The organism is Mycolicibacter arupensis (assembly GCF_002086515.1).
GTDB lineage: Bacteria > Actinomycetota > Actinomycetes > Mycobacteriales > Mycobacteriaceae > Mycobacterium > Mycobacterium arupense.
This window is the reverse complement of the sequence record NZ_MVHH01000011.1, coordinates 56,363-110,299: the sequence shown is the minus strand read 5'-3', so window position 1 is coordinate 110,299 and position 53,937 is coordinate 56,363. Positions and strand designations below refer to the sequence as shown.

The following is a 53,937-nucleotide window of genomic DNA, read 5'->3' as shown; positions in this document are numbered from 1 at the left end:
GCCGCCCTGTCCGTCGAGGGCCGCCGCAAAGGCGTCGATCGTGGCGACAGTGTGGCTGAGCAGCGACCGCACGCTCCACCCTGAGCACGGACTGGGGGCGTCCAGATTCGACACGCTCAGAGTGGAGACCAGGTCGACCAGGCGCTTATCGGCCTGTTGCAGCAGGTCCAACGAGTTCATCCGAGTTCCTTTCGTCAACTAACGTTTGACAGCAATGTTTACCGTTAGATTTTGTACTCGCGCTGCCTAACGTTGTCAACATCTTGATAGCATTAGTTAAATGAATACCGGGTCACGGCTCCAAAGGGCGCAGGCGGCGGGATTCGTCGTGGCGGGAGAGCCCTTGGCTGTGGACTTGGCCGACACGATCATCACCAGTCGGGATCCAGTCGTCGATCTGCTTGCCGACGAGGCGGCGTGTCGGTTCTGGTGGGGCCTGCAGCAGGATCGACTACCCGACGGGACGCCGGCTCCGTCACTTGCGCTCACCATTGAGCTGCGTCAAGCAGTTCGCGAGATACTCGACGCACACATCGCCGGGATCAGTCCCAGCGCAGCGGTCGTCAATCGCGTCAACGACATCGCATCAAGCGTGGCCTGCACCCGGCAGCTGGTGCAGACCCCAGCCGGGTGGGCCGCCCTGACCACTCGCCATCCACCGGCCGACCGGTTGTACGAACTCGCGCTAGCTGCCGTCGCCGAGAGCCTTATCGATCTGCTGGTCGGGCCTGCGCACAATCGCCTGCGCAGATGTGAGAACCCGACCTGCAGCATGCTCTTCGTCGCCTCCGACCCCCGCCGCAAGTTCTGCACCCAGAACATCTGCGCCAACAGGACACGAGTGGCCCGGCACTACCACCGCCACCACCGCAACTGACCCGGGCCCCGGCCAACCGCGCCGATGCCAACTTCGCCGGCCGCGCATGCCGAGACGCCACCGCGAACACACTGCTTGTGCTCAACACGAAGTCTCGATGACTCATCGGGCGGCCGATAGCAACCATATCGTGAGAACCCGCGATGTCCGCCCGCGCCGGTCTTTCGTCCGTCGCGGGTTGTGGGCCGATCATCGCGGCTTGGACACCTGCGCCACCCATCGTGCGCCCACGCGGTGGGTATGGGTCAAGGTCAGGCCCGCTCGCTCGGTCAGCTCCGAGGCGCTGTCGAGGCCGACCGAGGCCCAGTCAAACCAGCGACCCATCCCGCTGTCGGATTCCAGGCGAACCCGTCGCTGCTTGACACCCGATGTCGCCGGGTCGAACTCGACAAGGCATTGCCCGCCGGGAGCGAGCAACCGCGCGGCGCGGGCCAACACCCGCACGGGATCGCCAGCGAGGCCGATGTTGCCATCGACAAGTAGCACGGTGCCCCAACCACCCTCGCCGGGCAACGCACTGAACACGTCGCCGCGCAGGGCAGGCGCGCCACGCTGGTTGGCGATCCGCACGGCGGTCGCGGATTGATCGATTCCCAGTGCGGGTAGCCCGCGTCGAATCAGTTGTGCGACCAGACGTCCAGGTCCGCAGCCGAGGTCGATCGTCGGACCCGTGCACAAAGACACCACCGTTTCGTCGAAGGAGTGGTCCGCGCCGTGATGGCCGAGCCAGAGATCCACCGGCAGCTCTACGCGTTCACCGTCGTCGTGGCGAAGCCAGCAGCGCTCCCCCAGAAGCGCGCGCTCGTACTGCGGTCCCAGCATCCACCCTCCAGGTACGAGTAGAGGGCGTGGCACGCCCGTGGTGTTGAGTCGCCGATCGGTCGTCGGCTCGGGATGCGTCTGCACCCAATCGCGGTGCCTGACGCGCACGGTCATTGTTATGTCCGGGTGGCGTTGGTTGCCTGGCGAGCGCCGGGCATGTGAGGATTCCGTCAGCAACGGTCGGTATCGCGCGCGGGCGGCAGTCTGCGCGCTCAGCGTTCGGGTCGTTGATGCGCGACACCTCCGCTGCCGGGGACGATCACCTCGGTGACGGTGCGTTGGTAGGCGTCGCGGCTGGCTGTGTCCCCTGAAACCTTCACCGTTCCCCAGTCGACCTCTGGGTGCCCGACCAGACGGCTGGGGATCTCGTAGAGGTTCCCGAACTGGGCGAGCTCGGTGAAGGTGCCCCCGACGTCGGGGTCTCTGTCCTCGGTGAGCCAGGGTCGTGGTGACTCGATCACCACGACGGGTGTCTGGGCGACGCCGCCAGAGATCGTGGCGATGTCGCGCACGCACGGAAACACGAACGACTGCGGCCAGCTGAGCAGAACCGGTCCGTGGCCGGCAAGAAACCGGTTCAAGGGCACGATCGAACGCAGCCGCGGTCCGGTGAACGCCAGCCAACCGAAGGCGTCGGTGCGGGCGTCGACCGCCCGGATCCGTACCCGGTCAGCGCCGCGGGGCACCTCGGCGGCATCGACACCGATCGTGCGCCACAGTGGATGGTCGGGATCCTCGCCGGCGGCCGGCCGGTCGTTCGGGGCGCGGTCGCTGAGCACACTGACCTCCGCCCCCTGGCTGCGGCCGAATTCGAAGGCGAGCGCGTTGCCGCCGTTGGTGCGCCCCGAGACCGACACCGCGATGCCGGCGTCGGGCGAGAGCACCGGCAACACGAACCAGGGGCTGGTCATGGCTGCCGTGGCTGCGACACCGGCCGCGCGGCTACCCCACAGGAAAGTCGACGTGCCTCGCCCCGGGGGGTCGGGCGGCGGGGCGCCGGGCACGAAGCCGCCGTGGGCGGTGAATCCGGCGATCGCGCCGCCGGGGTCGGGCGCGGTGTCCAGGATCGCGCCGTCGGGCAACACTTCGATGTCATCGGCCAACCCGCACGACCGGCTGCCGCCGATCCAGTGCGTGTTCATCAGGGCCAGTGAACCGGCCGGACGGCGGATGGGCGCCGCGACAAACGAGCCAACCAGCAGGGCGAGCGCCATACCGACAGCGGTCACGGCGATCATGGCGGGACCCGCGACCACCACCCGCAGGGCACCCGGCCGTCGAGCGGCGATCCCCGCTGCAGCCGACAGCGCCGCGACCAGCCCAAGCCACAACACCGGATGAGCCAGCGGCAGGCCGAGCGGTCGGGGCGCCGTGTCGGCCCACGGGACGTCATAGACCGCAGGCAGCCACCAAGCGTTCGGCCCGGCGAAGGCCAGCGCCGCCGCTCCGGCGGCCAGCGCCGATCCCACAACCCCGGCAAGAACGCCGTAACGATCGGCCGCAGCGACTCGCTGGACGAGCATCACGACGCCCACAGTGAGCAGCGCGGCGAGTAGTCCCGCCGCTGACCCCAGGTGGTAGGACCACTTCGACGGTGACAGCGCCAGCAACGCAAGCGCCGTCGCCACCACCCCCGCCAGCCGAGCACCGGGCCGGCCGATCCGATCGCCGCGGCGCAGCCCCGCCCACAAGGTGATCGGCACCATCGCGACGGACAACAAGACGGGCAGCCGCTTGGCGAAGCTGCCCTGCTGGTCGGACCCCAACAGGTACCGATAGCGCAGTGGCTCCTCGTGCCACCGCAGCGACGGCCCGAAAAAGTTGTGCCAGTCGGTGGCCACCACCACGCCATCCCAGGTTTGATCGGCGAAGACGACGGTAAGAGCCACAGCCGCGACGCAGCACAGCATCGCGACAACCGCCGACAGGTGCATGCGAGCGGATGCCGCGCGCACTGCCGCGATCAGCCGCGGGGCGAACACCATCATCGGGGCCACGACCAGAAGGCCGTTGGCACTGATCGGCACCGTGACTGCGACGACCAGCAGCAGCCAGCCCACACCGGCCGGACTGCGAGCGCGTATTGCCAGCGCAAGAACCGCCGTAACACCCAGCGCCACATACGGTTCCGGACGGGTACCGAGGTTGAACGGCAGCCAGGTCGCCAGCAGGAACAACGCCGCCAAACTGCGGACCCGCATGCTCGCCGCGACCCCGGGCAAAGCCGCGCGTAGTACCCCCCGCGTCAACACAAACCAGGTCGCGATCGCCAATGCGGTGCTGGGGCCCCGCAGCCAAAACGGCGCCACGCTGACCCCAGTCAGCGGTGCCAGCAGCTGCTGGCTCAACGCGAACGGCGCCTCGGCGGCGTTCCACCATCGATAGTAATTACCCGGGTTGCCCGTCTCGGCCTGGTTGCGCGCGATCATGGCGGCCCAGCCGTCGTCGACGGCCAGCGGACCGATCACCGCCCACCCGGCCAGCACCGCCACCACCGCGACGTCGACCCACCACAGTCGATCCCGCTGCCGCAGCCACCGTCGACGCGGCGCGGTGGGTCGCGGCAACAACCACAGCGCCGCGGCAGCCGCGATCAGCTGCACCCCGATCAGGGCGTTCTTCAGTGGACCGGGAGACGTGGTGAAGGAATCACCGACCTCGAGGCGCACCTGCATCCCGGTCGCATCGGCCGCGTCGAGGTCCGTACGGAACCCGAACACCTCAGGAACCGGGTGGCCGGGCAGCTCGATCGTGCGCCCGGAGTCGGCGTCGCGCACCGACATCCCGGCCGGTCCGGCTGCGACGTGCACGTCACATGCGACGTCGTGGCGCGCGACCGGCAAATGCACGCTGCGCCCGTCGGCGGCAACACTGATCCCGGTGCGATCACCGCCGACGGTCAGGCCTGCAGGCCCGGTACCGGTGCTCAGCGCAATGACACGTACGGCAGATGCGGTCGCGGCGCGCAGGGCCGCGCAGGGGATCGTCGCCTGCAGGTGCAGCGGTCGGTAGGGCACCACGATCGCGCTGCTGGAGACGACCGGCTGGCCGGGCACCGGCCAGGTCAGCGTCGTCGTTTGGGCCCGCACCGGACAGAATGGCAGCGCGAGGCCGGCAACGATGCCCACGAGGCCGACAAGCAGAGCCAGCCAGCCGGGAGTCGCCTCGCGTGCACGCTGTGACTCCAAGTCTGCAGTCCCTTCGGGATCGGGCCGACAGGGTTTACACACAAGGGTGTCGGTCCGTCGTGGTGGCTCGCTCGCACACCGCTTCGACGTCACGGTGCGGTCACCATTGAGCATCACGCCCGCCATCGGTCCCCCACCACAACGCCTGCACCCCGGCGCGGCAGCTGATGCAAACCCCTGATGACCTTCTGGCCATCGGCGAGGCAGGACCGCGGCAGTGAATGTTCTGCCGGCCAACAGCAAGACTCGATGAGCGAGCCGCGCGTCGGCCACAGCGGCGCGATACGTTCACCCGGTGATCGGCTCTGGACCTGCCGAAAATCGGTCGGCTAGCCGGCAGGCAGCCGGTCGGGCGACACGATCTGCAAGTTGTCCTGGCCGACGGGGTGGCTGCCGGTGATCAGCACGGTGCCTGAAGATGGATCCACTGCAACAGAATTGGGCTGTTGGACGGTGGGGACGTCAGCGATGATGCGCGGCGTCGCGGCGTCGGTCGTGTCGATCACGCGCATCAGGTTCGATGCGGTCAGGGTGACATAAAGGCGGGCACGGCGCGCATCGTAGGCCAGCCCGTACGGGTTGCCGGGAGCCTCGATCCTGGAGACCTGCGAGATCTGCGGCTCGATTCGCTCGATCAGTACCGCACCACCGTCGGTGTCGGCGAGTGCAACCAGATCGGTGGACAACCCCACCACGTGGGTCAGTTTCACACCGGCCGGGCCGTGCGCGGCCAGCCGCTGCGCGGCGCCGTCGTAGACCCATAATCCGTTTCCCCGCACATCGGCGACGGCCGCGTACTTGCCCACGCCCGCAACGCCTCCCGGCTGCACCGGGCCGCCAGGAGCCGAACCGATGACCTGGCCGTCGCGGACGAAAACGACACCGCCGCCGAGTTCGTTGGTGACCACGATGGTTCCATCCGCGGTCTGAGCGGCGTCGTGCGGCTGGTGGCCGACTCCGGTCGTCCTGGCAACAACCGCGCCCTGCGAAAGCGACACCTGCAGCAGCTCGTTGGACCCCTCCATCGGCACCAGGACCGGCCCGTCCGGTCCGGCCAGACTTAGGTGCCGCGCCGCTGCGGTGGTCGAGATCCGTCGACGCACCACACCTGTCGCAGCGGTGAACAACACCACGCCATCGGGATTGCGCACCGCCACGGCCCCGACTCCGGACCGCCCGACCACGATTCCTTCCGGCGCAGCTCCGATCGACACCACCCGGCCCGCGGGCGGAGTGCGCAACTGACCCGCGGTCGCGGGCTCAGCCGGCCGCGCCGCGCCCGATGTCGGAGGCGGACTCGACGTGGACACCGGCGAGCCGGCATCGCGGCCACACCCGACCGTCACACCGACGGCCAGGCCGACGGTCAATGCGATAGATGCTATGTCCAGCGAAACCCGCATTCGTCGAGCCCGCGGCCTCAGTCGGGGTCTGCCACCGCGGTGTGCCGGACCGAGTGCTCGACACCACCGACGATCGCGGGCCTGCCGTCCGGCGGCTGTGTCGAGTCGGCGGCCCCCGCCCGCGGGTGTCGCCGCCGGCACCGCAGCGTGAGCACCGCGACGGCCAGCACGACCAGCACCACGACGGTGTCGGGAACGTGAGCGGCCAGAGCCGCGGCGGCCGTCTCGCCCCGCAGTGCGATCCTGGGATCGACGGCGGGGATGCCGGTGCTGCCACCGAAGAAGACGAATACCGCCCCGGTCGCGACAAACAGCAGCCCACCGATGGCAGACGTGGTGTGCAGGTGCAGCCGACCGACCTGAAATGCCCTCCCACGCAACCATTTCCGATGCCCGAGGTCGAACCGCTGCCACGCCGCAGTCAATAGGAACAGCGGCGCGGTCATACCGGCGGCGTAGACGGCCAGCAGCACGCCACCGCGCACTGGGGCCGCGCCGGCGGCCGCCACCGTGAGTACCGCACCCAGGATTGGGCCGGAACAGAAGCCGGCCAGGCCGTATGCCGCTCCCAGGCCGGCGGTCGATATCCAGGTGCTGCGCTGGGCCATTCGCGCCTGAAGGCGAACCACCGGCGCCAGAGTCCACCCGCCGCCGAGGATCTGAACCAGGCCGAAAACGATGACCACCGTCCCGGCAGCAACGATCAACACCCTCCGATGCTCGGTGAGGATGGCCGCCAGTCCGCCTGTGCCCGCACCCAACGGGACCAGGACCGCGGCCAGGCCGAGATAGAAGACACCGGTGCGCGCCACCATCATCGTCGGACTAGAAAAGGCGTACGCGAAGAACGACGGCAACAGCAGCGCGTTGCACGGGTTGAGCAGCGCCAGCACCCCACCCAGAAACGCAGCCAGGTAGCCGATGTCGAGCACGTCAAGGCGCCTTCACCGCGGCGGCATCGATGACCCGACGAAGCGTGTCCAAGGATTGCGCACCGATGAGCAGCTCGTCGTTGACCAGGAAGGAGGGCACGTGGGTGATGCCGAGCTGCCGTGCGTCGCTGCGGTCGCGCTCGACCGCGTCGGCGATGGCGGGGTCAGCCAAGTCGGCGACGAACCTGTCAACGTCGAGTCCCGCGTTGCGCGCCATCGCCATCAGCGATTGCTCGGTCACCGCCCCGCTGTTTTCCGGGGCCTGGTCGCGGTAAAACGCGTCGTGAAACGCCCAGAACGCCCCTTGGCGCGCTGCTGCGCGCGCGCCGCGCGCGGCCAGCACCGACTCCGGACCCAACTTGGCCAGGTCATGCCATTCGAAGCGCACCTTGCCGGTCTGCACGTAATCGCCGATCAGCACCGGCTGGCTGTCCAGATCGAACGCCCGGCAAAACGGACACTGGAAATCACCCCACTCCGCCACCACGACCGGCGCCGACACCGATCCCCTCGCGAGGGCATCGCCCTCGGACGGCTGATGCGCGCCGCGCCACGTCTGAATCGCCGAGGACGCGGCGGTGGATCGTGACGCACCGTGCTGCGTCTGTGGTTCGGACGAATGGTGGATACCGGCCACAGCAAGCACCACCACAACCGCGACCACACTCAACGCACCCAGCCACCACCGTGCACGCCCGGCCAGCCGGCGCCCAAGGGTGCCCGAGGCTCGCGGGCGTCGCGCAGCGGAAGCGCCCGACGAGTCGTTCATCATCAGATCATCCATGGTTCACCGATCGGTCAAAGTTGGATGTCGGCTGAGGCAGAACGTCTTTCGGGCATCGCGAGCACACTCGTCTTGGAGCAAGCGATGCTGACGCGAGGGTATGCATGTCCGTAACTCCTTGCAGCCGAAGGAATCTGATCAACTCACTGATTCGAAAATCGTGCTGTCTTGAATCGAACCCTACGCGCTCACCACCGGTCGAGACTTGGCGGTCACCGTTCCGTCACAATTGGCGTGATCCAATTGCTTTGCCGCGGTGCGGCAATCAGGGCTGCTGCCGAAGGCGCCGGCCCCAGCGCATGCCAACCAACCAACGCATGCCAACCAAGGAGGTTCCCTCATGAATCGAATCGCATTCTCCATCGTCGGCGCCAGCCTGCTGGCCGTGGCCGGTGTTGCCACAGCCGGACCCGCGGGGGCGACGGCCGACGACACCGTCAACTCGTTGAAATCCGAGGGCTACAACGTGCAAATCAACGGGACACCAAGCGCCAACCTCTCGGCGTGCACCGTCACCGGCGTCAAGAAGGACGCTGGGGGCGCCAACCCGACCGCCTACGTCGACATTTCTTGCCCGACCGGCTGCTGACGAGGCCGCCAACCGCACCGGACGCTACGGTGCGACGGTATGCAGCGCCCGGTAGTGTACTGTCCAGTACAGGGTAGGCTGAGATGAACGGATCCACAGGATAATGTCGCTTGCCGTCGAGCAATTATTGGCCGGGTACCGGGCATCGGGCAGAGAGTTCACCGCCGCCGGGGTGCGCTCCTTTGCCCTCGATGCCGGTGCGCCGGACGCCGAGCCGGTGGTGTGCGTGCACGGGGTTCCCGCGTCGAGCTATCTCTACCGCAAGGTCGTAGCGGCCGTGGCGCACCGGGGTCTGCGCGGTATTGCCGTCGACCTGCCCGGGCTGGGTTACGCCGAACGTCCGGCGGACTTCGACTACACCTGGACCGGCCTTGGCCGCTGGTTGCTCGCGGCCGTCGACGCGTTGGAGCTCGAACGTTTCCACCTGGTGGTGCACGACATCGGAGGGCCGATCGGGTTCGAAGTCGCCGCAGCACAGCCTGACCGGATCCGGTCGTTGACCATGCTCAACACCACTGTGGCCGTTGAGAGCTTTCAGCGCCCGTGGATGATGGAGCCGTTTGCACACACGGGCGTGGGCGAGGCGTGGCTGGCGTCGCTGCAGTTGCCCGGTGTGTTCCTGTCGTTGATGCGCTACACGGGTGTCAGCCGCAAGGTTCCGGCGGCCGAAATCGCCGCGTATGTCCCGCTGTTGCTCGGCGACGACGGCGGGCGGGCGTTCCTGAAGATCATGCGAGGCTTCGAGCCGACCGCCGACAAGCAACGGCGCTACGTGTCCGCCGTACGGAACACCCCGTATCCGGTGCAGATCGTCTGGGGCGCCCGAGACCACGCCCTGACATTGCGCCACGACGGCATTCACGCGCAACTGGCATCAGGCATCGACGACCCGATCCTGTTGCCCGCCAAACATTTCCTCCAAGAGGACTACCCAGAACAGATCGCCGACGCCGTCTGCCGTCTCGCTTCGGCCGTTGACGGACAGCGTCGGTAAACCCGACACCGTTGCGAACCTGACAGTCGCCACGAACAGCCGTTACGGCGCCCGCGTCCACTCCTTGTCAAACACACAGGCAGCGACCACGCGGACAGGCGCCTCGCGCCTGAGTCGTAGTTGACCATTCGGTCAACTTGGAGCCGAAACCCTGTTCTGTGTAACGGAAGCCGGGTTGGCCGACACCACACCAACGACAGCAGACTCCCGTTTGGAGGTTAAACTCGTGGCTACCAACAATGTCCTGACCAATCCGGGCATCCACGCGAGGCTCGAAGGCCTCGCGTCTTTCGTCGCCCGCTACGGCCTGGTCGTCGTGATCGCCTGGATCGGTGCGCTGAAGTTCACCGCCTACGAGGCCGAGGGCATCCAGCCACTGGTCGCCAACAGCCCACTGTTGAGCTGGCTCTACAACCTGTTCTCGGTGCAGACCTTCTCCAATCTGCTGGGGGTTTTCGAGATCCTCACCGCGATCCTGCTGGCCGCCAAACCCATCGCGCCCAAACTCTCGGTGCTCGGCAGCGTCCTGGCGACGCTGTTGTTCCTGACGACGATCAGCTTCCTGTTCAGCACCCCCGGCGTCGCCGAAGCGGCCGGCGGCGGATTCCCCGCATTGTCGTCGACCGGTCAGTTCCTGCTCAAGGACGTCGTCCTACTCGGGGTGTCGCTGTGGACCCTGGCCGACACCCTACGTGGGTGACCCCCACGCGATCGACGATGGGCGCCATGGTCGACGCCGACTCGGCACGCCACCACCGAAGTGCGATTCGGCCCTGGGCGGCAAGCATTGTCGTACACCGTCAGGTCATGGTGACGAAACGCCGACAGCCGCGAAATCGCCCATTACCCACCGCAGCCTCGACTGTACTGTTTAGTACACTATCTTTGTCACTTGCGGGCCCGCCACGAACTTTCTGAAAGGCAGTACTTCTCATGAGAAAAGCCAACGTCGTCGGCCCGGGCACTGTGGTGGCACCCCGGGAACTGGTCACCGTATCCGGAGAGACGGTGCGCATCCCGGATCCCGACCGCCTTGTCCATCTGCAGTTGCGTCGCTTCGCGGGCTGCCCGATCTGCAACGTGCACCTTCAGTCGATGGCGCGGCGTTACGACGAGATCGCCGCGGCCGGCATCCGTGAGGTGGTGGTGTTCCACTCCAGCGATGACGAACTGCGCCGCCACGGGGTCGAGCTGCCGTTCGCGGTCATCGGCGATCCGGCCAAGCTGCTCTACGACGAGTTCGGTGTGGGTTCCTCGCGGCGGGCCATCCTCGACCCCCGCGCCCTCGCCCCGGTCGTGGCCCAGCGGATTCGCCAACTCCTCAAGCGGGGCGACCCGACCCCGACACCGGTCTACAACAACGACCCGATCGGAGGCACCCTGGGGCTGCCGGGAGACTTCCTGATCGGGTCGGACGGCAAAGTGGTCGCCGCCAAACGCGGAATCCACGCCTACGACCAGTGGTCGGTCGACGAACTGCTGGCCCACGTGCGGTGACACCGGCCGCGGTCGCGCCGTGCCGGTCGGCCAGGGTTGCTTCTATATCCTTTTCGGGATGTCCGCATTGCGACCGACCGGCACGGCGCGCCCGCTCCCAGCGACCGCGCGCGGTCAGCGTGCGCGCGCACAGATCGTGGACGCCGCGGCCACGTTGATGTATCACAACGGCGTGAGCACCACCAGCCTCGACGACGTGCTGACCGCCGCGGGCGCCGGCAAGGGCCAGATGTATCACTATTTCGACGGCAAGGCCGACCTGGTGGCCGCGGTGATCGAGCGGCAACTGGAGTTGGTGCTCGCCGCGCAGCAACCCGAACTCGACCACACCGACTCCTGGCAGGGCATCGACGCGTGGATGGCCCGCATCGTGCGCGAGCAATCCCGAAGGGGCGGCCCGTTCGGGTGTCCGTTGGGAACGATCGCGGCCGAGTTGAAAAACGATGACACGTTTGGCCCCAGCCTGGATGCCGCGTTCGCTCGGTGGGAAGCCCCCCTGGCGCGCGGGCTGAAGGCGATGAAGGATCGCGGCGACCTGGTGCACACGGCGAAACCGGCGCGCCTGGCCGCCATGGTCATCGCCGCCCTGCAGGGCGGGATGTTGCTCGCCCGTGTGCGCGGAAACGTCACCGTGCTACGCGACACCCTCGACGGCGCGGTCACCGAACTTCACCGCTGGGCGGCTACTTCAGCACCCGCCAAACCCGGATCGGCCCGCCGCAAGCGCCAAACCCGTTGAGCCGTCAGAACTCTCGCTGGCCTGCGCTGAGGTAATCCTCAAGACTTTGACGGATCGCTGCGCGTCCGCGGTGCAGCAGCACCCGTTGATTGCCCGCGGTGATGTCGAGCACCTCGCAGACCTCCGCGGCGTCGAACCCGAGAAGGTCGCGCAGGGTCACCACGGCGCGTTGTCCCTCGGGTAACTTGTCCAGCTCACGCCGGGCAACCTCCAACAACTCGCGATGCAGAACCGAGCCCTCCGGGCTGTCCGGGAACGGCGCCGGCGGCTGTTTCCACGAGCCGGCGCCGGGCTCGCCGGGACGGTGAAAGCGCGCTGGATCCACGGTGGCCGCACCGAAGTCGGTGAGGGTCTCGTTGCGCCGATGATCGCGAACCCCGCGCTGCTTGGCGATGTTTGTCAACACCGCAAAGAGCCACGTCTTGAGCGAGGATCGGCCCTCAAAACCCCTAATGCCCTTCACCACGGCGATCCAAGTCTCTTGCACCACGTCCTCGGCTGTCGGGTGATCGGAGACGTAGGCGCGTGCGACACGCAACAGGGCGGGCGTGTGCTCGTCGACCAGTTGAGCAAAGGCACGCTGATCACCCGCGCGAAGCCCCGTGACCAACGCCTGCTCACCGGCGATCCGGGTTACCATGAGCCCGCCGTCTCGGCGAAGGCGGCCAGCAGCCGGGCGCGGTAGACCGGATCGAGGTGCTCCTCACGGATGCCGCCCAGAGTGCCGACCGTGGCGTGCAACTGGTCCAAATAAGCGGCGCAGCCCTCACATCCGTGCAGATGCGTCTCAAAGCGCGCGCGATCGTCGGCATCGAGCGCGTCCTCCAGATACGCCGTGACCAGCTCGACCATCTCCTCGCACCGCAGCGGGCGCGACCGCATCACCCCGCGCCGCCGCCACCACCACCGCATCCGGCCAGCCTTAGACGTCATTTCTCGCCCTCGACAATCATCGGGTCCCCAGATCCCCGGTCGGCGCGGCGGAATGCCGGGCCGATGAATTCAGCGTGACACGGCCAACGGGTCGTTGCCACCAGCCGTCACACTTTCGTCACGGCGCCACCTTGAGCACCTCGTGGGCGAGGAGCTCGCCGCGATCCTCCTGCAGGAAGTGCGATGCGCCTTCGATGCGCACCTGATCGATGGCGCCGGGGATGAGGTCACAGAACACCTGACCAGCTCGGGGGAAGGGGAAGATGGGGTCCTGGTCGGAGAACGCCACCAGGGCCGGCTTCTGCCACCGCGACAGCTGGTCGATGACCGCCCGCATCTCGTTGGCCCCGACGTCGTCGCCCGTGATGGGGACAAGCAGCGGGAAGCGGGCCGCCCCGGCTTTGGACTCGGGCGTGGGGAAGGGCGCGTCGTAGGCGGCGACGACGTCGTCGGCCAGGTCGGTGGCCGTCGCACCCTGGATCACCATTCCGACCGGGAGGTCGGGGTTCTTCTCGGCGAACTCGCGCCAGGACAGGAACCCTTTGGACACCCGCCCCGTGAACAGCCCGGTGTTGAAGATCGCCAGTGCAGCCACGCGATCGGAGTGCTCGACGGCCCAGCGCAGGCCGATCGGGCCGCCCCAGTCCTGCACCACGGCCGTCGCCTGCTGCACGTCGAGGCGATCGAGCACCGCGCTGACGATCTGCACGTGCCGGTCGAAGGTGTACCAGTTCGGGTCAGTCGGCTTGTCCGAGCGCCCGAAGCCGGCGTAGTCCGGCGCAATGACACGGTGGCCCGCGGCCACCAGCGGGCCGATCATCTTGCGGTACAGGTAAACCCAACTCGGCTCGCCGTGAAAACACACGATCGGCGTGCCCTCGCGCGGGCCCTCGTCGAGGTAATGGATCCGCAGACCGTCAACGTCGACATAGTGCGGCGTGAAGTCATAGCCAGGCAGGTGGGCGAATCGGCCCTCCGGGGTCCGAAAAACTTCAGGCAGGCCAACGCTCATCGGGCAGCTCCAGGTGTGAGGCAGGTGATCGTGATGTAGTGTACCGAACGGTAAAGTCAGACTTTCGGCGGTCGGAGCGGCGATGACACGGACGGATCGGGCCATTCTCATCACGGGCGCGAATTCCGGGATCGGCAAGGAGATCGCACGGCAACTGGCACTGCGCGGCGCATTTTCGACAATCTTCCTCGCGTGTCGCAACCTCACGCGAGCCGCGTCGGCACGATCCGACCTCGAGCGCGCCACGAACACCGCGCTGTTCGAAATCCTGCACATGGACGTCGCCGATCCCGGATCTGTGCAATCGGCCCTCGACACGATCACCAAACCGCTGCACACCGTCGTCTTGAACGCTGGCGGCCTCGGCGGGCCAAAACCATTGGCGCTCAACGACCATGGTGTCACCGAGGTCTTCGCCGCAAACGTGCTGGGGCACGTGATGCTGCTGGAGGCGCTGATCCAGCGTGAAATGTTAACCGCCGCCGCCGTGCTGACCGGCAGCGAGGCTGCCCGTGGTGTTGTTCAATTGCGCATCCCACCCCCAACCTTCGCCCACCATTCCGCCGACGAGTTCGCCGGCGTCATCGACGGATCCTTCTACACCGGCAGGCGCGCCACCGCGATGCTGGCTTACGCCCACGCGAAATATCTTGGTGCACTGTGGATATCGGCCCTGGCACGCCGCCATCCCGACCTTCGTCTGCTCACCGTGAGCCCGGGCAACACCGCAGGCACCAACGCGTTCGAGCACACCAACCCGATAGTGAGGACCGTCATGAGCCGCGTCGTGATGCCCTACATCGCACCGCTGTTCGGCCTTGCGCACAAGCTCGACGTCGGCGCGCGACGTCTGGTTGACGCAATCGTCGATGACTCGTACCGCAGCGGAGTGTTCTACGCCAGTGGCGCCGGGAAGCTCACCGGGCCCGTCGTCGACCAGGCGACGATCCTGGCAGACTTCGCCGACACCACGATCCAAGATCGCGCCGACGAAGCCATCCACCGATTTGTCGCCGCCGCTCGCTGACTACCGATCATCGGTGACAAGCGCCGACGGGTCGGCTGCCACGATCGCCTCCACCTCGATGCGCAGCGCGTCGAGGTGGTCGCGGGCGGCCCCGTCATAGTCGCGTGCGTGGTCATCAAGAACACACACCGTCCCCACCACGTGCCCGCCGGCGTCTCGGACCGGCATCCCGAGGTAATTACTCAAGCCGAACTCGGTCTCATCCTCGTTGCCCGCGAAGGTGTCATCGAGGCGGGAGTCACGCACGAAGATCGCCTCCCCGCCGTCGACCACCCGTTCGCAATACAGCGGCACCCGATCCGGTGCGGCGCCGGCCTTGGAGCCTGCGGCGCCCACCCGATAGAAGGCGGTGCCCGGGCCCGCCGTCGCCGCGACGACCATGGAATCGGGGTCCGAGCGCATGACCAGAACGGACTTGACACCGAGTTCGTCGGCCAGTTCTTCCAGGCGGGGCGCCACCGGGGCAAGAGAAGGTGTGGTCGCCGCTGACGTGGCCGCGCGGCCAAGAACACGGTCGACCGCCGCCAAGATGTCTTCAGGCTCGGTGCGCGTGGCGTAATTAGAATGCACGTCGATCCACCGCAACACCGACTCGGCATCGACGATCGCCACCGTGGGCATCGGCAGCGCAACGGTGCCGTCGGCGTTCACCGCCGCAAGATCAAGCCCCAGCTGCTTCTGCGCGGCCTGCGCTTCGTCGCTGGGCGCGATAACGATGCCCAACGCGGCGGCGATGCGGTTGCCCGGATCGGAGAGCACCGCGAAGCTCAGCTCATTGGCCTGCTGCATCGACACCGAACCATCCGGGCTCTGCGGGCTGATGGCCACCAGACGAACGCCGCGGGCCTCCAGCGCCGGCACCAAATCCTGTTCGTAAACGCGCAGCGCGATGTTGCAATACGGGCACCACGCCCCCCGATAGAAGACCACGACCGTGGGTGCTCCGGCCAGCACGTCGGCCGACGAGACTGACGTCCCGTCCGCCCCAATGAGCTCAGCGATCGGGAATCGCGTCCCAGGCACGGCCACCGACGCCGGCACCCCGGCCGCCTGGAGCTCGCGCTGGTCGGCGGCGAAGACCTCGAGCACCTCAGGCGGAGCCACGCCGGCCAACTGCTCCGCCAATTCTGCGACCTTCTCGCTGAAAGTGGTGAACTTAGAGCTTGTCATAGCACGCCTTCCCCGTCGGTGGTGTCATCGAGCCTGTCGACAGCGATCTCGCCTAGTGTACCAAACAGTACAGACGATGAACTCGCTTGAGCACCAAGCCCTGTCGGGTCCGAACGCACAACTGGCGGGGACTCGAGTTTCGTTGTCCCCCGCGCAGCCATGGGCCATCATCGGCGGCATGCGACGTTCGGGGGCATCGAGTTCGGCGTGGATTTGCACACGATGGCCCTAGCTACGGCCCCGCCGTCGCAGCTCGGCGACCAGAGCGTCGAAGTTCGCCGGGCGCACCTGCACCGCGTCGTCGCGCGCGGCGGCAGTGATCTTGACGGTGCGGCGAATCTGGTCGATGAAGACTCGGCAGGCTTCGCAGCCGCGTCGGTGTTGTTCGAACCGGCGCAGGTCTGTGTTACTCAGTGCGTCATCGAGATACGTCGTGACCAGCTCGATCACGTCGCTGCACGCCAGTTGCAGTTCGTTGGTGATGAATTCGTCAGTCATCGAGATACTCCTCCAGCGCAGCCCGCAGGGCGGCGCGCCCACGATGCAGCAGCACGCGTTGATTGACCGCCGAGATCCCCAACGCGTCGCAGATTTCCTCGCTCGTCCAGCCCTCGACGTCGCGCATCGAGACCACCTCGCGTTGCGCGTCTGGCAGTTTGGCCAAGGCGTGCGAGATCAAGGTGCGCACTTCGCGAGAAAGCAGTCGTTGCTCTGGCAACAGGTCCCACCTTGCGGGCACGTCAGACCAGTGGTGGGCACCCAGTTCGGCGTGAACCATCCGGTTGGGATCTACCGACGGGTACGGATCCGCCTCCGGACCTGCGACGGCAAATGGCACGGTGCGCCCCTGTGTTCGGGCCAGCGTCCGTATTCGGTTGAGCATGATGCGGAACACCCACGTCTTGACCGTCGAACGACCTTCGAAGCTCCCGATCGTGCGAACCACCGACGTCCACGTGTCTTGCACGGCATCTTCTGCAATGGACGCCGACAGGTAGATCCGCGCCATGCGGACCAGGGGTGCATGCATCGTGTCGACCAGTAGGCGGAATGCTTCGGTGTCCCCGGCCCGCAACGCGTCGACGAACTCGTCCTCGCTAGCCCACCGGTCGTCGACGACCGTGCGGATGTGTTCGCCCATTACCCAGCACCGCTCCCCAGCCGAAATTGCGGCCCGTGTAACAGATCAGCTGCACGGGCGTCTAACCAGTGGCCTCATCGATCTGGCATGCGGTGTAAGGCCATCAACCCGAACAATACTGGAGGAGAACCAATGAGCACGCTGTCCCTTGTCACCGACGCCGACGCGACCAACGACCAGGCCGAGGCGTTGGCCTCCGTGCAGCAGGCATTGGGCACGATTCCCAACCTCACCCGCGCGATGGTGCACAGTCCGGCGCTGCTGCGCGGATATCTCGGTTTGGCCGGCGCTCTCGACCGCGGAACGCTGCCGGGCTCCACCCGCGAACGCCTCGCCATCGCCATCGCACAGGCCAATGGGTGCTCGTATTGCCTGTCCGCACACAGCTACCTGGGTGAAAAGGCGGCGGGACTCAGCGCCGATCAAATCGGGTCGGCGCGCAAAGCAGATGCGGACGACCCCAAAACCGCCGCGATCCTTGCATTCGCGGTGGCCGTCAACGAACACCGCGGCCACATCGATGACGCCGATCTGGAAAACGCGCGCCGCGCAGGTCTGACCGACGCCGAGATCGCCGAAGTCATTGGCCACGTGGGCCTTAACGTGCTGACGAACTACTTCAACAACGTCGCGCACACCGAAATCGACTTCCCAATCGTGCAGCCGTGAACCGCACGGCCTGGCGGGTCACGCGACCGCGGCCCGCCAGGCCAGCCGTCACACGACACGTGCGGTGCCGGGGTCATCCTCGAAGACCGCGGCAGGGCGGCCTCTCCGATGTGAAACGGAGAGGCGCCAGAATCCGAGCCCGATACTTGACGGCGACGGCTATCACGCCCACGTCGTCACACGTCCATCGTGTCGCGGCGAGTGGGCCTGAATACCCGCTCCATGACGGAAGCGACTGCAGCTGAGGCGATTTCCGGTCAACCTGGCGGGCGCCGCTGTGGTCAGCGAGGCCAACACCTTGTCCTGACAGTCGATCACCAGCCGCCGGGGATCACCTTCGGCTGTAGGCTGTTCACCTTCGGTTCGAAGGGCAGCTGCGGGAACAGCGTCTCAGCGACCCGGTAGCACTCCTCGAGGTGCGGATACCCGGAGAGGATGAACGTGTCGATGCCGATGTCGTGGTACTCCATGATCCGGTCACGGACCTCCTCGACACTGCCCACCAGCGCGGTGCCGGCCCCGCCGGTGACCAGACCGACGCCTGCCCAGAGGTTGGGGCTCACCTCGAGGTGCTCCCTCGAGCCACGGTGCAGGGCCACCATGCGGCGTTGGCCTTCCGACTCAGAGCGGGCCAGCGCCGCCTGGGAGGCGGCGACGTCCTCGTCGCGCACGTAGCGGATCAAGTCATCGGCGGCCGCCCACGCTTCTCTGCTCGTTTCCCGCACAATGGTGTGTAGCCGGATGCCGAAGGTGACTCGTCGCCCGGCAGCGTGTGCCTTGGCCCGCATCTCGTCGAGTTTCGGCTGCACCTGCTCCGGTGGTTCGCCCCACGTCAGCACGGTGTCGATCCATTTCGCGGCGAACGCTTGCCCAGCGCCAGAGGAGGCGCCGCACATCAGCGGAGGGTGCGGCTCCTGCAGGGGAAGGTAGTGAAGCTGCCCCCCTTCGATGCGGACATATCGGCCGTTCATGTCCACGGTCTTGCCCTGCAGCAGGTCGGTCCACGCCTGGATGTACTCGTCGGCCTGCTCATAGCGTTGGCCATGCGACAGGAAGACACCGTCGCCGGCCAGTTCGACCGGATCGCCTCCACAGACCACGTTGACGGTGAGCCGACCCCTGCTGTAGCGGTCGAAGGCCGAGGCCATTCGAGCCGTCATCGACGGGGTCGACTGCCCGGGCCTGACAGCGACGATGAATCGCAGGCTCGTGGTCTCGGGTGCCAGAAACGACGCGGTGATCCATGCGTCTTCACACACCGAGCCCGTCGGGACCAGCACTCCGACATAGCCCAGATCGTCTGCGGCCTGCGCGATTTGGGTGATGTAACGCAGGTTAGCCGCCCGCGCCCGGTGCATCGTCGACAGGTGTGGGCCGTCGGTGTGGGTGGGGATGTACCAGTAGATGTCCATTCCTGCCTCCTTGATGCAAAACAGTGAGGATCTGGGCGCGGAGGGCCTGAAGTGCTGGGTCCGCCACGTCCCGCGGGCGGGGCTGGGGGTGCGCCATGTCGGCGATGATCCGTCCGGGTGGACCAGCCATCACAATCACCCGGTCTGCCAGTAGCACGGCCTCGTCGACGTCGTGGGTCACCAGGATCGCGGTGAGCGCCTCGTCGAGGATGATCCGCTCGAGTTCGGTTTGCATTTGACTGCGCAGCAGGCTGTCCAGCGCGCCCAGCGGCTCGTCGAGCAGCAGGATCTCGGGAGTGGTGACCAAGGCGCGGGCCAAGGAGGCTCGCTGCGCCATGCCGCCGGAAAGCTGATTCGGCCACGCCTTGCCGAAACCGGCCAGCCCGACCAGGTCGAGCGCATGGACGACTTGCTTTTCGATTTGGGCGGCCGGTCTCCGGAACGGCAGCGCGTAGGCGACGTTGTCAGACAACGACATCCACGGCATCAGTCGGTGCTCCTGGAAGACCAGGCCCCGGTCCCGGCCGGGTCCCCGAACGAGTCGACCGAAGGCCCGGATTTCGCCAACGAACGTGGTGTCAAGGCCCGCGATCGCGCGCAGCAGCGACGTCTTGCCAGCTCCGCTGCCACCCACGATGCCGACAACCTCTTGACGGCGGACGTCGAAGTTGACCTCGCTCAGCACATCCAGGGGACGCTTGCCGACCGTGACCCGTTTCTCGCGAATTCGTACTTGCAGGGCCGGCACCTCCGCGCCATTCACGTCAGCCACGGTAGGAGCGGTCCCAGCGGGTGAGGTAGCGGCCGAAGCGGGCGAGAAGCCCATCGGTGGCCTTTCCGAGAATGCCGATTGCGAGCATTCCGGCGATCATGGCAGCGGGCCGTGCGAAGTTGCGCGAATCCCAGATGAGCCATCCCAACCCGTTAGCCGACGCGATGACCTCCGCCGCGACCAACAGTGTCCACGACAGCGCCATCGCAACGCGCGCCGATGCGACAATCGACGGAGCCGCCGACGGCAGCAACACCGTCCGCAGCACTGTCCAGCGCGACTTCTCGTAGAGCTGCGCGACCTCCACGAGATCTTGCGAGGCAGAACGAATCCCCGCAGCGGTCGCCAGGATCAGCGTGGTGGCGGACCCGATCGCCACCAAGGTCACCTTTGAGAGCTCTCCGATGCCAAACACGATGACCAGCACCGGAATCCACGCCACCGCCGGGACCGGAATCAACGTCAAGGCGGTGGGCTCCAGGATTTTGGCTGCCAACGGGCTGGTGCCGATCACCGCCCCTGCCAGAATGCCGACCGTGCTGCCGATGGCAAAGCCAATCGCTATGCGGCGCACACTGACCCACGCGTGCTCGATCAGCGTTCCATCCATCGCCAGCCTGACGAACGCTTCGAGTGAGTCGAGCGGTCCAGCAACGAGCGTGTGCGGCAGGACGCCGCTGACCACCGCGACGTGCCATGCCACGACCAGTCCGATCGGTACGGCCAGCGCAAGTACGCAGCTTGTCAGACGATCGAAGAACCGCCGGCGTCGACGGGGCGCATTTGTCGCCACGGGCGCAGTCACCATCATCGTCATCGCGGAGGTCCGACCAGGTCCTTGACATCGACCTTCTGCTGAATGAAGCCAGCATCGGCCAGGAAATCGGCCTTCGCCTGGATGTCGGCAATGACCTCCTGAGTCAGCGTGGCGGTGAAGTCGTGGCGCGGCCAGGCCAATTCGACCACCTCCGGATCGACCCGAACTTCAGTGGCCACAATCGATTTCGCTTCTGCCGGTGATGCGCGGATGAACTCCTTTGCTTTGCCGATGGCAGCGACCAAAGCGGAGTAAACGGCCAGTGCATCTTCGGCCAGCCCGGGCCGTGCAACCGCGATGGACTGGATCGCAGCATCGCCTGCCGGTAGCAGCCTGGCGGTCTTCTGGACAAGCTGCTGCTGCACGAACGGCGGCCACACCGCCCACGCATCCAGGTGACCTGATTCGAACGCCGCCTTCGCGTCCGGCGGGGCCATATCGATCACTTGAATTAACTTGGGATCGACGCCGGCATCCTTGGCGATCTTGATCAAGGCGTAATGCGACGACGTACCCGCTAACACACCGACGCGCGCTCCGCCCAAATCGGCAGCGCTCGCGATCTTGCTGTCGATCGGTACGAGGATGTCCTGGACCAGGCTCGCGCCCAGAGCCACAATCCTGCAATGAACTCCCGCCGCCGCGGCGATTAGAGCCGGCGGCTCGGCCATGAAGACCATGTCGACCCGGTTTGTCGCCAACGCTTCTGTGACGGCTGGCGCCGAGTCGAATTCCACGTAGTCGACTTTCGTGCCGGCGCCGACGGCGGATTCGAACAACCGTTGCTTGCGCGCGATATAGAACGGTGCGTAATCGACTGCGCTGGCGAAAGTCCCAATCCGGACTGTATCCGGGGCACCACCGCCCCCGCCACAGCCACCTACGAAGAGCACGAGTGCCACAACAAATCCAATGCGGCCGACCAACCGGGCTAGCCGGCCGCCGCGAACTCGGAGCGTCGACATTCTGCAGACTCCCTTGCTACCAATCTGTCGCACGATAGATATTCCTGGTTATGGATCCATTACGTAGCTGTAGCGCACTCGTATCGCTGAACCGGATCAACAAGCCCGGCTCCAAGGACTTCAACCCTCCGAGGCAGACGGGTCTGCGCAATCGGGTCTGCGCAATGAACTGCGCCTGCTGGCACCGCATTCCCGTCCCGCACAGCGCTCGATGACCTGATAGACGATCCGGCCACGCGGACGTCGCAGTGCGGTGGGTATCGATGTTCTCCTGCATCGTCAGAGTCCATGCGCCCACCCGACAACAAACCGTGGCGCCCGCACAATAAGTTTGCAGTTCCTGTTGCGAGCGGCCACCGTTATGATCACCGCGAGTCGAAACCCGGCCTCGTCCACCGCCCTGCACTGCCCTAGAAATCTGCGGGGTTCGCCACCACAAGCAACACAGACGCCCCTCCCGCAAGCTTGAACAATGTCTTACCGCGGGCCTACGGAGAAGCGGAAGTAGTCGGGCTGGTATCGACGTTCACCGAGTCGCCCCCAGACACGCCACCACGGCCAGCCCGGCCTGGCTTGCCGGGCGAACGACAGCAACAAAAGCGCCAACACCGAGGACAGCATCGGAATCCCGACCGCCGCCTCCTTCAGCTGAGCGCGAACGTCCGCCGTCCGCTGACCATCATCACAGTGGCTTCGAGTGGGATGCGGTGTGAACAGAACGCCTGTGCCAGTTCGATATCCGAATCGGACGTGCACATCGTGACGGTGACGCCGATGACACGGTGGATACTGGACTTCGCGGCAGCCGCGGTATGGTCTAGCGGCACAAGGAGATTGGTCTCGGAATCGGGATGCCGCGGCGTTGCCCCGTGCAGGGGGGAATAGGCGACCACGTTAAAGTCCTTCGCGCCGCGCTCCTGCAGCTGGCCGTCGCCGTTTGCGAACCCGGACGCTCTGTCGCCGTCTTCGACTGCCGAAAAGCCATGCTGTCTGCAAGATCGGCCTGTCGGCCGCGACCAAACATGCTTACGCCCGCTTGGACACCAGCCCCCTGTGCGACCTCATCCGCTGTTCGTTCAAAAATGTGCACGCCGCCAACTCGCCAGCGCCGACGGCACAATCAGCGCATCGCGCCCGACCGCTAAGGATTTTAGGAGCGCCAGTACTTTCGGCCCCAGCAGTCACCACCACGGCGGCGACACAGCCGTTGGGCGTGAGGACTTCAGACGGAATCGGCGCCGAAACGATGAAATTACACCCTTGGGTTCCGCGGTTTTGCGGCCTTGCCGCTGCAGGACCCGGCCGGGGCGGCGGTCGAGCTGGAACGCTGCGTGCGACAGCTCGGGTTGTCCGGGGCGCTGGTCAATGACTGCATCCACAGACCGGGCGGACACTGCCTGGATGCACCCGAGTACGACGAGGTTTGGGCCGCCTTGGAAGCGCTGGGCGTAGCGCTGTATCTGCACCCGGGCGCCCCGCCGGCCGATCGGTGGCATGCCCTGGACGGTCGGCGCGAACTGTATGGCCCGACGGGGAGTTGGGGCGCCGCGGTCAGCGGCCACGCCCTGCGGATACTCTTCGCCGGAGTTTTCCGACCGCCATCCCTTCGGCCACCCTGATCTTGGGCCACATGGGCGCGTTCTTGCCGTTGCAGCGCAGCAGGCTCGACTCGCGTGTCCGCACCATCCAACCCGGCACACCGCTCAAGCAACCACCATCGGCCTACATCGGCACCAACATCGTGTTCACCACCAGCGGGGTGTTCTCGCCGGCGACCCTGACCGGGGCGGTGCTGGAGGTGGGCGCCGATGCTGTCATGTTTTCCGTGGACTACCCGTATGAGTCCTCGCAAGAGGCCGTCGCCCGGCTGCAGCGAACAACGCTCAGTGCCGGTGACCGGGCAAAGATCGCCCACGCCAACGCCGAACGCATCCTCGCGATCTCAGCCCGTTGAGCCGCACCTATCCATCCAAGACGGTCGCGGCACAACAGCGTCGGGTTGGCCGTGGCGTCGCTGCCGATCCGAACCAGCCTCTCGGGTGGGGCCGCCCTGCCGGCGAGCTGACGTCGACTGAGTCGCAGGCTGCTGGCTGATCAGCGCCGTCGCGCCTATGGGTTGCGCCGGTAAGCACTGACGTGCCCGAGCGCCATGTTCAGGGCGAGTTCGACGGGGCGGGCGCTGCGCATGGTCTGCGCCATCAGCAGACCGCCTTGCAGCGCGCTCATCATTGTCAACGCGAGCTCGGCCGGGTCGGCCTCGGCGGCCAGTTCGCCGTTGTCGCGCATGGCCACAAAGCCCGCGGACAGATACGATTCCCATTCGGCAAAGCACTGCGCGAGCACGTGTCGCGCAGTCTCGGATCGCTCAGCGAGTTCACCGACCAGCGAGCCAAGGGGGCAGCCGCCGACACCCTGCCTCGCGCGGGTCATGGCAACGAGGTGATCACACCAGCGCTGCAGACCCTCCCACGACGAGACCTCGCGAAGGTCGGGCTCCTGGGCGGCGATCACGCGGCCGAGCTGGATGGTGATCACCTCGCGAATGAGCGCGTCCTTGTTGGCGAAGTAGTGATACAGCTGCGACTTGCTGGTGGCGGTGACGGCCATGACATCGTCCAGGCTGGTTCCGGCCACCCCGTGCTCCTGCACCAGCGACGCCGCCGCCGCGACGATGCGGGCTCTAGTCGCCGCGCCGCGAGCCGTCAGCCGCGAACCAGCAGGGCCCTCCGTTGACACCATGACCGCAGCCTACCGACACTGGACTTGCCAGTCCACTCCTATGTCATCATGATGGACCGAGTAGTCCACCCAACCCCTCGGAAGGATGCCGATGTCCCGACTCGATTATGGTCAGCTGTTTCCCCGGATCGAGGTTCCCGCCGTCGGCGGCGCCACGATCTCCCTGCCCGGCGATCTCGCCGGGTCCTACGGCGTCATCTTGATCTACCGCGGGTCGTGGTGCCCATACTGCAATGCCCAGCTGGCCGGGTTCTCCCGCGCGCTCGACACGCTCAGTGAACTCAACGTCAAGGTGATCGCCTTGTCGGTGGATGATGAGCAGACCTCGGCTGCGCTGGTCGCCAAGCACAAGCTGCGTTTCCCGGTTGGCCATAGCGCCGACGCCGACGCGATCGCTGCGGCGACGGGTGCCTACGTCAACGACCATCCCCGTTATCTGCAATCGACGGGCTTCGTGCTGGCACCTGATGGGACGGTGCGGCTCGCGGTGTACTCGAGCGGGGCCATCGGGCGGCTGGTTGCCGACGACGTCATCGGTTTCGTCCGGTACCTGTCCGAGCACCCCGACGCGCGATGAGCAACGCCGCACACCGCTGCAGGCCGCTGCCGTGCCGCCAGACCAGCCCGACGGAACACATGCAGCCGAGCCGCCTGGTGCCCGCCGCCTCTTCCCCGGCCAAGCGGCGCGGGCGGTGAGGATGTCGAGCCCGATCCCGGCCAGCATCCGGGTGCTTATTGACGGACCGAATTACGCGCACCTGTCCACAGTTTCGGCCGGCGGTCATCCCCGCAATTGGGTGGTGTGGGTCGCGCGCGAGGACGACAACGTCCTGATCTGCACCCATGCCAAGGCCCCGAAGGCCAAGGACATGCGCCGCGACCCTCGCGTCGGCCTGTCGATCACCGCGTTCGACAACCCCTACCGGATGGCCGCCCTGCAGGGCAGGGTCATCGCAGTCCGCGACGACGCCGCCTGCCACTACATGGACCCGATCTCAATCAAATACACCGGCGCCGCCTTCCCGAGCCGCGGCCCCGGACGCGTGTGCTTTGTCATCGCGATCGACAACGCCAACCAGCACACGCTGGACTTCACCCACAACCCAACGGAAGCCGGATGAGCACCGCAACCAAAGCAACACATCGGGGCAAGACACATCGAAGTGCGGTGTGGCCCTAGCGGAAAGGGGCCGGGTCCGAACGTGGTCGACGACGACGACGCGGGCGTGGACCCTCCGGCCCCCCAACGAACTCCCCGCCCGGCACACTACGAGCCGACGAGGCGAGTGAACGCCCGCCGGCACCGAATTGATCGTCGACGGTGGGCATCTGCTCGCCCGACCTGACCATCGGCCCATCAGTAGAAGGAGATCATCATGGCCCGCACGGCCCCAGCACGATCCAAGCGCGTCACTGTCGGCGAGCAGTTCCCCACCCTGCTGCTTAGGGGACTCAACGACGAACCCGTACAGATTCCCGACCCCACGGGCGCGCTAACGCACCTGCAGTTCCGGCGTTTCGCAGGCTGCCCGGTATGCAATCTGCACCTGCGCTCGATCAGCGGACGAATCGAGGAGATCAACACCGCAGGCATCCGCGAAGTGGTGGTGTTCCACTCCACCGCCGCCGAGCTGCGCAAATACCAAGACGATATGCCCTTTGCGGTGGTCGGCGACCCCGACAAGGATCTCTACCGCCGATTCGGGGTGGAAGCCTCGACAAAAGCCCTCAGACTCGCGGCCTGGCGCGCGCTGCCCGGCGGATACTGGCACGCCATCAAGACCGCGATCGCCAAACGCCGCTCACCACTGCCCGCCTCACCGACCAACGGCAACCTCGGACTGCCCGCCGATCTGCTCATCGGGCCCGATGGACGAATCCTCGCCGCCAAGTACGGCAGCCACGCCTACGACCAATGGACGGTGGACGAAATACTCGCCACCGCACGCCAACAGTGATCGCCATCAACAACGCCCACCGGGCGCGCAGGACTTCACCCACAACCCCAAGGAAACGCGATGAGCACCCAAGCCGACACTTCGCCACGCTTCAGCGTCACACGCACCACCCCTGCACTGTGGCGGGTCACGTTCGACAACCCGCCCATCAACCTCGTCGACCCGCTGATGGTCGTCGAACTTCACCAACTCCTCACCGAAATCGAACAAGACCACCACGTTGCCGTCATCGTGTTCGAAAGCGCCAACCCCGACTTCTTCCTTAACCACGTTGACGTCGCAGCCGACCCCTCACCACTCACGGCGCTGCCCACCGCGCCCTCGCCGTTTCATCACTGGACCAATCTGCTGATCCGGATCAGCAAATTGCCAGCCGTGACGATCAGCGCCATCCGCGGCCGAGCGCGTGCCGCCGGCAGCGAGCTAGCGCTGGCCACCGACATCCGCTTCGCCAGCCGCGAACGGGCGATCCTCGGACAATTCGAAGTCGGCTTCGCCGCCATCCCAGGCGGTGGTCCATCCAGCCGGCTACCCACGATAGTCGGCCGCGGACGGGCCCTGGAGATCCTCCTCGGCGGCCACGATTTCACCGGTGAGCTGGCCGAGCGCTACGGATACGTCAACAGGGCCATCCCCGATGCCGAATTCGACGCATTCGTCGACGCATTCGCACATCGGGTGTCACGCTTCGACCTGCTCGCCCTCGCCGACATCAAACGGTTCGTGAACAACGCGTCACTACCTGCCGACGCGACCCTGCTCTCCGAAATGGACACACTCATCGGGGCCTTTGCGCGCCCCGCCGCCGCATCGATCATCGCCCAAGCACTCAAAGACGGCTTCCAACAGCCCGGCCCACTCGAGCTCACACTCGGCGACTACATCAACGACGTCCGCGCCGCGCCGGGCACACTGCCAACCCGGTGACCTGTAAGCTCCCAGCGGAGATCGAGCATCGCGGCGGGCAGCTTGGGGCTGAGGGTGAAGTCGAAGTCTTCGAAGGTGTTGTGCTGTTCGAAGCGAGCGCGACCGACTCGCCGTGCCAGGGCCGCGGTCATAGGACTCGGGTGCAAAGGTTTAATCAATAGTGGAGTACGAAAAGGAGCCGTGACGAGGAGCTATGTGACGGCGAGGCCGCCGTCCACGGCGAGAACTTGACCGGTGACCCAGTCCGAACCGGGATCGGTCAGCTTGATGATCCAGGCTGCGACGTCGTCGGGGACGCCGCGCCGCCCCAGCGGAATGGTTGCCGTCTCCAGGGCTTTGACTTCCTTTATCGCGTCCTCGCTGAGTCCCATCCTTTCCTTTAGAAATGCCGTTTCGACAGGCCCCGATGCGATCGCATTCACCCGGATGCCTGTGGAGGCCAGTTCAAGCGCCCAGCAGCGCGTGAGATGCTCGACCGCGGCTTTACTTGCCGCATAGTGAGACAAGCCAGCAGCAGGTTTCGACCCGTATGTACTGGACACATTGATGATGCTGCCGTGTGATCGGGCCAGATGCGGAAGGGCCGCCTTAGCCATGAGAGTAGGGCCGATCACGTTGATTCGGAATGTGTTGAATATTGCTTCGATCGAAACGTCGGCGAGCGCGGCGAGGACGCCCGCTCCGGCGTTGTTCACGATGACGTCTAGGCGCCCCCACCGCGCCATCGCGAAATCGATGGTCCGATAAACGTCGTCAGCATCGCCAGCATCGGCGACGAGCCCCACGATGGCTCGGTCATCGCGTGCGATGTCGTCGAGTCTGTCCTGTCGGCGGCCGGTGATAAGAACGTTGGCCCCCTGGGCGGCGTATAGTTTAGCAGCGGCGAGACCGATGCCCGCGGCGCCACCCGTGATGATCACAGTCTTCTCGGAGAATTTCGGCATAATACTTTCCCATACTTTCGAAAGTGCAAGTCCAACAACAGACCAAGCGCTGACCCCATGGTCGCGACCCGCGCGGTCGACGAGGTGATGAATGATTCAGTGACCGCAACGTTCTCGCCAGGGGTCGGCACATGCCTAACCGACCATCGGTTCCTCCATTCCGCACCGTCGACGGATCACGCATTAAGTCGAGCGTCCATGGCTCGAGATATCTGATCGACATCGAGTTCCCCGGGTTGGGAAGGATCCTGGTGGTTCATGCTCCTCCATGACGATGTTGCGGAGCTCGCTTTCCTTCTTCTTGGTGTGCTCACGCAACGGGAACGCGGTGTTGTCATACAGGCTCATCGAACCGAACAGCGCGCCGTCCTGGAACATGACGCCGAACAGTGTGCGGATGTCGTAGAGCTCCTTGGCCGAGCACTCGATGATGTTGGTGCCGTCGACGATGATCTTGCCGCGCTCGGGGCGCAGCAGACCGATCAAAGACTTCAAGTACACCGATTTACCGGTACCCGAGCCCAGCAGGACGCTGACCTCACCGGCGGGGATCTCCATCGTGACGTCTTCCCAAATTCGCTGGGCCCCAAACGACTTCGTCAACCCCTCAACCGAAACATCAATACCCACCGGACATCCCTTCGTGCATGGCGCCTATCCTCAACCGCCTTACCACCAGTTGCCTTGTGTGCTCACCCGTGAGCCACATCGGCGATGCCGATGGTGTCGCCGATCCGGGGACGACCACCGGCATATGTGGCTCTTCCTGAGTCAGATCCACGTCGTCCTCCAGTTCCGGAACGATTGGTATGAACTGGCACAAGAACGTCGCCGCCAACGAACACGGATTATCGGTGTCGGCGCGTGCCGTAGACGGCGCCGCGCATGTGAGAATCGTGGCGAGCGCACCTGCGGTAGTGGCGGCCGGAGTTCGTCCGCGCCGGAGTACTTGGGCCGCCCGGTTGCGATCGATGGTCATCGGATGGTAGCGGTCATGTCGGGGGCCATGGCTGCCAGCTGGGGAGCCCAGCTGTTCCAGTCGTGTTGCCCACCCTGGGCAATGTCAAAGTGCCCGTTGCGTCCGCCTGCGCTGCGGTAGTGGTTATAAAAGGATCGATTCGAGCCCTGCGCCTGATCGCAATGGCCGATCATCGCCGCCGGATCACTGCATGTCAGAGTGGATGGGCTGTAGACCCACAACCGGGTGTCATTGTCGACAAGCAGCGGTACGTGCACGTCAGGGTCATGCCACTTCCAACGACCTAACTGCGCGGCCCCCCACATGGCCTGGTGTTGGACGTCTCGTCAGGTGATGACGGTGGAGGGGTTTCTCGTCACTTGTGCTGAGGATGTGGTGGGAGAGGGGGCGACCCTCAAACCCGCGTTGGACAAACTCAACGGCGTACTGGCGACGCTGGACAACCGAAAAGCTGAGATCCAGCAGTCGATCAAGGGACTGAACTCCTATGCGATGAGTTTCGGCGAGGTGTTGTCCGGGGGGCCCTTCTTCAAGGCCTACATCGCCAATCTCATTCCAGGCCAATTCATTCAGCCATTTGTCGACTCCGCATTCTCCGACCTCGGGTTGGACCCCAACGTCCTGCTGCCGTCGCAACGCACCGACCCGCAGACGGGTCAGCCGGGAACCCCGGCTCTTCCGGCGCCCTACCCGCGCACCGGGCAGGCTGGCGAACCGCGGATGACGCTGCCCGACGCGATCACCGGAAACCCCGGCGACCAGGCATGTGGTCCGCCCGCAATTGCGCTACCTGGTCCCGGCTGCTATCCCTACCGGGAGCCGTCACCCGCGCCTGCGCCTGGCGGTCCACCTCCCGGTCCACCGGCGAAGCAGGTACCCGATCCCAACGCATCAACGCCGCCGACGCCAAGCCCGGTGTTCGTACCCGCACCCGGCGAACCGACGGCCTCCAGTGAGGCGGGCAATGATCAATAACCGCAGAGTCAAGGCAGCGCTGACGGCGGCGCTGGTCGTCCTCGTCGTGGTCGGGGGATACGTTGTCGTGCAATTCATTCGAGCTTCGAATCGCACGCATGTCGTTGCCTATTTCGACAACAGCAACGGCATCTTCCCCGGTGACGATGTCCGCATCCGTGGTGTCAACGTCGGCAAGATCGACAAGATCGAGCCAGAACCCACCCGGGTGAAAATCAGCTTCTGGCTGGACAGCGAGTACGCGGTTCCCGCCGACGCCAAGGCCGTGATCGTATCGCCGACGTTGGTGACCGCACGTGCCGTCCAACTCACCCCGCCCTACACCGGCGGCGCCACCCTGCAGAACGACGCGGTCATCCCCCAGGAGCGCACCGCGGTTCCGGTGGAATGGGACGACGTCCGCGTTCAGCTTGAACGCCTCACCCAGGCGTTGCAGCCCACCGAGCCTGGCGGCAGCAGCACCTTGGGAGCGTTGGTTCACACCGCCGCGGACAATCTCCGCGGTCAGGGCCCAGCGATCCGGGACGCGGTCATCAAACTGTCCCAGGCACTTTCGGCGCTCGGCGATCACAGCGGCGACATCTTCACCAGCGTCAAGAACATCGCAACGCTGGTGACCGCGCTGAAGGACAGCGCCGGACTGCTCGAGACCCTCAACGGAAACCTCGCTTCGGTCACCGGACTGCTCGCGGACGAGCCCGGCGAGGTCGCCGGCGCCGTCAAAGACCTCAATGATGTGGTCGGCAAGGTCAGCAGTTTCGTTGCAGACAACCGCGAAGCGCTGGGCACCACCTCCGACAAACTCGCATCGGTTTCGACTGCTCTGAACGAGAGCCTGGACGACATCAAACAGCTCCTGCATATCCTGCCGACGACGGCGGCCAACGCCGCCAACCTCTATCAGCCCGCACAAGGCAGCCTCACCGGCATCGCCGCGGTCAACAACTTCGCCGACCCCATCAATTTCCTGTGCGGCGCCATTCAGGCGGCATCACGCCTGGGTGCCGAACAGTCGGCGAAGCTGTGCGTGCAGTACCTGGCGCCGATCGTGAAAAACCGCCAGTACAACTTCCCGCCGCTTGGCTTCAACCCGTTCGTCGGCGCCACGGCACGCCCGAACGAGATCTCCTACAGCGAGGACTGGATGCGCCCGGATTACGTTCCGCCGCAACCGGCTCCAGCTGCGCCGCCCGCCCCACCCGGCCCCCCGTTGGCCGCCGAACAGGCAGCACCCACAGATGCGGCGGCCATAGTCGGCGGGCCGGCGCCGCAGACCACCGACCCGGCAGCCGGGCTGGCGGGAATGATGCTGCCTGCGGGGACGGGGTCATGACGATGCGCAGCTGGCGACGGATACCGGCCGCTGTCCTGACGTGCATCCTGGCGGCCACCGCGGTCGCAGGCTGTGGGTGGCGAGGGCTGAATTCCCTGCCACTCCCCGGAACCGAAGGCGGTGGGCCCGGGGCTTACACCATCCAGGCGCAGATGCCTGATGTGAACAACATCCAGCCCAATTCACGCGTGCGCGTCGGTGACGTCACGGTGGGCACAGTCACCAAAATCGAGCGCCAGGATTGGCACGCGCTGGTGACCATGAAGCTCAACGGCGATGTCACGCTACCCGCCAATTCGACAGTGACACTGGGCCAGACGGCATTGCTGGGATCGCTGCACATCGAGCTGGCGCCGCCGACCGACGAAGCGCCTGAGGGCAGGCTTCATCAGGGCTCGCTGATACCGCTGTCATCGGGAAAGGCCTACCCATCGACCGAGCAGACACTGGCGACCGCCTCGTTGCTGCTCAATGGCGGAGGTATCGCCAAGGTACAGGACATCACCACCGCGCTGAGCACCGCGTTATCCGGGCGGGAGGGAGACCTCCGCAGCCTGATGGATCAGTTGAACACATTCGTCACCCGGGTCAACGATCAAACCGGCGACATCATCGCGGCCAGCGACAGTCTCAACCGCCTGCTGGGCCAATTCGCCGAGCAGAAGCCGGTTCTCGACAAGGGCCTTGACACAATCCCCGACGCCCTGGCGGTGGTCAATCGAGAACGGGAGAATCTCATCGACGCGGTCGACCAGTTGGGCAAATTCAGCGCGCTGGCTGCCGATTCGGTCAACAAGACCAAAGCACCGTTGGTCCAGGAACTCAAAGACCTTGGGCCGGTGCTGGAATCACTGGCCAACGCCGGCCCGGCGCTGACACATGCGTTGGACCTGATACCCACGTTCCCGTTCCCGAAATCCACCTTGACCAAGTGGTTCCGCGGCGACTACGCCAACGTGAGTCTGGTCGTCGACCTGACGCTGAGCCGGATCGACAGCTCCATCTTCACCGGAACCAGATGGGAATGCGATCTGACATGGCTGGAGATGCAGTGGGGCCGAACCATTGGCCAGCTGCCCAGTCCGTGCACCAACAGTGCGCCGCCCAACGGCGCCGGTAACCCCCTACTGGCGCCCTACCGCTACAACCAGGGACCGTAACCGTGTATCTCAGCAAGCTGGTCAGACGCCAACTGTCGGTCTTCTCCGTCGTCGCAGTCGTCGCCGGAGGCACGATGGCCATCGGATACCTCGACCTGCCCAAGGCGCTGTTCGGAATCGGCCACTACCAGGTGACGGTGAACCTGCCATCGTCTGGGGGGCTGTACAAAGACGGCAACGTCACCTACCGCGGGGTTGAAGTCGGCCGCGTTGAGGACGTTCGGCTCAACGGCGGCGGAGTCGACGCGGTGCTGTCATTGAAGTCTGACACCAAGATTCCCGCCAACGTCGACGCCAATGTGCACAGTCAGACAGCTGTCGGCGAGTTGTTCATCGAGCTCGTCCCCCGCTCCGGCGACGGCCCCAAGCTCAAGGACGGTGACGTCATACCTGCCGACCACGCAACGCTGCCCCCCGATATCAACACCCTGCTGGCTCAGACCAACGCCGGACTGCAAGCCATCCCCCACGGCGATCTCAAGACTGTGATCGACGAGTCCTACACGGCGATAGGAGGATTAGGGCCAGAACTGGCGCGCATCGTCAAGGGGGCAACTACCCTTGCCGCCGATGCGCGCGCAAACCTCGACTCGCTGACCACCGTGATCGATCAATCCAAGCCCGTGCTGGACAGTCAGATCAACTCCTCGGACTCGATCCGGGCCTGGGCGGCCAACGTCGCTGAGGTCACCCGCCAACTGCAAGAACAGGATCCCGCGCTGAAAGGCGTGCTGGACAGAGGGCCTGCCGCAACAACCGAAGCACGCCAGCTGATTGACCGGCTCAAACCCACGCTGCCCGTGGTCCTGGCCAACCTCGTCAACCTCGAACAGGTGGCAGTCACCTACCAACCCAGTCTCGAACAGATCCTTGTCCTGTTCCCCAAGGACATCGAAATGCTCCAGGCGGCCCAACTCGCCAACCGCGATACCAAGCAGGACTACAAGGGACTGTTCCTGTCGTTCAACCTCAACGCCAACCTCCCTCCGCCGTGCACCACCGGTTTCCTCCCCGCTCAACAGGTACGCTCGCCCAGCGAAGTGGACTATCCCGAACGGCCGGCGGGCGACATGTACTGCCGGGTGCCGCAAGACTCGGCGTTGGACGTGCGCGGTGCGCGTAACGCCCCATGCATCACACGCCCAGGCAAGCGTGCACCCACCGTCAAGTTGTGCGAGAGCGACGAGGACTATGTGCCTCTCAACGACGGCTACAACTGGAAGGGCGACCCGAATGCCACGCTGTCCGGCCAGTCGGTACCCCAGCAGCCGCCGGGGACGCCGCCACCAGCCGGTCCCCCCGCACCGCCACCCATCGCGGTCGCCCAGTATGACCCCGCAACCGGCACGTACACCGGGCCCGACGGTAAGCAGTACACGCAGACCGATCTCGCTCGGGACGGGCGGCCGCGCGCGTGGCAGGACTTGCTCATCCCACGCGGTGGTGACTGATCGATCCGACGTGGAGCGCAGCGCATGCGAGCTACACCAATGTTCTAGGTAAAAACGTGAGATGTGTTGATGGGCATTAATACCCAATCGGTCGAAGACGCTCTTTGGACGCCGGAGGTGGCTAACCGATTGCAGGTCGAAACCCTGACCGGCACCCCTCGTCTAAACCTACGGCCACATCAATCCCACACGATTCCAGATCGGGTAACCCCTTGAAAAGGACGAGTAAACCATGAGCTATGTCGCCGCGGCCGGCGAATTCAATCGCGACACCAACTACATCAGCAGCCGCATCACCGCTGACGGCCGCGACGGCTATCCCGTCGAACCAGGCCGCTACCGCCTGATCGTCGCGCGGGCCTGTCCGTGGGCCAACCGCACGATCATTGTGCGACGACTGCTCGGCCTGGAAAAGGTTCTGTCTATTGGCTTTTGCGGACCAACGCACGATACACGCAGCTGGACCTTCGACCTCGACCCAGGTGGCCTCGACCCAGTGCTGAAGATCCATTTCTTACGCGACGCATACAACAAGCGCATACCGGACTATCCGAAGGGAGTCACGGTGCCCGCGATCGTGGACGCGCCGACGGGCGCAGTGGTCACCAACGACTTCGCCCAAATGACCGTGGACTTCTCGACGCAGTGGACCCATTTCCATCGCGAGGGCGCCCCCCAGCTCTATCCCGAGCGACGGCGCGACGAGATCGACGACGTCGCTCAGCGCATCTACACCGAGGTCAACGACGGCGTCTACCAATGCGGGTTCGCGAGCTCACAGGATGCATACGACAGAGCCTACGACCGATTATTCAGCGCACTCGATTGGCTTTCTGAGCGCCTACAGACCCAACGCTATCTCGTAGGCGACACCATCACCGAGGCAGACATCCGGCTGTTCACCACACTGGCCCGATTTGACTCCGTATATCACGGCCACTTCAAATGCAATCGGTCGAAACTCACAGAGATGCCGACGCTGTGGGCCTACGCGCGGGATCTGTTCCAGACACCGGGCTTTGGCGACACCATCGACTTCGTGCAGACCAAGCAGCACTACTACATCGTGCACACGGATATCAATCCGACACAAGTCGTGCCGAAGGGTCCTGACCTGTCAAACTGGCTCACGCCGCACGGCCGGGAAGAGTTAGGCGGTAGGCCGTTTGGAGACGGCACACCACCTGAGTCGACTCCCGAGGGGGAACACATGCCCGACGGGCCCGAAGCCCGATAGTGTCAGACGGTCTCGACACACCAGACAGCACGGCGTACCTGCTCCAGCTCACAGACCTCGTCCTCGCACATACAGTCCTCGCGGCCGCGCATTCGAGCTGTCTGAGTCGCGGTCATAGCGCTTCACTGCCACCACACACTCCTCGGGCGTGGTATGCCAGCCACCGTAAAGCGTTAAATCCCAGAGCCCACCCGCGAATGGGATGCTCTTGATCCGAATGGGATGCTCTTGATGTTGTCGGCGTTCCAGTCCTTGGCTACCTCATCGGCCCTGACCAGTCGGGTGACACCGGGCTCCACCGAGAAGTTGACGATGTCGGCGGGCTTGCGGTCGACAACGGCGCGCGGCTGATCACCCGAGGCGCCGTAGTAGAACGTGGTCACGGCCACTCCCCTGCCCTCCGGCGTGGCGGCGAAGGCGTGGATGGTCTTGCTCCAGCCGGGCTTCGGCGCGGCGTGGGCACCACGCGTAGCGTCGTCTCACCGGTCGGCCGCTTGTCGCCACCGGCGACATCACCTGGCGGCCCCCCGCCGTATCCCGCGAGCAGGGTTGCGGTAACGGCCAATGCGGCTGCGCTGCCCCATGACTTGCTGATGTGCCTCATGAACCGCTCGATGTGGTTTAACGGCAGCGGCCGCCCGCCGCGTCGCGTGCCCGACAGCAGCAAGGTTATTCGGGGTAGGGCAGTGATTCGGCGGCACGTTCGATCTGCAGCAGGCTGCGGCTGGTTGTCATGCGAGTCGATTCCTCACTGCTGAGCGCGCGCACGGTTTCGATCTGCACCTGCACGACCACTCCCTCCTCGGCGGCCAGCCGCGCGGCGGCGGCGAGGGTGTCGGGGTCGCTGACGTTGACCGCCAGAGGGGTTTTGGTGCCTGACGGGGTGAGGTATAGGCTGCCGAGGCTGCGGCGGAAACCGTCGATGGTGCCGATCGCCCATCCGCGTTCGCTGTCGTAGTTGTAGTTTTTCAGTTCGCTGCCAAGCAGCGCGGCTCCGGCCTGGGTGAAGGCGACTTCGGTAGATCCGAGGCCGCGCTGGCGTATCTGTCCGGCGATGTCCCATCCAGCTGTTCTCATTGCGGATGTGGAGCGCAGCAGGCCTCGTCGCGCTTTGATCGGTAGGTCACGCACGTCGCTGCCGACTCCGGCGGCACTGGAGCTAGCGTTGGTGAACAGCCGGGCGATTGTGCGCAGCGCCTCCGAATCGGGGCTTGAGGCGAATTGGCTTGTGCCGCCGAGTGGTACATGCTTCGCATCTCCGTCAAGTGGGGCGTCGGCGCGCAGCACAACCCGCACCGAGCCGGGACCGAGCCCGTGTATGAGAAGGTTTCGATTCAGCGCGTTCAGTTGAAGTCTCTCTCGAACGATCGCTTTGGTGGCGTCGTTGACTCCGGCGACGAAGGTTGCGAGTTTGTCCGCGCGGGTGGCATGGCCCCGCACCCCGGCGCCCTCCAAGTGCAGGTCGAGCTCGACTTGTTCAGGCGCGGTTTCTTCGGCCCAGACGCGTTCTGCGGCCGGATCACCTTGTACCGTGCCCGAATACAGCTGGCCGAGTGCGAAATCCGCGGTGTCGGGGAAATGCTCGTATTCATAGCGGATGGCGGCTCGAAGCAGGTCGTCGTCGCTGAGGCCGGAGAGGTGGCCGAGACCGGTCATTGATCGATCACCTCCACGAAGCCCTTTGTCGCACTGTCGATTATCTCACCATCGGGGCCGATCACCCGTGACCACCACCGGCGTTGCCGCTCAACGGCATATGGGTTGTCGCGGTTCACCACCAGGGCGTCGGTGAGCCCGCCCATGCAATGCAGCTTGTCTGTCTGCACAACCAGGTCACTGTGCCCGAGGGTGCCGGTGACCGAGCCGAGAGTCCACAGCGGCAGTGCGGCATCACCGTGTACCTGCTCCAACGCGTGAGCTGGCACCAGACAGGCGAAATCGCCGTCGCCGGGCGTGTCGTCTTTATAGGTGCAGAAGCCGCCGCTGAGCCAAATCGTGATCTCGTGACGATAGAACAACTGTCTGACAAGGGTGATGTGAATCCGGATCGCATCCAGAATCAAGCCACGCCGCTCGCGCGTGTGATCGGCAGCGTCATCGACGAATCGAGAGCGTACCTCGTCCAACGTCGCCCGATGGATGCCCGGCGGTAGTGTTCCGTGCTCGCCCATGCAGCGCGGAAGCATGTCTACCCCCCGTCGACGTCGATCCGCTCCTTCGTCCTGGTGCGAATGTACGCAGGCCAGGGGTCCCCGGCCGCGGCGGCCTCGTCCAGTTCGGCGTCGGTCATCTCCTCCGGCGGCTTGCCGTGCCAGGACGGAGGCATCGCGCTGGTGTTGCTCAAAATGTCCAGCGTCTCGTCGATGCAGCGCATCGCATCCTGTGCGGCGGCCACGAGTTGGCCCGTCGCGGGCTGAGCAACGTCGACCGCGCTCAACGCGGCCCCAAGCCGTTGCCGCGCATCGACGAGGTTGGTCAGGTCGCTGCGGGTCGCCACCGCGCCGGTGTCGTCGGCGATGAATGCCCGAATCAGCTCGTCGATCGCCTTGCACTGGCGGGTGTTCATGCGCTGGGCCTCAGACGGCGGCTCATACCCCACCGCACCCGGCGCCCTCACCCCAGCCGCCGCGAACGCGGTATTCTCCGACACGTCGGCCAGGTAGGCGATCGCCCGAATCGACGCATCCGAGGGCCGGGTGGCATACGTGCCCTGCCGCAGCCGGTTCAGCGTCGCGTGCGAAATGTCATGCCCGCCGTGTTGCGCCAGCTCGGCTAGCCTGCGCCCGGACGCCCCACCGTAACGTTGCGCGGCGACGTCGATCAAATCGATCAGCGATCTGCTGGTCTTACCCATAGTCAGCCCACCGCCCATTAGCTCGGTCTGTTGACGCGTCTGTATGTTCGCGCGACACCTAGTGTTCTGCCACTTGTAACGTGAGTCAAGCGCAACACACCGCATCGGCGGGCCTGCAATCGAACTACAACCCTGTAACCTGCCTCACGTGTCAGACGCCACTCGCCTTTCGGGTGGTCGCTCGGTGCTTGGAGCGGGGGCGGCTTTGCACGTCGTCACGTTCGGGCCACAGCCGTCGGCCCAGGGCCTGTTCCAGGCGGGCCAGGGAGCCGATGTCGCAGAGCACGGTGCCGGCCAGGATCCGTCCGATGGTGGTGTGGGCCACTCCGCTGGTCGCCGCGAGTGCTCGCTGGCCGGTGGCGGTCTCGGTCATGGCTGCGCGCAATGCACGCGCGAGCTGCTGCGCGGCAGGTGCCGACGGTGGCGCGTCGGGGTCCAGGTCGGCGTCCGGCCAGAACCCCCGCAAGACGTATGCGCTCGGTGGGCGGTCACCATTGCTGCGCGACACAGGCCCACGATATCCCGCCCCACCGTCGCCGCAGGCCGACGTGTCGGACCCCTCTGCTCCAATGGTGCATACACGCACCACTTGGGAAGGGGTCACCATGATGATCCAGCTGTCATCAACGGCGGCGCCGCATGCTGAGGCCCGGGGTGCAGCTGCTGCTGCCGCTGCAGTGGGGGCCGGCCATGGCTGACGGGAGCCTGGCCGCGGCGGTGCAGGCGGTGACCGGTGCGTGGATCGCCGATGGGGTGCTGGCCGCGCAGACGCTGGACAAGTTCGGTCTGCTGATCCGCCGATTCAGCCGATTCGCCGCAGTGCACGACGTCACCACCCTCGCCGCAGTCGATCACGCGCTGGTCGCGAAATTCGTTGCGGCCAAAGGCCGTACCCGCCACGGTGTCGTATCGGACGCGGCGGTGGCGACCATGCACAACCGCCGTGCGGCGCTGCGCGCGTTCTTTCGCACCGCGCGCCGGCTGCGGCTGACGCTGGACGACCCGACTATCGACATCGCCGTCCCCGCCCGACAGTCGTCCTGCCAGCGCCCACTGTCCGAGGATGAGGCCGCGCTGGTGCGGTTGTTTTCCGAACGCACCGCCCCGACTCGGCACGCCGCGACCGCGGCGTTGCTACTCGCCGGCGCGCACACCTCCGAGCTGGGACACATCACCGCCGCCGATCTGGATCCACAGGCCGCAACCGTGTGGATGCACGGCTCGAGCAAGTATCGCCCCCGCACACTGACGCTGGACCGCTGGTCGATGCGAGTGCTTTCCGAGCGCGCCGCCCACCTCACCCGCCCGCTACCCAGCCCCAAACCCTCGCCGGTGTTGTGCACCGGCGCCGGCGGAAGCGACGCACATAAGCAGGCCCGGGTGTGCGTGACCGTGCGCGAAATCCTCTCCCGCGCCGAGCTATCCGACGACTCCGGGGTGCGGCCGGCATCGCTGACCGCCTTCGCGGCGCGCCGCGAGTTCGACCGCACCGGCCGCATCGAAGACGCCGCGCGTCTCATCGGCTCACCCTCGCTGGACACCACCGCCGCCCTCATCGGCTACCACTGGCATGACCGGGCGGGCCCGTTATGAACCCCAAAGACCGGTCCCGTAAAAAGGCCGGCGCCTACGGCGCCGAACGCATCAAGCAACGCGAGCTGCGCCGGGTCGAAACGCCAATGGATCTCACGCTGCTGGAGATCGACACCATCGAGGCGATCGCCTCCCACGAGGTCATCTATCAACTCGCCGCGGTCCTGCCCGTCCACGAGCCGGGAACCCCGGGCCGGCGTCCGCACTACCCCCCATGGGTGCACGTGCTGCACAAGGCCCTAGCCGGGGTGCTGGGCTCGCACAGCAAGGCCGCCCGCGCGATGGCCCACCCCACCTACTGGCGCACCATCCGCCACCGGGCCGCCAAACATCAGCCACCAAGGGCGCCGCGGCGCCCACCACAGCGCTGGCACCACAACTACGCCCAACGGCTACTCGACGAGTACACCGACAAGCTGCTTGACACGTTTCGCCTGCTCGCGCGGCGGCTCGCGCGCGAACTCGGTTGTCTCGACCCAGACGCTGGGGTGTCCCACACCAGCCCGGCGCGCGGGCAGTACGTCGTCGGCGATGGCACCGTTGTCGCCGCACCAGTGCGCAAGGCCACCGCCGACCACTGGGCCGAACAAGGCGGACGCCACGTGCACGCCGGCATCGAAGCCCAAAACGGCGACAGCGACACCGAATTCCGCTACGGCACCAAGTTCGCCATGCTCAGTACCCGCCCCGACACCATCCGCAACAACAGGGTCATCCTCGACGTCGACGCCGTGCCAGCGGGCAAGGGCTACGGCGGTGAAGCTCGTGTCGCTCTCGACATGATCGACCGCGTCGTCGCCGACGCCGACGTACGGTGTGACGGCGTCTGCTACGACGGAGCGTTCCGCGGCAAGCACATCGACCGCGCCATGAAGCTCGGGTTGACCGTGCTCTCACCGATGCACGACAGCACCCGCGTACCCACCGCATTCGCCCGACTCGAGTGCTCGTGCGGCGACGTTCATGACCTGTGGACCGAAGATGGACGGATCTGCGAACGCCAGATCCTCGACGCCGGCGACAGACACATGCAGCCCTGCCCGGTGGCCAAGATCTACCCGCGCGGCAACGCCGACGACAGCCACCGCTGGTACATCGAGTTCGCCACCCCATCCTGCGGCACGGTGCATCGTACGCGTATCGACACCACCGACGCCGACCGCAGCTGCGGCTACAACCGCGCCGAGCACCTACGCCAGCACGTCAAGACCGACGACCGCGGCAGCGTCTACGACCGTTGCTATGGCTGGCGCGAAGACAGCGAAAGCCTCAACAACACCCTCGACCGCACCCTCTATGGCGGGCGGATGATCGCTTTTGCTGCGGTTCGCCAGTTGACCGTGATGCTCGGATTCGCTTTGGGCCGAAACGCAATAGCGGCTTACCTGCACCGCCGACGACACCCCGAAGAGCGAACCGCCTAACGCCGCCACCACGACAGCGAGGCTCACTCAGGCCGGCCACGGACGCCAGCGCGTCGCGTGGCTATCGTCGCGCCCGCTACACTCACACCCGCTACTCCCCGACGACCAGCTAATTCGCCGGGAACAACACCAGGACGCCACGAACACCGCCGAAAACCACCCCGCGCTCCCACCGGCTAGGTTTTAGTCAGGTATCCAAAGACGTCCCCCGCCCCCGTAGCTCAGGGGATAGAGCACGGCTCTCCTAAAGCCGGTGTCGCAGGTTCGAATCCTGCCGGGGGCACTCTGACCATTGCGTTTGCCGACGCTGGAAGCGATTACGGGAGCCTACGTGTCGTTTATAGGTCGTAAATGCCTGGCTGGCTTTGACCCGGCGGGCACCACCAGCGTCCGGTCGACGAAGTGCTTGCGAGTCACGTCGGGGTCAGAGTGACCGAGTCGCTTGGCGGCGTGTTCAGTTCCGTAGGCGCGCTCCACCACCGTCGCGACTGTGCGCCGAAAGCTATGCGGGGTCACCCACGCGTAGTCATCGCCCCTGATGTGACGCCAGTGCGTTCTCACGTTGGACATCGAACGCGGCTTGCCCAGTCGGTTCGGGAAGATGAGATCAAACGGCAGCCCACGCTCACGCTGCCGCAAAAGGGCTTGCCGCACGAACTCGGGAGGGATCGTCCTGTACCCGGATGCGGTCTTCGTCCAGTCTTGCCGTGCACCGCCGCTGATCAACGTTCCCGCCACTGGGACTTTCACGGGAGCCGACAGGTCATCGTCCAAGTTCTCCACGTCTACCCACCGCAACGCCAGCAATTCCCCTGCCGAAAAACTGTGGGTGGCCGTTGCTACGGTTGCTCATCGTTGACGCCTAACTCCGACCGTAGCGCCGAGATGAGACTACTGTCACATCAGCCACATGTGACACATCGACAACAGGCAAAGGAGTACTCCGCCATGAACGGACTGCTCAACGCCCTTAACGGTGGACGTGCCGCCGTCGAAGAGCTTGACGACCCCCTGACGCTACGTCGTCACGTTGATGACCTGATGGCGATCCGTCGCGCTTATTTCGACGGATACGGCTTGTACGCCGCCACGCCGCACGCCGAACGGTTGATCGGCGCGGCGATGATCATTGACCCCACGATTCGCGCAGACGGCATTGGTGACACCGTGATCGTCGGGGTAAACATTGCTAGCGGGACGCAGATCGCACGGGCTGCGACCAGGCTCCGCGACTCAGGCACGGGGGGCATCCTCGTTGGGGTTGTCCTGAACGCGCTGATGCAGGGATGGCACTTCAATACGGACGTTTGGACCGTTCCCGAGGTAGAAGATCTGGTGATCCTGCGCGGTCCCGATGTATCAGGACTTCGGAAGCTGGCTAAGTGCGGCGAGCGCGGCGTCCGCCTTGCTCTTTGCTAGCTCTTTCGACTTCATTTCCAGATCGGCACTCGGCACACCTAGCATCTTGGCGAGAGCCTTGTGATCACCTGTCACCACTGGTGACTTTAGATGCTCGCGGATCACGTAGAGAGCGGCACCTTCGGCGTGGGCACGGGAAAACGCCGCCTTTTGCCTACTCCCGACCGGCCTTGTCCCCGCCACGCGGATGGCTGCTGCGGTGAATTCGAGTCCTGGGAGTTTCGCCTGGAGGAGCCTTGCCAGGTCAACAGCCTGGTCGGCAGGCTGATCTGAATTCGTGCGCACCTCAAAGGTATCCACGATCTCAGGCTCTGCGAACGTGCCTCGGGCGAGAACACCGTACAACTTGGGTGCCCCCGCGCTAGGAACCACACAGATACCGAGGATGGCCATCGCCGAATCGTAACCTTATGCGATGGCGTCCCCGACTCCCCTTCCGACGTTCCCTCCAGGAACCGTGATCAATGACCGGTACGAGTTCCGCCGCAAGCTCGGTAGTGATGGGCATGTATACGAAGCACATGACAAAAACTTCGACACGCTGGTTGCTGTTAAGCTTCTCGACCCCGTGGCAGGCGAAGCATCTCGCACATGGGATGAGGCGCGTCGACTGAAGCATCTCAGCAGCCGCTGCCTCCTGGGCGTGCTCAACGCCGACATCGACAGCCATAGCGACATCAGATTCATCGTGACGCCGCTGGTAACGGGCGGCGACTTAGAGGCGATGGCGAAGAACATCGGGCTTGGTCTCCAACGGGCCGTGAGGACCATCCGCCATGTATCGGCGGGTATTGATCGCATCCATGCCGAGGGGATGCTCCACCGTGACATTAAGCCAGGGAATGTGCTCGTCGAGGGTGACAACGTGCTCGTTTCCGACCTCGGCTACTGCGCCATCATGGACAATGACGGAACAGCACCGAGTAACGGAACCTGGCAAACCGTAGCTCCGGAAGTTGGATCGGGCGGTAGATGTTCGATTGCATCCGAGGTGTACTCGCTCGGGGCGACCACGTTCTTTGCCTTGAGCGGCGAATATCCCGTATCGATACGGATGGAACTCGCCGAACAGGCGAAGTTGATTAAGGCGGGGAAATTGCGGGAACTGCGCGATCTCGCACCGCACGTCCCTCAGTCGGTAGCGACCGTCGTACGAAAGTCGCTCAACCTGGCTCCCGAGGATCGTCACTGCTCGGCCGATGAATTCGCCAACGCACTTGCAAGCGCGATGGATGGTCGGCGCGACTGGACTCGAAACCCGCACGAAGGACACGCGTTCTGCGTCCTTGGTGAACCTTTCGACTCCAAAGCTGGTGTGACTATTTGCGGAGAAGTAGATGGAGATAACATCCGCCTGGTGACGCGCCACGAATCTTCCGATCGGCGTGTCAGGGGGTATCCCGACTTGATTGTCCACCATGACCGCGCGCCAATGGAGTTGCGCCGGCTAGTTTCCGGGTTGAGCTAGGACAGAATCGCTCAATAATATCAATGGCAATCCTTCCGGACCCATCCTAATAGCCCGCTCCATATATCAGATCCGTTCTCCCACCCTGATTTATCCATCCACGATCCCGATGATCCAATCGCCTCGCGCCGTGCGATGTCAGGTGTCGGCACGAGATGAACCTTGTGTTTATCGTTCATATAGGAGGTCCACCGCTCGTCGGACGAAAGTACGTAAACGGGACTCACCTCAATGTTCCTGGCGACGATTCTTTCCTTGGGTACCCACATGCCCGATTGGGCAAAAAGACTTACGATTGCCGTAAGCGGAATCCCCAACACCCATACCGCAGCGCCTTTCTGAACGTACTTTGCGGCAGACGCCATACTCATTCGGTGTAAGATGAATGCACATGCCACAAATAAAGCGATTACGGCGAAAAAGCCAGCACTGTAAACAAGGTAACGCAAGGGCATAGCGAAACACGCGAAAGACATAGTGAAAACTAGGAAGAGTACGAACGGCGGAGTCATGATCTTCGAAGATTCCTGACGACGGGCGATGATCTTCACTACTAGCACAATCAGCATGGCCCAAAAAGCGGCCAGCGGGGCAAGCGGTAATAGAGTCGACAGGACGAGCGCGGTGACATTCAGGTTCTGCACCAACGCGCGCAATGTCTCGGAGTCGCCGCGTGAAACCATGAGCACGCGGAGAGCTGCGAACAGAACCGGCGCAAGACCCCACAGCCAGATTGAGCCCTCAGAAAGCATTCCGTGCGACTTCTTGCCCATCACGGAGCTGGCCAGCGCTTGACCTATTCCTGCCCCCACCGCGCCGAGTAGCGCGCTGGGGTCTGGGACGGGCTGCGCCATTGGCGGCTGCTGCGGCTGATCCATGGCCTTGGAAGGTACCGAAGTGCTACGACAACCGTGCAGCGCCATGTCACAACAACGTGACGCGCCCACACAGGTCGGCACCCACCATGGGCACCACCGCTGTGAATGATCGTCGGCACGGCGTCCAGCTCTCATCTCGCATTTCGGGTCGAAAACGTGGATTCCGCAGCGGCCGGCAGCGGTGTTACCAGTGCACAAGCAATACGCCGAGGTTTGCGCAGGGTCTCTGGCTGTGCTGATCACCGAAGCGCCGGGGCAAACAGGAGGCTGCCAACGCACCTTTACGGACGCCTGGTGGCGCCCTGGCGGGTGATCAGCGACAGCCCTGAGGCGCTAACGCGGATATTGTCGTGCGAATCGAGCGGTCAGGTAGTCGCCCTTGACGGTGCGGGGGAACCGTGTCGCGGCGTCCACGCCACCCGGGCGAAGGCGGGCGCGTTGAGGGCGGTGATCTCGGCGTCGGGCAGGTCCCGGTGGTGGTCGATGGCGGCGGGGTCGGGTGAGTCATGCACGTCCCCCATGGTGGCGGGCGGGGGTGACGACGGCGAGCAGGGCTCGATCCACTCCCCCGCGCCGAATAAACAACCCGTGGGTCGTTTATGGGTCAAAAATGCCTAGAACCCCCGACGACCACGCGGAGGCTCTTTAGCAGTTTCCTCAGGTCACAGACTTTTCATGCGAGCGTGAGTCACGCAGAGCGACCAGGGCGTTTGCGAAATCCTAAAGCCGGTGTCGCAGGTTCGAATCCTGCCGGGGGCACTTCTCGTTTGCATTAGGTCGGCTGATGCTTGACAGCTACTTCGGTTGATCCTTGACACTCCCCTGACGAGGGAGCGCCTCACGCCCGAAGCTGACGCTGCAGCAACTGATACCCCCAGGCCAGCACCAGCCACGGGACGATCAGCCACGGTCCGTTCAGCGCAATGAACTTCACCCCCAGGTCCATGAAGCTGGTGGTGTTCACCGAGGGGAATCCGGACAGGATCTCGGTGCCGTAGTAGTACCAGGTGAGCACGGTGTGGGTGACAGCGGTCGACATGACCAGCAGGGTGCCGCGGAAGTCACGGAACTTCGACCGGTACAGCAGGACCAAGCCGGTCAGGCCGATGCAGCCGTTGATCACCGAAAGCACTTCGATCATCAAGAAATTCGGCTCGGCATACAGGTAACGCAGGTCGCCGCCGTCGATGTAGTTCCACCACGGGTATGCCCAGGCGGCGTCGTGAGCGGCGGGGATCGCCTTGTGCAGAATGAGCCAGCCCAGCTCCCAGGTCAGGTGGGTCACGTAGGAGACGGTGACGAAGGCCAGCACAACACCTTGCAGCCGTTGGAACGGCGTCCACTGCCGCAGTGAGGGGATCGGCAGGAACGCCGCGAACATGCCCACGAAGTACGCGATCGTCACCTGCACCACCATCGCGTCGGCGATGGTGGTGCGGTCAAGGCCGCTGTGGAATGCCAGATAGCTGTAGAGCGGAAAGCTCACGGCCAATGACCCGAAGGCCAGGATCCACACGATCCGCAGGCCACGCGAGGGCGGCAGCGTTGCGGTGATCGTCGGCGGTGCCGCGGGCTCGGCCGCCGATACCTCTGATGCCGAAGTCATGTGCGTCCTCTTTCGCCTTCGCCACGTCCAGTAATAGTGATTATCCAGACCGGAACGATGATTACTGGCCGACGGTAGCATCGTCAGCGCAACGCCGGTCCGGAAAGTGCAGGACCGAATTTGACGAGGGGAGGATCGCCGATGACCGCGGACGCAGCAGCGGGCGCGGTGGCCGACATCGGGGACGCGCGACGCGCCATGTACCGGCACCAGATCCTCGCCGCCGCGGAGCAGGAGTTCGCACGCAACGGCTTCACCGGCGCCAAGGTGGGTGCTGTCGCCACTGCCGCCGGGGTCTCCCTGACCACCGTCTACCGCTACTTCTCGGGCAAAGACGAACTCTGGGATGCGCTCAACGCCGAAAGGATGACCGAGTTCGTCGCCGCCGTCGCCCAGCGCGCCGACAGCAACGCCACGGCGCTGGAGAACATCCTGGAAGCCGCGCGCGTGGAGATCGAGTTCTTCGCCGGCCGGCCCAACTTCCTGCATGTTCACCTGCGCGAAGGCCTGAGCTGGGGCACCGCCACCACCTTGATCGACGCCGGCCGCGGCCAGCAGCGTGAAGTCTGGCGTACCGGCATGGAGATGATCACCCGCGCCGCGCAGGCCGCGATCGACGCCGGCGAAATCACCCGAATCCGGGCGAGCGTCGCAGCCTCCCTGGTGATCTCGGCGCTACAGATCTGGCTGACCGACTGGGTGGCAGACGGCTGCCGTCAGCCGATCGAGGCCCTGGCCGACGACGTGGTGGCACACCTGCGCCGCTGCCTGACCGCCTAGCGCCGCCGTTGGATCAGCCCCCGAACCAGTCGTTCAAGTCGAAGCTGGGCGTGGTCGCGATCAGATCCGCCATGTTGGCCCACTGTTGTGCCGCCCGCTCGCTGAGTTCGGTCGGCCAGTCGTCGTTGGCGGTCAAGATCACCGTCGCCAAGTTATCCCGGGCATTGAGCAGGCCGGCCAGGATGCTGGTGTTGGGGTCGAACAGCAGATCGTTGATGGTGGGGATGAACAACTGGGGCATCACCACCGACAGTGCGGTCTGCGCCAGCCCCAGCGTGATGGGCAAGCTGATGTTGCTGGCCAGCAGCGGCAGGGCGTTCCACACCGCCGATAGGCTTTCCATCGGGTTATCCAGGACACTGCGCATGACGGCGTCCCAATCCGGGCTGAGCGCCTCGGTGAAGCGCAGCTCCATCGGCGTGAAGGGCTGGCTAGCGAAGACGGCCTCGTAGTTCTCATTGCCCATCAGGCCTTGCAGCCCGTTCATCAGAAGGTTCTGCAGCACCCAGTCGGGCTGGGCCGTCATCCGAGACATGTCCAGCGCGTAGCCGTAGGACAGCACGCGCTGGGCCATGTCGGCGGCGAACTCCTCGGGGCTGACCGTCGGGGTGCCGGAGGGCAGGTAGTCGCCGAGCTCGCTGAGGGACACGACTTGGGCGCTCACCCCCAGCCCCAAGACGCTGTCGGGATCGGCGACGTGCTCGAAGCGGGCGAAGATCTCGCCTCGCTCCAGACCGCCGGTGTCCAGCCAGTTCGCCACGCCCGGATTGCTGCCGCTGACAACGTAATAGGTGTAGCCATCGGGGTCGTGGTAAGTGGTGGTGTGGTTCAGCGTGGACTGCGCCATCACGTAGGGCAGCGCACCCCCGTAGACGTTCATCAGCTGAATGCCGCTGTAGGTCGACTCCACATTGGGCACCTTGATGACCAGCGCCTCATCGGAATTCAGATCGAAATTGCCGCCGGTGACCACCGCACTGGCCAGTCCGGCACCGTAGCTGGTCTGCGGGCCCAAGTCGTGCATGGTGTTGGCGGGAATGTTCATGCCCACCGATGCGCCGCCTTCGATGGCCCGCGTGTTGAACGGGCCGACGACCTGAGCGAAGGCACTGAACAAGGTGGTGAGAATCGAGTCGACCGATCCGAGGCCGCCGGAATCTGCCAGCGTGGTCGACACCGGATTGTCGCTGGGGAAGAACCCGCCCTCGGGAATGGCAAAGAACGGTGGGCAGTCGGCCACACATTGCACGGTGACGCTGCCCGGACCTTTCGCCCAGTCGCCGAGGATGTCGCGGATCAACAGCGACGCCGCCCCGCCGACGGTGGCGTCGGTGGTGTCCATGAAATTCAGCGCACCGGCCGGCGCCTCAGGTCCGATGTACACGGTGAAGGTGCCGTCGGGGTTGAGCACCAAGCCGTCGCCCAGTTCCAGGTCTTCGATGGCCTGCGCCGTGCCGCCGGTGATGGCCTGCGTGCTGATAGCGAAGTGCTCGGTGCCGCCGCCGAGGGTGCCGTGCAGGACGTAGGTCGCGCCGGGCGCCAGGCCGGCGGTCACCCGGTAATAGATGTCGGGGGTGAAGAAGTCGAAGTACTGCCGGGGCTCGGTGGCGTTGCCCGCGATCACCTCGGGCGCCTGAAAGAAGACGCCGTTGAACAGTTGGGTGACGCGGGACAGGCCGGCACTGAGCAACTGATAGTTGGTGTTCTGCAACATCAACATCACGTTGTCTTCGCTGCCGGGCGTCGCGTACGGCAAGGTCATGTTGAGGTCGACCAGCCGCTGCATCTCCGCGACCAGGGCATCGATCGCGGGCTGGAACCCGTACGTCGCGGTCAACGCCACCGCGGGCGGCGCGCTGGCAGCGGCCGGTACCGGCGAGCCCATCACCAGCGCCAACGCGCTGCCGGCCGCGGCCGCAGCGACCCCGTACCGCCGAACGCGGCTCGAGCGTTCCACGGCCCCACGTGCGATCACGCCCACGACCACTCCCCGATCTTGTTCATGATTCTCTGGTTTAAATCACGGCGAATTTTTATTTTCCGACGATACGTCGGGGCCTGATCGGGTGCAATAGTCGCCGCGCACAGACCGCACCCCGTGTCGGCAAACCCTTTGCCCGCACCGGCCGGGGCCGCCAGGTAGGTTGCGCTGCATGTCCAAGCGATGGCTGTGTGCGTGGGGAACGGTGGCGGCGGCCCTGGTGTTGAGCGGATGCGGGCTGACGGTCACCAAGGCCGGCACCGATCCGGTGGCCAACCTCGCCCCCCGCAGCACCCCCAACGGCATGGTGCTGGTGTCACCGGACAACTTCGTGCGGGCCGTCACCGACCAGGAGTTCACCAACGTCGTCAACGAGAACGGCTTCGGGCGCTTCTTCCACATGCGCGAGCTCACCCCGATCGACCGGCAGATGGTGGTGCGGTCCAACCGCGACACGCTCTATTCAGCGGCAGTGTTCGACCTGCAGGCCGCACCGGTGACGCTGACCCTGCCCGACCCCGGGCACCGGTACATGTCGGCGCAGGTGATCAACCAGGACGAGTACGTCACCGACATGTTCTACGGCGGCGGCGAACACGCCCTCGACGAAGAACACGTCGGGACCCGCTACGCGATGGTCATCGTGCGGATCCTGGCCGACCCCAATGACCCGGCCGACATGGCCACCGCGCACCGGCTTCAGGACGCCATCACCGTCAGCCAGGACAACACCGGCAGCTTCGATGTCCCGCGGTGGGATCCGGTCAGCCAGAAGAAGGTGACCGATGCATTGCTGGAGCTGGCCCAGACCATCCCCGACACCCGGGGCATGTTCGGCACCGAGACCGACACCGACCCGGTGCGGCATCTCATTGGCGCGGCCGCGGCGTGGGGCGGCAACTCCGAGAAGGAAGCGCTGTACCTCAACGTCACCCCCACCCGCAACGACGGCAACACCGTGTATCGCCTGACCGTCAAAGATGTTCCCGTCAAAGCCTTCTGGTCGGTCACCGTCTACAACAAGAACGGCTACCTCACCGAGAACCCCCAGCAGGCGTACTCGGTCAACGACATCACCGCCGACAAGTCCGCGGACGGGTCGGTCACCGTGCAGTTCGGCGGGTGCTCCGACGACAACACCGCCAACTGCCTGCCCATCACCCCCGGCTGGAACTACCTGGTGCGGCTCTACCAGCCGGAGAAGGAGATTCTCTCTGGCAAGTGGGTGTTCCCGGCAGCACAGCCGGAAGAGCCGACCAACAGCGAGACGCGTCCTGCGGCCCCGACTCCAACTTCCGCGCCCGCCCCGGCTCCGCCGGCGCGCCCGTCACGCTGACCGCGGGAGCCGCATACGGCACAGCCGGTTGAGGAGGTAGTCGGTGGACAAGCAGTTTCGCTTCGGGGTGGGCCTGAACTCAACCCGACCCGCACCCGAACTGGCGCAGACCGCACGGCAATTGGAGGACTTCGGATTCGACGTCCTGCACGTGCCCGATCATCTCGGTGCTCCGGCGCCTTTCCCGGTCCTGGTCGCGGCAGCCGCGGCCACCTCCACGATCCGGCTGGGCACCTACGTGCTCAACGCCTGCTTCTACAAGCCGGCGCTGCTCACCCGTGACGTCGCAGACACCGACCTGCTCTCGGGCGGGCGGCTGGAGGTGGGCCTGGGCGCGGGTTACGTGCGCGCCGAGTTCGAGGCCGCCGAGCTGCCCTTCCCGACCGCCGCCCGTCGCATCGCCTACCTGGAACACGTCACTCGCTACGTGGCGGCGCACCAGCCGCGGGTACCGATCCTGATCGCCGGCAGTGGAGACCGGCTGCTGACCGTGGCGGCGCGCCACGCCGACATCATCGGACTGACCGGGGCGCGGGTCGACGGTGCCGACGATCCGCTGGCCGAGCGCGTCGGCTTCGTCCGCGCGGCCGCCGGCGATCGATTCGACGCCCTCGAGCTGAATCTGGCCATCACCGCACTGCCGACCGACGGCTCCGGGATTCCCGACCTGACACTGACCCGGCGCTTCGCACCGACGCTGTCCGATGAGGAGCTGTTGGCCTCGCCGGCCGTGCTGTCCGGATCGGTGAGCGACATGGCCGAGACCCTGCGCCACTACCGGCACCGCTACGGGATCAGTTACTTCACCGTCCAGCAGCAACACGCCTCGGCGTTCGCCGAGGTCATCGCCGCACTGCGGTGACCAGCGCCCACACCGAACAACCCAGGGCACCCACCACGGCGGCCGCCCCCAGGTAGAACCCGTAGCCCACGGTGATCGGCGCCACCACGTTCAGCCGGTAGTACCAAAGACCCAGCGCAGCGATCAGCACCGCGTCCAGCACGGCGACCACCGCGGCCAGCCGGGTGAACAACTCCCGGGCCACCATCGCGCCGGCCACCAGCAGGACCGCGGCCAGCAGCACGATCAGCTGCCCGACACCGAAACGCGCCGGCAACACGATGGCACCGGCACTGCCCCCGATCGCACTGGCATGCCCGCCGCCCTCGGCGGAGGTGATCAGCCACGGCAACCACGCACTGCCCGACAGAATCGCCGCGCACAGTGCGATCAGCCAACCGGGACGCGAGCGAGTCATGTTGTGACACTAGCTCGCATCGATCAGCTCCCCGGCGCGCGGCATGGTCAACCGCCGCCGCAGATTCAGCCGCGCCAGGAACCTCTCGTCGTGACTGATCACGAGGAATGCTCCTCGGTAGGCCTGCAGCGCCTCGACCAGCTGATCGACGCTGGCCAGGTCCAGGTTGTTGGTCGGTTCGTCGAGCAGCAAGAGCTGCGGCGGCGGATCGGCGAGCAGCAGCTGGGCCAGTGCGACGCGGAATCGTTCACCGCCGGACAGGGTTCCCACCGGCCGGGCGACACTCTCGGCGTCCAACAGGAAACGGGCCAGCTGGGCGCGTATCGCCTGCGGCGTACTGCCGGAGACCGCCGACACCGCGTCGAACGCCGACACCGCGTCATCCAGATGGTCCAGCCGTTGCGGTAGGTAGCCGACCCGGTCGGTCAACAGGCGACCGGCCGCGCCGCAGCGCAGGGCTTCCAGCAGCGTGGTCTTGCCGACTCCGTTCGGGCCGTCCAGACCGATGCGCTCTGGCCCCTGCACGATGATCGGCCCGTCGGCACCCGGCAGTTCGGCGAGGCGGCGGCTAGCGGGCACGTCCGGGTCTGCAAGCACCACCCGAATGTGCTCGTCGCGGCGGACCCGGGCCGAGGCTGCCTCGGCGTCGGCCAGCGCGTCACGCAGCCGGCCTCCGGCGGTGGCGCGTAGTTTGCCCGCCGCCACCTGGGCGTTGGCCGCGTTCTGGTTCATCACGATCTTCGCGGCGCGCTTGTTCTGCTGGGCGGCCTGGGCCGCGCGGTGGCGCCGCGCGAGCCTGGTCTCGGCTTCGACGCGCTGACGTTTCTCCACCTTGATCGCCTGTTCGGCGGTACGTACCGCCGCCCGGGCCGCGGCCTGCTCGGACTCCAGGTGCTCCCGCCACGCACGGTAGGGGCCCCCGAACGTGGTGAGGTGCCCGTCGTAGAGCTCGGCGGTGTCGTCCATCTGCTCCAGCAGCGCGGTGTCGTGGCTGGCCACGATCAGTGCGCCCGGCCACGCGTGCACCAGCCGGGCCAGCGCGGCGCGCGCGGCCCGGTCGAGATTGTTGGTGGGCTCATCGAGCAGGGTGATCGGTGCGGCCTGTAACCGCAGCCCGGTCAACGCGACCAGCATCGCCTCCCCACCGGAGAGTTCACCCACCCGGCGGTCGAGATCACCCGAGCCGAACCCGATGTCGCGCAGCGCCGCATCCACGCGGGATTCGATGTCCCAGTCGTCACCGACGACCTCGAAATGGGCCGCGTCGGTGTCGCCGCGTTCGATAGCCCGCAATGCGGCCAGCGGCTCGGCGACGCCCATCAGGTCAGCGATCGAGGCGTCGGCGGCCAGGGTCAGCGCCTGGGGCAGATAGGCCACCGGACCAGACCTGGTGATGTGCCCGGCCGTGGCGGTGAGTTCGCCGGTGATCAGCCGAAGCAGGGTCGACTTTCCGGCACCGTTGGAACCGACCAGGCCAGTTCTGCCGGCACCGAACGAAGCGGTGATGCCTGTCAGCGCGGGAGTGCCGTCCGGCCAGGCGAAGTCGACGCCGGCGAAGGTGACGGCAGGGTGAGAGTCAGAAAAAGTGAGGGACATGCGGTCTCCGGAAGGTCAGCGGGGGCGCTGACAACCGGGACCGGGCTACGGCGACTCGTCGGTGATCAGCGCGCGGACAGCGGCGTGAGACCGGTGATGCCTGTCATTACATGACCTCCTGTGAAGCAACGTTCGCCACCGTAGTCGCGGTGCGACCCGGCGTGCAACCGATTAAACCGAGGCGAAGACCGCGACGAACCTGCGCAGCGACTCGTTGATGTCACTCTTGAGCGCGGCGGCCACCAGCATGCCGATGGGGCCGAACAGCGCGGGACCGCCCAGGTGCACGTCGAAACT

The 53,937-nt window shown here is 65.5% G+C and carries 57 protein-coding genes, 1 tRNA gene and 6 pseudogenes (1 of these 64 running past the window's edge); 27 read left to right on the top strand and 37 right to left on the bottom strand.

Features of this window, described 5'->3' with window-relative positions; translation table 11 throughout:
- A partial coding sequence (locus BST15_RS08035; RefSeq protein ID WP_207572048.1) for a maleylpyruvate isomerase N-terminal domain-containing protein occupies positions 1–180 on the bottom strand: 180 nt, incomplete at its 3' end.
- 100 nt (positions 181–280) lie between these two features.
- Here BST15_RS08035 and BST15_RS08030 point away from each other — a divergent pair.
- On the top strand, positions 281–877 hold the full coding sequence (locus BST15_RS08030) for a CGNR zinc finger domain-containing protein (protein WP_023363551.1): 597 nt from the start codon (positions 281–283) through the stop codon (positions 875–877).
- Positions 878–1,066: 189 nt separating this feature from the next.
- Here BST15_RS08030 and BST15_RS08025 read toward each other — a convergent pair whose 3' ends face one another.
- The 5 genes from BST15_RS08025 to BST15_RS08005 form a co-directional block, all read right to left on the bottom strand.
- Positions 1,067–1,699, bottom strand: coding sequence for a class I SAM-dependent methyltransferase (locus BST15_RS08025; protein WP_023363553.1), 633 nt, complete (start codon positions 1,697–1,699; stop codon positions 1,067–1,069).
- A 212-nt stretch (positions 1,700–1,911) separates the two neighbouring features.
- The gene (locus tag BST15_RS08020; RefSeq protein ID WP_023363415.1) at positions 1,912–4,887 is read right to left on the bottom strand and encodes an arabinosyltransferase domain-containing protein; all 2,976 of its coding nucleotides are present in this window, start codon (positions 4,885–4,887) and stop codon (positions 1,912–1,914) included.
- 329 nt (positions 4,888–5,216) lie between these two features.
- Positions 5,217–6,257, bottom strand: a complete 1,041-nt coding sequence (locus BST15_RS08015) for an NHL repeat-containing protein (RefSeq protein ID WP_234708200.1) — start codon at positions 6,255–6,257, stop codon at positions 5,217–5,219.
- 50 nt (positions 6,258–6,307) lie between these two features.
- Complete coding sequence (locus BST15_RS08010; protein ID WP_023363419.1) at positions 6,308–7,222, bottom strand: cytochrome c biogenesis CcdA family protein; 915 nt, start codon at positions 7,220–7,222, stop codon at positions 6,308–6,310.
- 1 nt (position 7,223) lies between these two features.
- Positions 7,224–7,886, bottom strand: coding sequence for a DsbA family protein (locus BST15_RS08005; RefSeq protein WP_050485427.1), 663 nt, complete (start codon positions 7,884–7,886; stop codon positions 7,224–7,226).
- Between the two features lie 460 nt (positions 7,887–8,346).
- On the opposite strand from BST15_RS08005, the gene BST15_RS08000 reads away from it, so the two are divergent.
- From BST15_RS08000 to BST15_RS07980, 5 genes are all read left to right on the top strand, one after another.
- Positions 8,347–8,595 (top strand): hypothetical protein, encoded by a 249-nt coding sequence (locus BST15_RS08000; RefSeq protein WP_023363423.1) that lies wholly within the window; start codon positions 8,347–8,349, stop codon positions 8,593–8,595.
- 103 nt (positions 8,596–8,698) lie between these two features.
- Positions 8,699–9,589, top strand: coding sequence for an alpha/beta fold hydrolase (locus BST15_RS07995; protein ID WP_023363425.1), 891 nt, complete (start codon positions 8,699–8,701; stop codon positions 9,587–9,589).
- A gap of 226 nt (positions 9,590–9,815) precedes the next feature.
- Positions 9,816–10,289 (top strand): YkgB family protein, encoded by a 474-nt coding sequence (locus BST15_RS07990; RefSeq protein ID WP_023363427.1) that lies wholly within the window; start codon positions 9,816–9,818, stop codon positions 10,287–10,289.
- 233 nt (positions 10,290–10,522) lie between these two features.
- Positions 10,523–11,086 carry a peroxiredoxin-like family protein gene (locus BST15_RS07985; RefSeq protein ID WP_023363428.1) on the top strand — a complete coding sequence of 188 codons (564 nt, stop codon included), beginning with the start codon at positions 10,523–10,525 and terminating at the stop codon, positions 11,084–11,086.
- A gap of 58 nt (positions 11,087–11,144) precedes the next feature.
- Complete coding sequence (locus BST15_RS07980) at positions 11,145–11,825, top strand: TetR/AcrR family transcriptional regulator (protein ID WP_046188119.1); 681 nt, start codon at positions 11,145–11,147, stop codon at positions 11,823–11,825.
- A 4-nt stretch (positions 11,826–11,829) separates the two neighbouring features.
- Here BST15_RS07980 and BST15_RS07975 read toward each other — a convergent pair whose 3' ends face one another.
- From BST15_RS07975 to BST15_RS07965, 3 genes are all read right to left on the bottom strand, one after another.
- Entirely contained in the window at positions 11,830–12,465 is a 636-nt protein-coding gene (locus BST15_RS07975; RefSeq protein ID WP_023363431.1) for an RNA polymerase sigma factor, read from the bottom strand.
- Positions 12,459–12,758: an anti-sigma factor family protein gene (locus BST15_RS07970; RefSeq protein WP_306341108.1), complete on the bottom strand. Its 300-nt coding sequence runs from the start codon at positions 12,756–12,758 to the stop codon at positions 12,459–12,461. Before BST15_RS07970 ends, BST15_RS07975 begins: the two co-directional genes overlap by 7 nt.
- Positions 12,759–12,876: 118 nt before the next feature.
- The gene (locus tag BST15_RS07965; RefSeq protein ID WP_033718784.1) at positions 12,877–13,770 is read right to left on the bottom strand and encodes a haloalkane dehalogenase; all 894 of its coding nucleotides are present in this window, start codon (positions 13,768–13,770) and stop codon (positions 12,877–12,879) included.
- A gap of 82 nt (positions 13,771–13,852) precedes the next feature.
- On the opposite strand from BST15_RS07965, the gene BST15_RS07960 reads away from it, so the two are divergent.
- Entirely contained in the window at positions 13,853–14,797 is a 945-nt protein-coding gene (locus BST15_RS07960) for an SDR family NAD(P)-dependent oxidoreductase (RefSeq protein ID WP_023363435.1), read from the top strand.
- On the opposite strand, the gene BST15_RS22600 is transcribed toward BST15_RS07960, so the two are convergent.
- The 3 genes from BST15_RS22600 to BST15_RS07945 form a co-directional block, all read right to left on the bottom strand.
- Positions 14,798–15,967: a redoxin family protein gene (locus tag BST15_RS22600; protein WP_234708201.1), complete on the bottom strand. Its 1,170-nt coding sequence runs from the start codon at positions 15,965–15,967 to the stop codon at positions 14,798–14,800. It lies immediately after the preceding gene.
- A gap of 228 nt (positions 15,968–16,195) precedes the next feature.
- Positions 16,196–16,465 (bottom strand): anti-sigma factor family protein, encoded by a 270-nt coding sequence (locus tag BST15_RS07950; protein ID WP_023363439.1) that lies wholly within the window; start codon positions 16,463–16,465, stop codon positions 16,196–16,198.
- On the bottom strand, positions 16,458–17,108 hold the full coding sequence (locus tag BST15_RS07945; RefSeq protein WP_023363441.1) for an RNA polymerase sigma factor: 651 nt from the start codon (positions 17,106–17,108) through the stop codon (positions 16,458–16,460). Before BST15_RS07945 ends, BST15_RS07950 begins: the two co-directional genes overlap by 8 nt.
- A gap of 87 nt (positions 17,109–17,195) precedes the next feature.
- Here BST15_RS07945 and BST15_RS07940 point away from each other — a divergent pair, with 87 nt between their 5' ends.
- Entirely contained in the window at positions 17,196–17,777 is a 582-nt protein-coding gene (locus BST15_RS07940) for a carboxymuconolactone decarboxylase family protein (RefSeq protein WP_234808413.1), read from the top strand.
- 314 nt (positions 17,778–18,091) lie between these two features.
- Here BST15_RS07940 and ssuD read toward each other — a convergent pair whose 3' ends face one another.
- From ssuD to BST15_RS07915, 5 genes are all read right to left on the bottom strand, one after another.
- The gene (gene ssuD / locus BST15_RS07935) at positions 18,092–19,189 is read right to left on the bottom strand and encodes an FMNH2-dependent alkanesulfonate monooxygenase (protein ID WP_023363445.1); all 1,098 of its coding nucleotides are present in this window, start codon (positions 19,187–19,189) and stop codon (positions 18,092–18,094) included.
- On the bottom strand, positions 19,113–19,952 hold the full coding sequence (locus tag BST15_RS07930; RefSeq protein ID WP_063840604.1) for an ABC transporter ATP-binding protein: 840 nt from the start codon (positions 19,950–19,952) through the stop codon (positions 19,113–19,115). Before BST15_RS07930 ends, ssuD begins: the two co-directional genes overlap by 77 nt.
- Before the next feature lies 1 nt (position 19,953).
- Positions 19,954–20,778 (bottom strand): ABC transporter permease, encoded by an 825-nt coding sequence (locus BST15_RS07925; protein ID WP_023363448.1) that lies wholly within the window; start codon positions 20,776–20,778, stop codon positions 19,954–19,956.
- A complete protein-coding gene (locus BST15_RS07920) occupies positions 20,775–21,743 on the bottom strand; it encodes an ABC transporter substrate-binding protein (RefSeq protein ID WP_023363450.1) in 969 nt (322 codons plus the stop codon). The genes BST15_RS07925 and BST15_RS07920 overlap by 4 nt, the downstream gene beginning before the upstream one ends.
- Positions 21,744–22,387: 644 nt before the next feature.
- On the bottom strand, positions 22,388–22,636 hold the full coding sequence (locus tag BST15_RS07915) for a hypothetical protein (RefSeq protein WP_023363451.1): 249 nt from the start codon (positions 22,634–22,636) through the stop codon (positions 22,388–22,390).
- Positions 22,637–23,014: 378 nt separating this feature from the next.
- Between BST15_RS07915 and BST15_RS23030 the strand changes: the two are divergent.
- Positions 23,015–23,362: pseudogene (locus tag BST15_RS23030) on the top strand (amidohydrolase family protein); the annotation flags it as partial.
- 11 nt (positions 23,363–23,373) lie between these two features.
- Positions 23,374–23,697, top strand: a complete 324-nt coding sequence (locus BST15_RS23025) for an amidohydrolase family protein (RefSeq protein WP_023363454.1) — start codon at positions 23,374–23,376, stop codon at positions 23,695–23,697.
- A 155-nt stretch (positions 23,698–23,852) separates the two neighbouring features.
- Here BST15_RS23025 and BST15_RS07900 read toward each other — a convergent pair whose 3' ends face one another.
- A complete protein-coding gene (locus BST15_RS07900; RefSeq protein WP_023363456.1) occupies positions 23,853–24,482 on the bottom strand; it encodes a TetR/AcrR family transcriptional regulator in 630 nt (209 codons plus the stop codon).
- Between the two features lie 91 nt (positions 24,483–24,573).
- Here BST15_RS07900 and BST15_RS07895 point away from each other — a divergent pair, with 91 nt between their 5' ends.
- From BST15_RS07895 to BST15_RS07880, 4 genes are all read left to right on the top strand, one after another.
- Positions 24,574–25,059 carry a peroxiredoxin family protein gene (locus BST15_RS07895; protein ID WP_033718792.1) on the top strand — a complete coding sequence of 162 codons (486 nt, stop codon included), beginning with the start codon at positions 24,574–24,576 and terminating at the stop codon, positions 25,057–25,059.
- Positions 25,060–25,180: 121 nt separating this feature from the next.
- On the top strand, positions 25,181–25,603 hold the full coding sequence (locus tag BST15_RS22065) for a pyridoxamine 5'-phosphate oxidase family protein (RefSeq protein ID WP_023363460.1): 423 nt from the start codon (positions 25,181–25,183) through the stop codon (positions 25,601–25,603).
- 255 nt (positions 25,604–25,858) lie between these two features.
- Positions 25,859–26,440, top strand: coding sequence for a peroxiredoxin-like family protein (locus BST15_RS07885; protein ID WP_023363462.1), 582 nt, complete (start codon positions 25,859–25,861; stop codon positions 26,438–26,440).
- A gap of 60 nt (positions 26,441–26,500) precedes the next feature.
- The gene (locus tag BST15_RS07880) at positions 26,501–27,367 is read left to right on the top strand and encodes an enoyl-CoA hydratase/isomerase family protein (protein ID WP_023363464.1); all 867 of its coding nucleotides are present in this window, start codon (positions 26,501–26,503) and stop codon (positions 27,365–27,367) included.
- Here BST15_RS07880 and BST15_RS23310 read toward each other — a convergent pair.
- The 4 genes and pseudogenes from BST15_RS23310 to BST15_RS07860 form a co-directional block, all read right to left on the bottom strand.
- Positions 27,358–27,495: pseudogene (locus tag BST15_RS23310) on the bottom strand (ATP-binding protein); the annotation flags it as partial. The gene BST15_RS07880 and the pseudogene BST15_RS23310 overlap by 10 nt on opposite strands.
- Before the next feature lie 63 nt (positions 27,496–27,558).
- Positions 27,559–28,311, bottom strand: coding sequence for an SDR family NAD(P)-dependent oxidoreductase (locus tag BST15_RS07870; protein WP_023363468.1), 753 nt, complete (start codon positions 28,309–28,311; stop codon positions 27,559–27,561).
- A gap of 246 nt (positions 28,312–28,557) precedes the next feature.
- Positions 28,558–28,941 (bottom strand): annotated as a pseudogene (locus BST15_RS07865) (ATP-binding cassette domain-containing protein); the annotation flags it as partial.
- A gap of 345 nt (positions 28,942–29,286) precedes the next feature.
- A pseudogene (locus BST15_RS07860) lies at positions 29,287–29,610 on the bottom strand (alpha/beta hydrolase-fold protein); the annotation flags it as partial.
- Between the two features lie 70 nt (positions 29,611–29,680).
- Here BST15_RS07860 and BST15_RS07855 point away from each other — a divergent pair.
- The 5 genes and pseudogenes from BST15_RS07855 to BST15_RS07835 form a co-directional block, all read left to right on the top strand.
- Positions 29,681–30,265: pseudogene (locus BST15_RS07855) on the top strand (mammalian cell entry protein); the annotation flags it as partial.
- Positions 30,255–31,598 carry an MCE family protein gene (locus tag BST15_RS07850; RefSeq protein ID WP_023363473.1) on the top strand — a complete coding sequence of 448 codons (1,344 nt, stop codon included), beginning with the start codon at positions 30,255–30,257 and terminating at the stop codon, positions 31,596–31,598. The pseudogene BST15_RS07855 and the gene BST15_RS07850, both read left to right, overlap by 11 nt.
- Before the next feature lie 2 nt (positions 31,599–31,600).
- A complete protein-coding gene (locus tag BST15_RS07845; RefSeq protein ID WP_079457956.1) occupies positions 31,601–32,758 on the top strand; it encodes a virulence factor Mce family protein in 1,158 nt (385 codons plus the stop codon).
- 2 nt (positions 32,759–32,760) lie between these two features.
- Positions 32,761–34,209: an MCE family protein gene (locus tag BST15_RS07840; protein ID WP_023363477.1), complete on the top strand. Its 1,449-nt coding sequence runs from the start codon at positions 32,761–32,763 to the stop codon at positions 34,207–34,209.
- Positions 34,210–34,441: 232 nt separating this feature from the next.
- The gene (locus tag BST15_RS07835; protein WP_023363479.1) at positions 34,442–35,446 is read left to right on the top strand and encodes a glutathione S-transferase family protein; all 1,005 of its coding nucleotides are present in this window, start codon (positions 34,442–34,444) and stop codon (positions 35,444–35,446) included.
- A 48-nt stretch (positions 35,447–35,494) separates the two neighbouring features.
- On the opposite strand, the gene BST15_RS23240 is transcribed toward BST15_RS07835, so the two are convergent.
- The 6 genes and pseudogenes from BST15_RS23240 to BST15_RS07810 all read right to left on the bottom strand — a co-directional run bounded on the left by BST15_RS23240 (position 35,495) and on the right by BST15_RS07810 (position 38,808).
- Positions 35,495–35,650, bottom strand: a complete 156-nt coding sequence (locus BST15_RS23240) for a deazapurine DNA modification protein DpdA family protein (RefSeq protein WP_418887908.1) — start codon at positions 35,648–35,650, stop codon at positions 35,495–35,497.
- A pseudogene (locus BST15_RS07830) lies at positions 35,647–36,050 on the bottom strand (sulfate ABC transporter substrate-binding protein); the annotation flags it as partial. The pseudogene BST15_RS07830 and the gene BST15_RS23240, both read right to left, overlap by 4 nt.
- A 65-nt stretch (positions 36,051–36,115) precedes the next feature.
- Entirely contained in the window at positions 36,116–37,102 is a 987-nt protein-coding gene (locus BST15_RS07825) for a hypothetical protein (protein WP_023363483.1), read from the bottom strand.
- Complete coding sequence (locus BST15_RS07820; protein WP_023363485.1) at positions 37,099–37,617, bottom strand: DUF6932 family protein; 519 nt, start codon at positions 37,615–37,617, stop codon at positions 37,099–37,101. The genes BST15_RS07825 and BST15_RS07820 overlap by 4 nt, the downstream gene beginning before the upstream one ends.
- A gap of 17 nt (positions 37,618–37,634) precedes the next feature.
- The gene (locus BST15_RS22585) at positions 37,635–38,300 is read right to left on the bottom strand and encodes a hypothetical protein (RefSeq protein WP_023363487.1); all 666 of its coding nucleotides are present in this window, start codon (positions 38,298–38,300) and stop codon (positions 37,635–37,637) included.
- A gap of 151 nt (positions 38,301–38,451) precedes the next feature.
- Positions 38,452–38,808, bottom strand: coding sequence for a helix-turn-helix domain-containing protein (locus BST15_RS07810; protein WP_023363488.1), 357 nt, complete (start codon positions 38,806–38,808; stop codon positions 38,452–38,454).
- A 131-nt stretch (positions 38,809–38,939) separates the two neighbouring features.
- Between BST15_RS07810 and BST15_RS07805 the strand changes: the two genes are divergently transcribed.
- From BST15_RS07805 to BST15_RS07790, 3 genes are all read left to right on the top strand, one after another.
- Positions 38,940–39,893 carry a site-specific integrase gene (locus BST15_RS07805; protein ID WP_225332378.1) on the top strand — a complete coding sequence of 318 codons (954 nt, stop codon included), beginning with the start codon at positions 38,940–38,942 and terminating at the stop codon, positions 39,891–39,893.
- A complete protein-coding gene (locus BST15_RS22580; RefSeq protein WP_023363492.1) occupies positions 39,890–41,317 on the top strand; it encodes a hypothetical protein in 1,428 nt (475 codons plus the stop codon). Before BST15_RS07805 ends, BST15_RS22580 begins: the two co-directional genes overlap by 4 nt.
- Before the next feature lie 210 nt (positions 41,318–41,527).
- Positions 41,528–41,600: transfer RNA gene (locus BST15_RS07790), tRNA-Arg, on the top strand.
- Between the two features lie 44 nt (positions 41,601–41,644).
- On the opposite strand, the gene BST15_RS23235 is transcribed toward BST15_RS07790, so the two are convergent.
- Positions 41,645–41,971 (bottom strand): tyrosine-type recombinase/integrase, encoded by a 327-nt coding sequence (locus tag BST15_RS23235; protein ID WP_420093280.1) that lies wholly within the window; start codon positions 41,969–41,971, stop codon positions 41,645–41,647.
- A 294-nt stretch (positions 41,972–42,265) separates the two neighbouring features.
- On the opposite strand from BST15_RS23235, the gene BST15_RS07780 reads away from it, so the two are divergent.
- Positions 42,266–42,736, top strand: coding sequence for a hypothetical protein (locus BST15_RS07780; protein WP_046188118.1), 471 nt, complete (start codon positions 42,266–42,268; stop codon positions 42,734–42,736).
- Here BST15_RS07780 and BST15_RS21715 read toward each other — a convergent pair.
- Positions 42,677–43,129, bottom strand: coding sequence for a hypothetical protein (locus BST15_RS21715; protein ID WP_131701173.1), 453 nt, complete (start codon positions 43,127–43,129; stop codon positions 42,677–42,679). The genes BST15_RS07780 and BST15_RS21715 overlap by 60 nt on opposite strands.
- A 22-nt stretch (positions 43,130–43,151) precedes the next feature.
- Here BST15_RS21715 and BST15_RS07775 point away from each other — a divergent pair, with 22 nt between their 5' ends.
- Positions 43,152–44,204 (top strand): serine/threonine-protein kinase, encoded by a 1,053-nt coding sequence (locus BST15_RS07775; RefSeq protein ID WP_083070890.1) that lies wholly within the window; start codon positions 43,152–43,154, stop codon positions 44,202–44,204.
- 20 nt (positions 44,205–44,224) lie between these two features.
- Here BST15_RS07775 and BST15_RS07770 read toward each other — a convergent pair whose 3' ends face one another.
- The 3 genes from BST15_RS07770 to BST15_RS07765 form a co-directional block, all read right to left on the bottom strand.
- Positions 44,225–45,082, bottom strand: coding sequence for a hypothetical protein (locus BST15_RS07770; RefSeq protein ID WP_083070889.1), 858 nt, complete (start codon positions 45,080–45,082; stop codon positions 44,225–44,227).
- A gap of 365 nt (positions 45,083–45,447) precedes the next feature.
- Positions 45,448–45,594: a hypothetical protein gene (locus BST15_RS22060; protein ID WP_157861715.1), complete on the bottom strand. Its 147-nt coding sequence runs from the start codon at positions 45,592–45,594 to the stop codon at positions 45,448–45,450.
- A gap of 326 nt (positions 45,595–45,920) precedes the next feature.
- Entirely contained in the window at positions 45,921–46,688 is a 768-nt protein-coding gene (locus BST15_RS07765; protein WP_046188115.1) for a hypothetical protein, read from the bottom strand.
- Between the two features lie 141 nt (positions 46,689–46,829).
- Here BST15_RS07765 and BST15_RS07760 point away from each other — a divergent pair, with 141 nt between their 5' ends.
- A complete protein-coding gene (locus tag BST15_RS07760) occupies positions 46,830–47,468 on the top strand; it encodes a TetR/AcrR family transcriptional regulator (RefSeq protein WP_234708202.1) in 639 nt (212 codons plus the stop codon).
- 13 nt (positions 47,469–47,481) lie between these two features.
- Here BST15_RS07760 and BST15_RS07755 read toward each other — a convergent pair whose 3' ends face one another.
- Positions 47,482–49,449: a hypothetical protein gene (locus tag BST15_RS07755; protein WP_046188131.1), complete on the bottom strand. Its 1,968-nt coding sequence runs from the start codon at positions 49,447–49,449 to the stop codon at positions 47,482–47,484.
- A gap of 313 nt (positions 49,450–49,762) precedes the next feature.
- Between BST15_RS07755 and BST15_RS07750 the strand changes: the two genes are divergently transcribed.
- Together BST15_RS07750 and BST15_RS07745 are read left to right on the top strand one after the other, a co-directional pair.
- Complete coding sequence (locus BST15_RS07750) at positions 49,763–50,785, top strand: DUF1214 domain-containing protein (RefSeq protein WP_046188130.1); 1,023 nt, start codon at positions 49,763–49,765, stop codon at positions 50,783–50,785.
- A gap of 43 nt (positions 50,786–50,828) precedes the next feature.
- On the top strand, positions 50,829–51,647 hold the full coding sequence (locus tag BST15_RS07745; protein WP_046188114.1) for an LLM class F420-dependent oxidoreductase: 819 nt from the start codon (positions 50,829–50,831) through the stop codon (positions 51,645–51,647).
- Here BST15_RS07745 and BST15_RS07740 read toward each other — a convergent pair.
- The 3 genes from BST15_RS07740 to BST15_RS07730 all read right to left on the bottom strand — a co-directional run.
- Positions 51,628–52,044, bottom strand: a complete 417-nt coding sequence (locus BST15_RS07740) for a hypothetical protein (RefSeq protein ID WP_046188113.1) — start codon at positions 52,042–52,044, stop codon at positions 51,628–51,630. The genes BST15_RS07745 and BST15_RS07740 overlap by 20 nt on opposite strands.
- Before the next feature lie 9 nt (positions 52,045–52,053).
- Positions 52,054–53,640 (bottom strand): ATP-binding cassette domain-containing protein, encoded by a 1,587-nt coding sequence (locus BST15_RS07735; RefSeq protein WP_046188112.1) that lies wholly within the window; start codon positions 53,638–53,640, stop codon positions 52,054–52,056.
- 171 nt (positions 53,641–53,811) lie between these two features.
- On the bottom strand, positions 53,812–53,937 hold the final stretch of the coding sequence (locus BST15_RS07730) for a type II toxin-antitoxin system Rv0910 family toxin (protein WP_046188111.1). The gene runs 312 nt beyond the window's last position; the window shows 126 of its 438 coding nt (coding positions 313–438); its start codon lies off the right edge, out of view; it ends in the stop codon at positions 53,812–53,814.

Excerpts from the sequence above, each read along its gene's own strand:
- BST15_RS08030 (WP_023363551.1), top strand. The coding sequence starts at position 281 with ATGAATACCGGGTCACGGCTCCAAAGGGCGCAGGCGGCGGGATTCGTC.
- BST15_RS08025 (WP_023363553.1), bottom strand. The coding sequence starts at position 1,699 with ATGCTGGGACCGCAGTACGAGCGCGCGCTTCTGGGGGAGCGCTGCTGG.
- BST15_RS08000 (WP_023363423.1), top strand. The coding sequence starts at position 8,347 with ATGAATCGAATCGCATTCTCCATCGTCGGCGCCAGCCTGCTGGCCGTG.
- BST15_RS07995 (WP_023363425.1), top strand. The coding sequence starts at position 8,699 with ATGTCGCTTGCCGTCGAGCAATTATTGGCCGGGTACCGGGCATCGGGC.
- BST15_RS07985 (WP_023363428.1), top strand. The coding sequence starts at position 10,523 with ATGAGAAAAGCCAACGTCGTCGGCCCGGGCACTGTGGTGGCACCCCGG.
- BST15_RS07980 (WP_046188119.1), top strand. The coding sequence starts at position 11,145 with ATGTCCGCATTGCGACCGACCGGCACGGCGCGCCCGCTCCCAGCGACC.
- BST15_RS07975 (WP_023363431.1), bottom strand. The coding sequence starts at position 12,465 with ATGGTAACCCGGATCGCCGGTGAGCAGGCGTTGGTCACGGGGCTTCGC.
- BST15_RS07970 (WP_306341108.1), bottom strand. The coding sequence starts at position 12,758 with ATGACGTCTAAGGCTGGCCGGATGCGGTGGTGGTGGCGGCGGCGCGGG.
- BST15_RS07965 (WP_033718784.1), bottom strand. The coding sequence starts at position 13,770 with ATGAGCGTTGGCCTGCCTGAAGTTTTTCGGACCCCGGAGGGCCGATTC.
- BST15_RS07960 (WP_023363435.1), top strand. The coding sequence starts at position 13,853 with ATGACACGGACGGATCGGGCCATTCTCATCACGGGCGCGAATTCCGGG.
- BST15_RS22600 (WP_234708201.1), bottom strand. The coding sequence starts at position 15,967 with ATGACAAGCTCTAAGTTCACCACTTTCAGCGAGAAGGTCGCAGAATTG.
- BST15_RS07950 (WP_023363439.1), bottom strand. The coding sequence starts at position 16,465 with ATGACTGACGAATTCATCACCAACGAACTGCAACTGGCGTGCAGCGAC.
- BST15_RS07945 (WP_023363441.1), bottom strand. The coding sequence starts at position 17,108 with ATGGGCGAACACATCCGCACGGTCGTCGACGACCGGTGGGCTAGCGAG.
- BST15_RS07940 (WP_234808413.1), top strand. The coding sequence starts at position 17,196 with ATGCGGTGTAAGGCCATCAACCCGAACAATACTGGAGGAGAACCAATG.
- ssuD (WP_023363445.1), bottom strand. The coding sequence starts at position 19,189 with ATGGACATCTACTGGTACATCCCCACCCACACCGACGGCCCACACCTG.
- BST15_RS07925 (WP_023363448.1), bottom strand. The coding sequence starts at position 20,778 with ATGACGATGATGGTGACTGCGCCCGTGGCGACAAATGCGCCCCGTCGA.
- BST15_RS07920 (WP_023363450.1), bottom strand. The coding sequence starts at position 21,743 with ATGTCGACGCTCCGAGTTCGCGGCGGCCGGCTAGCCCGGTTGGTCGGC.
- BST15_RS23025 (WP_023363454.1), top strand. The coding sequence starts at position 23,374 with ATGGGCGCGTTCTTGCCGTTGCAGCGCAGCAGGCTCGACTCGCGTGTC.
- BST15_RS07900 (WP_023363456.1), bottom strand. The coding sequence starts at position 24,482 with ATGGTGTCAACGGAGGGCCCTGCTGGTTCGCGGCTGACGGCTCGCGGC.
- BST15_RS07895 (WP_033718792.1), top strand. The coding sequence starts at position 24,574 with ATGTCCCGACTCGATTATGGTCAGCTGTTTCCCCGGATCGAGGTTCCC.
- BST15_RS22065 (WP_023363460.1), top strand. The coding sequence starts at position 25,181 with ATGTCGAGCCCGATCCCGGCCAGCATCCGGGTGCTTATTGACGGACCG.
- BST15_RS07885 (WP_023363462.1), top strand. The coding sequence starts at position 25,859 with ATGGCCCGCACGGCCCCAGCACGATCCAAGCGCGTCACTGTCGGCGAG.
- BST15_RS07880 (WP_023363464.1), top strand. The coding sequence starts at position 26,501 with ATGAGCACCCAAGCCGACACTTCGCCACGCTTCAGCGTCACACGCACC.
- BST15_RS07870 (WP_023363468.1), bottom strand. The coding sequence starts at position 28,311 with ATGCCGAAATTCTCCGAGAAGACTGTGATCATCACGGGTGGCGCCGCG.
- BST15_RS07850 (WP_023363473.1), top strand. The coding sequence starts at position 30,255 with ATGATCAATAACCGCAGAGTCAAGGCAGCGCTGACGGCGGCGCTGGTC.
- BST15_RS07845 (WP_079457956.1), top strand. The coding sequence starts at position 31,601 with ATGCGCAGCTGGCGACGGATACCGGCCGCTGTCCTGACGTGCATCCTG.
- BST15_RS07835 (WP_023363479.1), top strand. The coding sequence starts at position 34,442 with ATGAGCTATGTCGCCGCGGCCGGCGAATTCAATCGCGACACCAACTAC.
- BST15_RS07825 (WP_023363483.1), bottom strand. The coding sequence starts at position 37,102 with ATGACCGGTCTCGGCCACCTCTCCGGCCTCAGCGACGACGACCTGCTT.
- BST15_RS07820 (WP_023363485.1), bottom strand. The coding sequence starts at position 37,617 with ATGGGCGAGCACGGAACACTACCGCCGGGCATCCATCGGGCGACGTTG.
- BST15_RS22585 (WP_023363487.1), bottom strand. The coding sequence starts at position 38,300 with ATGGGTAAGACCAGCAGATCGCTGATCGATTTGATCGACGTCGCCGCG.
- BST15_RS07805 (WP_225332378.1), top strand. The coding sequence starts at position 38,940 with ATGCTGAGGCCCGGGGTGCAGCTGCTGCTGCCGCTGCAGTGGGGGCCG.
- BST15_RS22580 (WP_023363492.1), top strand. The coding sequence starts at position 39,890 with ATGAACCCCAAAGACCGGTCCCGTAAAAAGGCCGGCGCCTACGGCGCC.
- BST15_RS07780 (WP_046188118.1), top strand. The coding sequence starts at position 42,266 with ATGAACGGACTGCTCAACGCCCTTAACGGTGGACGTGCCGCCGTCGAA.
- BST15_RS21715 (WP_131701173.1), bottom strand. The coding sequence starts at position 43,129 with ATGGCCATCCTCGGTATCTGTGTGGTTCCTAGCGCGGGGGCACCCAAG.
- BST15_RS07775 (WP_083070890.1), top strand. The coding sequence starts at position 43,152 with ATGGCGTCCCCGACTCCCCTTCCGACGTTCCCTCCAGGAACCGTGATC.
- BST15_RS07770 (WP_083070889.1), bottom strand. The coding sequence starts at position 45,082 with ATGGATCAGCCGCAGCAGCCGCCAATGGCGCAGCCCGTCCCAGACCCC.
- BST15_RS07765 (WP_046188115.1), bottom strand. The coding sequence starts at position 46,688 with ATGACTTCGGCATCAGAGGTATCGGCGGCCGAGCCCGCGGCACCGCCG.
- BST15_RS07760 (WP_234708202.1), top strand. The coding sequence starts at position 46,830 with ATGACCGCGGACGCAGCAGCGGGCGCGGTGGCCGACATCGGGGACGCG.
- BST15_RS07740 (WP_046188113.1), bottom strand. The coding sequence starts at position 52,044 with ATGACTCGCTCGCGTCCCGGTTGGCTGATCGCACTGTGCGCGGCGATT.
- BST15_RS07735 (WP_046188112.1), bottom strand. The coding sequence starts at position 53,640 with ATGTCCCTCACTTTTTCTGACTCTCACCCTGCCGTCACCTTCGCCGGC.